General features: G+C 60.0%; 50 protein-coding genes and 4 pseudogenes (1 of these 54 cut by a window edge). 39 read left to right on the forward strand and 15 right to left on the reverse strand.

The window, feature by feature from the left end:
* The 4 genes from I6F12_RS34705 to I6F12_RS34720 all read left to right on the forward strand — a co-directional run.
* Positions 1 to 446, forward strand: the 3' portion of a protein-coding gene (locus tag I6F12_RS34705; RefSeq protein WP_225133136.1) for a toprim domain-containing protein. It extends 616 nt beyond the left edge of the window; the window shows 446 of its 1,062 coding nt (coding positions 617-1,062); its start codon lies off the left edge, out of view; the stop codon is at positions 444 to 446.
* A 330-nt stretch (positions 447 to 776) separates the two neighbouring features.
* Positions 777 to 1,697 (forward strand): DUF2493 domain-containing protein, encoded by a 921-nt coding sequence (locus I6F12_RS34710; protein ID WP_225158335.1) that lies wholly within the window; start codon positions 777 to 779, stop codon positions 1,695 to 1,697.
* A 138-nt stretch (positions 1,698 to 1,835) separates the two neighbouring features.
* Positions 1,836 to 2,285: a hypothetical protein gene (locus I6F12_RS34715; RefSeq protein ID WP_225158336.1), complete on the forward strand. Its 450-nt coding sequence runs from the start codon at positions 1,836 to 1,838 to the stop codon at positions 2,283 to 2,285.
* A 576-nt stretch (positions 2,286 to 2,861) separates the two neighbouring features.
* Positions 2,862 to 3,182 (forward strand): DUF736 domain-containing protein, encoded by a 321-nt coding sequence (locus I6F12_RS34720; RefSeq protein WP_225158366.1) that lies wholly within the window; start codon positions 2,862 to 2,864, stop codon positions 3,180 to 3,182.
* Positions 3,183 to 3,284: 102 nt separating this feature from the next.
* On the opposite strand, the gene I6F12_RS34725 is transcribed toward I6F12_RS34720, so the two are convergent.
* The gene (locus I6F12_RS34725) at positions 3,285 to 3,533 is read right to left on the reverse strand and encodes a helix-turn-helix transcriptional regulator (RefSeq protein ID WP_172789211.1); all 249 of its coding nucleotides are present in this window, start codon (positions 3,531 to 3,533) and stop codon (positions 3,285 to 3,287) included.
* A gap of 146 nt (positions 3,534 to 3,679) precedes the next feature.
* Here I6F12_RS34725 and I6F12_RS34730 point away from each other — a divergent pair, with 146 nt between their 5' ends.
* The 23 genes and pseudogenes from I6F12_RS34730 (at position 3,680) to I6F12_RS34840 (ending at position 24,466) form a co-directional block, all read left to right on the forward strand.
* Positions 3,680 to 3,952: a DUF2285 domain-containing protein gene (locus tag I6F12_RS34730; protein ID WP_225158337.1), complete on the forward strand. Its 273-nt coding sequence runs from the start codon at positions 3,680 to 3,682 to the stop codon at positions 3,950 to 3,952.
* A gap of 165 nt (positions 3,953 to 4,117) precedes the next feature.
* Positions 4,118 to 4,312, forward strand: coding sequence for a DUF6499 domain-containing protein (locus tag I6F12_RS34735; RefSeq protein WP_225158338.1), 195 nt, complete (start codon positions 4,118 to 4,120; stop codon positions 4,310 to 4,312).
* A gap of 136 nt (positions 4,313 to 4,448) precedes the next feature.
* Positions 4,449 to 4,889 carry a DUF2285 domain-containing protein gene (locus tag I6F12_RS34740; RefSeq protein WP_311735360.1) on the forward strand — a complete coding sequence of 147 codons (441 nt, stop codon included), beginning with the start codon at positions 4,449 to 4,451 and terminating at the stop codon, positions 4,887 to 4,889.
* Between the two features lie 133 nt (positions 4,890 to 5,022).
* The gene (locus I6F12_RS34745) at positions 5,023 to 5,304 is read left to right on the forward strand and encodes a helix-turn-helix domain-containing protein (RefSeq protein WP_092295092.1); all 282 of its coding nucleotides are present in this window, start codon (positions 5,023 to 5,025) and stop codon (positions 5,302 to 5,304) included.
* 22 nt (positions 5,305 to 5,326) lie between these two features.
* Positions 5,327 to 6,208 carry a replication initiator protein A gene (locus I6F12_RS34750; RefSeq protein WP_225158339.1) on the forward strand — a complete coding sequence of 294 codons (882 nt, stop codon included), beginning with the start codon at positions 5,327 to 5,329 and terminating at the stop codon, positions 6,206 to 6,208.
* 289 nt (positions 6,209 to 6,497) lie between these two features.
* The gene (locus I6F12_RS34755) at positions 6,498 to 6,962 is read left to right on the forward strand and encodes a DUF2840 domain-containing protein (RefSeq protein ID WP_225158340.1); all 465 of its coding nucleotides are present in this window, start codon (positions 6,498 to 6,500) and stop codon (positions 6,960 to 6,962) included.
* Positions 6,959 to 7,471 (forward strand): S26 family signal peptidase, encoded by a 513-nt coding sequence (locus tag I6F12_RS34760; protein WP_225158341.1) that lies wholly within the window; start codon positions 6,959 to 6,961, stop codon positions 7,469 to 7,471. The genes I6F12_RS34755 and I6F12_RS34760 overlap by 4 nt, the downstream gene beginning before the upstream one ends.
* 154 nt (positions 7,472 to 7,625) lie before the next feature.
* Complete coding sequence (locus I6F12_RS34765; RefSeq protein WP_225158342.1) at positions 7,626 to 8,366, forward strand: lytic transglycosylase domain-containing protein; 741 nt, start codon at positions 7,626 to 7,628, stop codon at positions 8,364 to 8,366.
* Positions 8,367 to 9,032: 666 nt separating this feature from the next.
* Complete coding sequence (locus tag I6F12_RS34770) at positions 9,033 to 10,796, forward strand: DUF3363 domain-containing protein (RefSeq protein ID WP_225158368.1); 1,764 nt, start codon at positions 9,033 to 9,035, stop codon at positions 10,794 to 10,796.
* A 36-nt stretch (positions 10,797 to 10,832) separates the two neighbouring features.
* Complete coding sequence (locus tag I6F12_RS34775) at positions 10,833 to 12,821, forward strand: conjugal transfer protein TraG (protein WP_225158343.1); 1,989 nt, start codon at positions 10,833 to 10,835, stop codon at positions 12,819 to 12,821.
* Between the two features lie 6 nt (positions 12,822 to 12,827).
* Entirely contained in the window at positions 12,828 to 13,253 is a 426-nt protein-coding gene (locus I6F12_RS34780; RefSeq protein ID WP_225158344.1) for a CopG family transcriptional regulator, read from the forward strand.
* Positions 13,254 to 13,382: 129 nt separating this feature from the next.
* A pseudogene (locus tag I6F12_RS34785) lies at positions 13,383 to 14,703 on the forward strand (MFS transporter).
* 225 nt (positions 14,704 to 14,928) lie between these two features.
* Entirely contained in the window at positions 14,929 to 15,843 is a 915-nt protein-coding gene (trbB, locus tag I6F12_RS34790) for a P-type conjugative transfer ATPase TrbB (RefSeq protein WP_225158345.1), read from the forward strand.
* Position 15,844: 1 nt separating this feature from the next.
* Positions 15,845 to 16,168 (forward strand): TrbC/VirB2 family protein, encoded by a 324-nt coding sequence (locus tag I6F12_RS34795; RefSeq protein ID WP_183244462.1) that lies wholly within the window; start codon positions 15,845 to 15,847, stop codon positions 16,166 to 16,168.
* Positions 16,168 to 16,431, forward strand: coding sequence for a VirB3 family type IV secretion system protein (locus I6F12_RS34800; protein WP_225158346.1), 264 nt, complete (start codon positions 16,168 to 16,170; stop codon positions 16,429 to 16,431). The genes I6F12_RS34795 and I6F12_RS34800 overlap by 1 nt, the downstream gene beginning before the upstream one ends.
* A gap of 9 nt (positions 16,432 to 16,440) precedes the next feature.
* Positions 16,441 to 18,882, forward strand: a complete 2,442-nt coding sequence (gene trbE / locus I6F12_RS34805; protein WP_225158347.1) for a conjugal transfer protein TrbE — start codon at positions 16,441 to 16,443, stop codon at positions 18,880 to 18,882.
* Positions 18,879 to 19,610 carry a P-type conjugative transfer protein TrbJ gene (gene trbJ, locus I6F12_RS34810; protein WP_225137036.1) on the forward strand — a complete coding sequence of 244 codons (732 nt, stop codon included), beginning with the start codon at positions 18,879 to 18,881 and terminating at the stop codon, positions 19,608 to 19,610. Before trbE ends, trbJ begins: the two co-directional genes overlap by 4 nt.
* A complete protein-coding gene (gene trbK-alt / locus I6F12_RS34815; RefSeq protein ID WP_225158348.1) occupies positions 19,610 to 19,978 on the forward strand; it encodes a putative entry exclusion protein TrbK-alt in 369 nt (122 codons plus the stop codon). Before trbJ ends, trbK-alt begins: the two co-directional genes overlap by 1 nt.
* Entirely contained in the window at positions 19,975 to 21,201 is a 1,227-nt protein-coding gene (gene trbL, locus I6F12_RS34820; protein WP_225158349.1) for a P-type conjugative transfer protein TrbL, read from the forward strand. Before trbK-alt ends, trbL begins: the two co-directional genes overlap by 4 nt.
* Before the next feature lie 93 nt (positions 21,202 to 21,294).
* Entirely contained in the window at positions 21,295 to 21,978 is a 684-nt protein-coding gene (trbF, locus tag I6F12_RS34825) for a conjugal transfer protein TrbF (protein WP_225158350.1), read from the forward strand.
* Positions 21,975 to 23,009: a P-type conjugative transfer protein TrbG gene (trbG, locus tag I6F12_RS34830; RefSeq protein WP_225158351.1), complete on the forward strand. Its 1,035-nt coding sequence runs from the start codon at positions 21,975 to 21,977 to the stop codon at positions 23,007 to 23,009. Before trbF ends, trbG begins: the two co-directional genes overlap by 4 nt.
* The gene (locus I6F12_RS34835) at positions 23,006 to 24,217 is read left to right on the forward strand and encodes a TrbI/VirB10 family protein (RefSeq protein ID WP_225137029.1); all 1,212 of its coding nucleotides are present in this window, start codon (positions 23,006 to 23,008) and stop codon (positions 24,215 to 24,217) included. Before trbG ends, I6F12_RS34835 begins: the two co-directional genes overlap by 4 nt.
* 3 nt (positions 24,218 to 24,220) lie before the next feature.
* A complete protein-coding gene (locus I6F12_RS34840) occupies positions 24,221 to 24,466 on the forward strand; it encodes a DUF2274 domain-containing protein (RefSeq protein ID WP_225137027.1) in 246 nt (81 codons plus the stop codon).
* On the opposite strand, the gene I6F12_RS34845 is transcribed toward I6F12_RS34840, so the two are convergent.
* The 10 genes from I6F12_RS34845 to I6F12_RS34895 all read right to left on the reverse strand — a co-directional run bounded on the left by I6F12_RS34845 (position 24,433) and on the right by I6F12_RS34895 (position 33,136).
* The gene (locus I6F12_RS34845) at positions 24,433 to 25,392 is read right to left on the reverse strand and encodes a LysR family transcriptional regulator (protein ID WP_225137025.1); all 960 of its coding nucleotides are present in this window, start codon (positions 25,390 to 25,392) and stop codon (positions 24,433 to 24,435) included. The genes I6F12_RS34840 and I6F12_RS34845 overlap by 34 nt on opposite strands.
* Positions 25,393 to 25,477: 85 nt before the next feature.
* Positions 25,478 to 26,110 (reverse strand): acyl-homoserine-lactone synthase, encoded by a 633-nt coding sequence (locus tag I6F12_RS34850; RefSeq protein WP_225137023.1) that lies wholly within the window; start codon positions 26,108 to 26,110, stop codon positions 25,478 to 25,480.
* 83 nt (positions 26,111 to 26,193) lie between these two features.
* On the reverse strand, positions 26,194 to 26,922 hold the full coding sequence (locus I6F12_RS34855; RefSeq protein WP_225137068.1) for a LuxR family transcriptional regulator: 729 nt from the start codon (positions 26,920 to 26,922) through the stop codon (positions 26,194 to 26,196).
* Between the two features lie 498 nt (positions 26,923 to 27,420).
* On the reverse strand, positions 27,421 to 28,659 hold the full coding sequence (kynU, locus tag I6F12_RS34865; protein WP_225158352.1) for a kynureninase: 1,239 nt from the start codon (positions 28,657 to 28,659) through the stop codon (positions 27,421 to 27,423).
* Between the two features lie 9 nt (positions 28,660 to 28,668).
* Entirely contained in the window at positions 28,669 to 29,544 is an 876-nt protein-coding gene (locus I6F12_RS34870) for an alpha/beta hydrolase (protein ID WP_225137019.1), read from the reverse strand.
* A gap of 1 nt (position 29,545) precedes the next feature.
* Positions 29,546 to 30,457 carry an ABC transporter permease gene (locus tag I6F12_RS34875; protein ID WP_225137017.1) on the reverse strand — a complete coding sequence of 304 codons (912 nt, stop codon included), beginning with the start codon at positions 30,455 to 30,457 and terminating at the stop codon, positions 29,546 to 29,548.
* A 10-nt stretch (positions 30,458 to 30,467) separates the two neighbouring features.
* Positions 30,468 to 31,247, reverse strand: a complete 780-nt coding sequence (locus I6F12_RS34880) for an ATP-binding cassette domain-containing protein (protein WP_225137015.1) — start codon at positions 31,245 to 31,247, stop codon at positions 30,468 to 30,470.
* Positions 31,248 to 31,311: 64 nt separating this feature from the next.
* A complete protein-coding gene (locus I6F12_RS34885) occupies positions 31,312 to 32,055 on the reverse strand; it encodes an ABC transporter substrate-binding protein (protein ID WP_225158353.1) in 744 nt (247 codons plus the stop codon).
* Positions 32,033 to 32,296, reverse strand: a complete 264-nt coding sequence (locus I6F12_RS34890; protein ID WP_225158354.1) for a hypothetical protein — start codon at positions 32,294 to 32,296, stop codon at positions 32,033 to 32,035. The genes I6F12_RS34885 and I6F12_RS34890 overlap by 23 nt, the downstream gene beginning before the upstream one ends.
* A 30-nt stretch (positions 32,297 to 32,326) precedes the next feature.
* Positions 32,327 to 33,136, reverse strand: a complete 810-nt coding sequence (locus tag I6F12_RS34895; RefSeq protein WP_225158355.1) for a tryptophan 2,3-dioxygenase family protein — start codon at positions 33,134 to 33,136, stop codon at positions 32,327 to 32,329.
* A 279-nt stretch (positions 33,137 to 33,415) separates the two neighbouring features.
* On the opposite strand from I6F12_RS34895, the pseudogene I6F12_RS37420 reads away from it, so the two are divergent.
* From I6F12_RS37420 to I6F12_RS34925, 7 genes and pseudogenes are all read left to right on the forward strand, one after another.
* Positions 33,416 to 33,526 (forward strand): annotated as a pseudogene (locus I6F12_RS37420) (carbon-nitrogen hydrolase family protein); the annotation flags it as partial.
* A gap of 83 nt (positions 33,527 to 33,609) precedes the next feature.
* Positions 33,610 to 34,479 (forward strand): carbon-nitrogen hydrolase family protein, encoded by an 870-nt coding sequence (locus I6F12_RS34900; protein WP_275970699.1) that lies wholly within the window; start codon positions 33,610 to 33,612, stop codon positions 34,477 to 34,479.
* A complete protein-coding gene (locus tag I6F12_RS34905) occupies positions 34,472 to 35,575 on the forward strand; it encodes a cupin domain-containing protein (RefSeq protein ID WP_225158356.1) in 1,104 nt (367 codons plus the stop codon). Before I6F12_RS34900 ends, I6F12_RS34905 begins: the two co-directional genes overlap by 8 nt.
* Positions 35,576 to 35,599: 24 nt before the next feature.
* Entirely contained in the window at positions 35,600 to 36,511 is a 912-nt protein-coding gene (locus I6F12_RS34910; RefSeq protein ID WP_225137005.1) for a fumarylacetoacetate hydrolase family protein, read from the forward strand.
* A 56-nt stretch (positions 36,512 to 36,567) separates the two neighbouring features.
* Entirely contained in the window at positions 36,568 to 37,347 is a 780-nt protein-coding gene (locus I6F12_RS34915; RefSeq protein ID WP_275970698.1) for an Asp/Glu racemase, read from the forward strand.
* Positions 37,348 to 37,405: 58 nt separating this feature from the next.
* The gene (locus I6F12_RS34920) at positions 37,406 to 38,317 is read left to right on the forward strand and encodes an IclR family transcriptional regulator (RefSeq protein ID WP_225137003.1); all 912 of its coding nucleotides are present in this window, start codon (positions 37,406 to 37,408) and stop codon (positions 38,315 to 38,317) included.
* Between the two features lie 553 nt (positions 38,318 to 38,870).
* Positions 38,871 to 39,284: a hypothetical protein gene (locus tag I6F12_RS34925; protein WP_225158357.1), complete on the forward strand. Its 414-nt coding sequence runs from the start codon at positions 38,871 to 38,873 to the stop codon at positions 39,282 to 39,284.
* A gap of 102 nt (positions 39,285 to 39,386) precedes the next feature.
* Here I6F12_RS34925 and I6F12_RS34930 read toward each other — a convergent pair.
* From I6F12_RS34930 to I6F12_RS34945, 4 genes and pseudogenes are all read right to left on the reverse strand, one after another.
* A pseudogene (locus tag I6F12_RS34930) lies at positions 39,387 to 39,717 on the reverse strand (hypothetical protein); the annotation flags it as partial.
* A 51-nt stretch (positions 39,718 to 39,768) separates the two neighbouring features.
* The gene (locus I6F12_RS34935) at positions 39,769 to 39,987 is read right to left on the reverse strand and encodes a hypothetical protein (protein ID WP_225137000.1); all 219 of its coding nucleotides are present in this window, start codon (positions 39,985 to 39,987) and stop codon (positions 39,769 to 39,771) included.
* A 2,631-nt stretch (positions 39,988 to 42,618) separates the two neighbouring features.
* Positions 42,619 to 42,801, reverse strand: coding sequence for a hypothetical protein (locus I6F12_RS34940; protein ID WP_225158358.1), 183 nt, complete (start codon positions 42,799 to 42,801; stop codon positions 42,619 to 42,621).
* 39 nt (positions 42,802 to 42,840) lie between these two features.
* Positions 42,841 to 43,215 (reverse strand): hypothetical protein, encoded by a 375-nt coding sequence (locus I6F12_RS34945; RefSeq protein WP_225158359.1) that lies wholly within the window; start codon positions 43,213 to 43,215, stop codon positions 42,841 to 42,843.
* Positions 43,216 to 43,682: 467 nt separating this feature from the next.
* Between I6F12_RS34945 and I6F12_RS34950 the strand changes: the two are divergent.
* The 5 genes and pseudogenes from I6F12_RS34950 to I6F12_RS34970 form a co-directional block, all read left to right on the forward strand.
* Positions 43,683 to 43,913: pseudogene (locus tag I6F12_RS34950) on the forward strand (S1/P1 nuclease); the annotation flags it as partial.
* 650 nt (positions 43,914 to 44,563) lie between these two features.
* Positions 44,564 to 46,690, forward strand: a complete 2,127-nt coding sequence (locus tag I6F12_RS34955; protein ID WP_225158361.1) for a type I secretion system permease/ATPase — start codon at positions 44,564 to 44,566, stop codon at positions 46,688 to 46,690.
* A complete protein-coding gene (locus tag I6F12_RS34960; RefSeq protein ID WP_225158362.1) occupies positions 46,677 to 48,116 on the forward strand; it encodes an HlyD family type I secretion periplasmic adaptor subunit in 1,440 nt (479 codons plus the stop codon). Before I6F12_RS34955 ends, I6F12_RS34960 begins: the two co-directional genes overlap by 14 nt.
* 87 nt (positions 48,117 to 48,203) lie before the next feature.
* On the forward strand, positions 48,204 to 48,578 hold the full coding sequence (locus tag I6F12_RS34965) for a hypothetical protein (RefSeq protein ID WP_225158363.1): 375 nt from the start codon (positions 48,204 to 48,206) through the stop codon (positions 48,576 to 48,578).
* Between the two features lie 2 nt (positions 48,579 to 48,580).
* Positions 48,581 to 56,892, forward strand: an 8,312-nt coding sequence (locus I6F12_RS34970) for a calcium-binding protein (protein ID WP_276573408.1), incomplete at its 3' end; no start/stop codon positions are given.

The raw sequence follows: 56,892 nt of genomic DNA on the forward strand, positions 1-56,892 counted from the left end.
GGCTCGGCAAGGCTCCGATCGACACGCCACGACGGGCCATGGGCGACCTGCTCGGCAACGCCGTTCGTTTCGGCGTCGTGGACGACGTGCTCGCCGCAGGTGAGGGGATCGAGACCATGCTTTCATTGCGCTACGTGCTGCCGACTATGCCTATGGCCGCGGCGCTCTCGGCCAATCACCTCTCGGCCATGATGCTGCCGTCTGGCCTGCGGCGGCTCTATATCGCCCGCGACGCCGACGCCGCCGGAGATGCTGTACAGGCCACCCTCACCCGGCGCGCAGAAGATGCCGGCATTGAAGCGATCGCGTTGTCGCCCCGGCTGGGCGATTTCAACGAAGACCTGCACATCTTGGGTCTCGCGGCCCTCCGAGCAGAGTTACGGCTTCAACTCGCACCAGAGGACGTCGTCCGCTTCCTGCATTCGTCGACGGTAGCCGCAAAATAGGCCGGTGCTTCGATCGACGTTGATAGCTCGGTCATAACGAGGCCATTGCCCGGAAGAGGACGCGACCTCGGCCTTCTAGAGGGCGATCGGACGGCAAGCGGACCGGGCCGGCAACGGCTACGCCCGGCTATTTTCCGCCGCGCGCCGTCGATGAGCAGACGCAACAGCCATCAAACCGGCGCGCTTTGCATCGCGAAGCAAAATAGCCGGCCTCCGCCATCCTCCGCTGCCGCTTCGGCCCTTGCGGGTGCTGGCCCGTTCCGCCCGCCGTCTGAGTGATCGCCACGAAGGCCGCGATGGGCGCGGCCGATCCGGCAAAGGGTCCCTCCAATGACCGACCACGACATTGAACCGCCGCACGCCTCTTCTCCAACTGACCACGTCCTCACCGAACTGCAGCTCTTCGGCTACCGTCCCTTCGACGACCAGCCCGACCCACGACCGCTTCCCGAGGGCAAGATGATCGCTGTCGCTGTCGCCGATATGTTCGACGCCCTGGTCGCGACGTTGAGCGACACGCGGCTCGAGCCGGACCTGGGCGATCTGCTCTGGTCGACCGTCAACCTGTTCCATCGTGCGGTCGACCGCATCGAACGCTATCTCGACGACAATGAGCAGGCGCAGCAAAAGAGCCAGCGCGAGCAGAATGGCTCCGAAGTCCGATCGGTCGAACTCGAGCGCCTAACGGCCGAAGGGATCACGCTGATAGAGCGCCGTAACTGCCTGGAGCTCTTCCGCGACCAGGCCATCGGGCGCTTTGAGACTCACACCGGATCATCCTGGCGCCCTCGATCGGGATCGCTGGTGAACCACCGCACGCTGACCGCAGCAATGATCGACTCCCGCGACTTCATCGCAGCCAAGCGTCGCGCTGAAACCGAGGTCTTGTTGCCAGCAGGACCGAAGATCGCACTTACCGGCGGGCTCGACTTCAATGACCACCACCTCATCTGGGACCGCCTCGACAAGGTCTACTCCAAGCATCCCGACATGGTCCTGCTCCATGGCGGCTCGCCCAAAGGTCCGGAGCTTATCGCCTCCAAATGGGCGACCAATCGCAAGGTGCCTCAGATCGCCTTCAAGCCCGACTGGACAAAGCACGCCAAGGCAGCCCCATTCAAGCGCAACGACGCCATGCTCGAACTCCTGCCGATCGGCGTCATGCAATTCCCCGGCACGGGAATCCAGGACAACCTGGCGGACAAAGCGAAGCGCCTCGGCATTCCCGTCTGGAGGTTCGGCGGCGCGTGAGCGCCGTCTCCTCGCTCCAGACCATCAAAGCGGATTGCGTGCGCCGCAACTCCGCCTCGTTTCGACCCTATGTCCAAGTTGCGCCGTGGTGGTGGTGGAAGGCGCGACTGCTAAACCTATGCACATGGAGCCACCACCATGCTTGCCCTTGGGCTTGTTCTCAGCACACTCGGCATCGGCTTGTTCTGCTGGGCGATCTTTGCGCTCGCTGTGTCTGCCTTGCCGTTTTTTGTCGCACTGAGTATCGGGATGACGGCGTTTCAGAATGGCGCCGGCGTGGTCGGTGCGCTGCTCATCGGAACAGCCGGTGGCGCGTTGACGCTTGCCGTCGGTCAGGCCGCCGTCGCCATTACTCGGTCGTTGATCCTGCGCATCGCCATCGCGACCGCATTTGCTGTCCCCGCTGCCGTCGCCGGCTATCATGTGGTGTTCGCCCTGTCACAGATCGGGATGCACTCGCTGGCGTGGCGTGAGGTCTTCGCTTGCCTTGGCGCGGTTTGCATTGGCGTTACGTCATGGACGCGCTTGATTGTTTTGGCGAAGACCGGCCCGTTCGAGCCGGCCGGGGTGGTGGATAACCCGTCCTAACCGGTTCATACGGCCGCATGGCCCGAAGGATGTCCGTTTACCACCTTCGTCGTCGAACAGGTGCGTGTAGGATCGGCGCGTTGAACTGGGGAGATCGAAACTTGAGCGCGGGAGAGGCAGTCCCTCCTCGGGACTCTCGATCAAGCTGCCGGCATTCGGTCTGGCCCACGCAGCCGCGGCAGAGCGATGTTACCTGATCCGTTCTTCGGAGACGATGCCGCCCTTTGCAGGAGATTGTTTCTCTTTCCGCGCTGAATCGTTCCGACCTCTTGTTCATCAAAACCGAGTTAGCCACGCTTCTCCAGAGATTGTGGTTCAGCACGCGACGCACGTGGCCTCATTGATGGCTTGATCTGGCCGAAGACCGGCTTCGCCTCGATCGTCTGAGCCGCAACGCCGTTGGTGCGACTTTCTTCCCCTGGGCTTCGCCCATTCCTCGCGAGGCAAGAAAGTCGCCACAACGGCGTCCTCCGCTGCACTTCGGCCCGAGTGGGTGCGTCGCCGATCGTCCTCGGCCTGCAGATCGCCATCGAGGCCGCGGTGGTCGCGGGCTCGAAACACAACAGGAGAAGTGACATGGCTAGCATCGGTTCTTTCAAGAAGGTTGGCAACGAGTTCCAGGGCGAGATCGTGACCCTGAGCCTGAAGGCCAAGGGCGTCCGTATCGTCGCCGAGACCAACCGATCCAACGACAACGCTCCCAGCCACCGCATTTATGTGGGTCGCGCGGAGATCGGCGCGGCCTGGTCGAAGCGCTCCGAAGAGGGCCGCGACTACCTTTCGCTCAAGCTCGATGACCCCTCGTTCAACGCGCCGATCTACGCGAACCTGTTCGACGACGAAGGCGGTCAAGGCTACACCCTGCTCTGGTCGCGGCCGCGCAAGACCGGCGAGTAAGAGCGTCCCACCAAGCCCCGTCCGGTCCGCCGGGCGGGGCTTCTCATTCTTCCGGGCATTAGTAAGCGATAAGGGCCGTCGGATCGAGCGGCTCGACATCAATTATTCGGCCTGTCCCCGCGTCCTTTTCTTGGCGCTTGCGGACGGGCGAGTGAGCAGGTCGGCTGCCTCGACACCAAGGCTGCGCGCCAGCCGATCGACAACGTCGATACCTGCCGCGTAAACGCTTCGCTCGAGTGCGCTGATGTAAGTGCGGTCGATTTCAGCACGATGAGCCAATTCCTCCTGTGACAAGCCACGGGCCTGCCGAAGCTTCCGCAAATTAATTGCAAGTATCTCGCGTATATCCATACGCGAGAGGGCATGTCCTTGAAGAGTATATCACCACGGAGTATTCTCGACAAAACGCGATCCGGACGGCTCCCGCGACAATTTTGGCGCTTCTGCTCCTTCCTGACCGCGTGTTAGAAATTGTCTAAACTAAGGCGTGGAGTCTTATGAGGAAGCCGCCGCTCGACCCAGACGTCGCCGACGCTGCGCCTGCAGATCAAATTCTCACTGTCTACGATGAGCAGCATGTCGTGACCTACATGCGCCTTCTGCAGGCCGAAAGCCAAGGGGCTGACTGGATGGAAGTCGCTCGAGTGGTGCTGCATATCGATCCGGTGCGGGAGCCGGACCGTGCGCGGAGCGTATATCAGAGTCATCTCGCGCGCGCCAAATGGGTGACCGAGCGGGGACGCCTCTTGCGCGGCACCGGCTCAAAATAGAAGAAAACCGCCGGCCGGCGACTTGCAGGCAGAACTATTTTCTTTTGCTAACCGGTGGTCATTTCGGTGCACCACGTGGTGCCAAACTAGGGGCTTCCTACAACCGCCTCGTTCATACCTATTGCGCCGCAATCCTTGTTAGCTGCGTGCAATGGGGCGGAAGCAATGCCTGAATTCGACTGGCGGTCGCCGGAATCCTACAAGAGCCTACAAGACGCCGAAATCACCGACATCGCCTGGGAATGTCTCCGTCGTAACGCGGACTATCGGCGCGACTTTGAGGCGATGATCGCCAGCAGTCCCGATGGCGAAGTAACACCAGAATTCAGGAGGAGGTGGGGCCTCTGCTTTCGCCCATGACCCGCAGAGGTCCTTCGACGAACAGACGATCTTTTGGGCGCCGGAGGTTCTAGCGGCGGTCGTTCCGGTCAAGGTTGCCGGGGCTGCCGATAGCAGTTCAGCGTCTCAACCGCTGCTTGACCTTGCAGCTGGCCAGGTGCGCCGCGCCGCCGACGGCTGGCACGCCGTGCTGCGCATCGGTGCAGTGGATCACCGTGTCTGGTCCAAAGAGCCGCCAGTGCTCGGCGCGTCATATGCGGCTGAGCTGCCATTTGACGGCGATTTCGACGCGCGTGCTTATGCAGCCCGCAGGCTGTGGCGCGCGATGAATGGACGCGCGCCAGGTCCTGCCTTTCATCAACTGTCGAAACAGCGGCGTGACCGCTTGAGGGTTGCGATCCGTGCGCTCGACGCGCACGGCGCGGGCGCAAGCTATCGCGTCATCGCCGAAGTACTGTTCGGCAAAAAGCGCATCCCCGATCGCGCCTGGAAGACGCATGATCTGCGCAATCGAACGATCCGCTTGGTGCAAGGCGGCCTCACGTTGATGCGCGGTGGTTACCGCAAACTTCTGCGGCCCGGGCGCAAGGACGAGTAGTGCCGCTCCGGAGGGGTGCCGAAAATCGCCTCCTGAAACTTCGGCATCCCCCTCCGAGATCTTGCTCCTCCATGATGACCGCACACGCGCCGGCCTAGCCGAGCGTAGTGCGCTGTCCTCCTGGAGTTCTCAAATGCCCGATCCGATGGCCGGTCTTCCCCCGCGATTCCTGCGCACACCTGAGGCCGCGCGTTACCTTGGCCTCTCCGGCCGCACGCTGGAGAAGCACCGCACGTACGGCACAGGACCAACATATCGGAAGATTGGCGGACGTGTCGTCTACGCCGTCGATGACCTGAAGGCGTGGGCCGACCGCGGGGCCAAGACGTCGACATCCGACCCCGGGAAGGGGACTGTGCTGCCCGCCAAGAAGCATCCGGTCCTGCGTCCCTACGCAGGTCAGGAACGTCGCTGATGTCAGCGTGAGAGCTGTGACTATGCGGCGCAAACACCATTCCGAGCGCGACCAGCTTGAGCTCTTTCGGGCGCTGCCCGGCGATCTCGCGCCGCGCGATGCGCAGGATCTGATGGCCTATCCGTTCTTCTCGCTTGCAAAAACAAAGCGAACTGTGCCGATCGATTTCAGCGCAGGTGCGATCGCAATTCGCGTTGAAGCTGTGCCGGAACACGGCATGGCGACCATTTGGGATGCAGACGTTCTGATCTGGGCGGCGTCCCAGATCGTCGAAGCCCGTGATGCCGGCTTGAAGACGTCGCGCCTGATGGCTGCAACGCCTTACGAGATTCTGACGTTCGTCGGCCGCGGCACCAGCGCACGCGACTATGACCGGCTGAAGGCGGGCCTCGACAGACTTCAGTCAACGACGGTGCTGACGTCGATCCGTCAACCGGCAGAACGGCGACGGCATCGCTTCTCCTGGATCAACGAGTGGAAGGAGACGGCGGATGCGAATGGCCGCCCCTATGGGCTCGAGTTGATCCTGCCGGATTGGTTCTACGCTGGCGTCATCGATGACGCGCTCGTGCTGACGATTGACCGCGCTTATTTTGACCTGACGGGCGGGCTCGAGCGCTGGCTTTATCGCCTGGTACGCAAGCACGGTGGACGCCAGGACGGCGGCTGGAGCTTTGATCTTGTGCATCTCCATGCCAAGTCCGGCATCCTCTCGCCGCTCAAGCACTTTGCTTACGACGTTCGTCAGATCGTCCAGCGCCAGACATTGCCTGGCTATCAGCTCGTGCTGACACGGGATCCTGATGGCACCGAGCGGCTGAACTTCACGCCATCGCCTGTTCATCCCTTAACGGCACGCCTGCGCCGGCGCGGTCTCATTCCAAAATCGGAGGACAACCTGTGAATCAGCTCGTGCTATCGAGGACCGCAACCCTCGTGCTATCGGGGACCCGATCCTCGTGCTATCGGGGACCGGAATCGAGCTTAAGAGCTTGTTTCCCCGCGCATTCCAGCTGCTCTAACTTTACTAACCAGAAATCCTTCGGATTTCTTCTAACGGACCAAGCCGCAAAGCGAATGGAAGGTGGCCGGCAAAGCCCGCCCGTCCGTCCTGCTGGCCTTCACAAGCCGTACACGCCCTTCCCCTCCGCCAAAGCGGACGGCTCCCAGTTCGAGCGCATGGGAGCCACGGTATGAGCGATCTTACCGAAGTGGAAGTTCTGTGGCTGGAGAGGCGCATCGAAAACCGCATTCGGTTCGGTCGCATGGTCAAGGAACGGAAGCTTGATCGCCATCGGCGCGTCCTGTCATTTGCGCCCGGCAGCATCTTTGCCTTCGTCCGTTGGACCTCCAACGACTTTGGGACAATCATTTCGCGGATCGACATCTTGCGCGCAGTCGCTCCGGGACAGCGCTGCTCGACCGTGCCTTATGTGACACCCGGCGGTGAGATTTTGCTGCGTCTGTCCGGCTGGCCGAAGGTCGAGCGGGTATTACAAATGACCGATGCCGTTGAGGCGCTCGGCATCGATCCAGCTGATGTCGCGCCTGATCATTGGCATCATGTTCATAACCGCCTGTCCGTCAACGAAAACCCGCGTCCCTACACGAAAGCGCGCCACCAAGCCTGGCTCCATCGTCAAAGGGTGATGCGATGACGGGCCGCATGAAGACGCTGACCGCGGCGATTGGGGTTGCTACTGCGCTCGTCGCGACGATCGTGCTGGAGCCGCTTCCGCTTTACATCTGGAACGCATCCGCGAGCGTGCCGATCGGTCTCTACCGCCTCCGATCGGCGGACCAATTCCAAGTCACTGATTTGGTCGCCGTGCAGCCGCCGGAGCCGCTCGCGACCTTCCTCGACCTTAACGGCTATTTGCCCATTGGCATCCCCATGCTGAAGCGCGTACTCGCTCTTCCGGGGCAGCGTGTTTGCAGAACCGGCCTCACGATTTCAGTCGACGATGTCGCGGTGGGTGAGGCGAAGGATCGCGACGGACGCGGCCGGCCGCTGCCGAAGTGGCAGGGCTGCCGCGTCGTCGGCGATGGCGAACTGTTTCTGATGAACTGGCAGTCGGACGACTCTCTTGATGGCCGATATTTTGGATTCTTGCCTGCGTCGGCGGTGATCGGCCGTGCGCTGCCCGTGTGGACGTGGGAGGAGTGATCGTGCGTGTTCCACGTTCTTACCCCGCCATTCCTCTGTTCGATCGATCCGGGACCATTCCTCCGTCCTGACCAACCGTTGCAGGGCCGACGCGCGCCGCGGCGGTCCAGGGCGGCCGCATGGCCGGTGCGAAGCGGCTTTATGCTGGACGGGGGTGAGCGCGACGGCATGCCTGGCTCGGCCGGGCGTGCGTGTTTGGGCCGTCGCGTCGCTGCTGCTTGTTTTCGCTGCGTCGGACAGTGCTGCTCTTGCCCGGAGTAGATTGCCGTTAGCTCAAGCGGTTGCTCAGGAAAGCCGCCCGTTTGCAGCTTTCGTCGACGAAGCCTCGCAGCGTTTTGCAATTCCGGTGAACTGGATCGGTTCGGTCATTAACGTCGAAAGTGCTGGAGACCTGCACGCCAAGTCGCCCAGAGGAGCAATGGGCCTGATGCAGATCATGCCGGCGACTTGGGCGGAGCTTCGCGAGCGCTACAATCTCGGGAACGACCCCTACGACCCGCACGACAACATTCTGGCCGGCACGGCTTACTTGCGCGAACTGCTCGATCGGTATGGCTCGCCTGGCGTGTTTGCCTCGTACAACGCGGGACCATCTCGCTATGAAGAGCATCTCGCAGGCGGCTCTCTGCCAGACGAGACGCGAGCATACGTCGCAAAGCTTGCAGATCTGCTGACCATTGAACTGCCGCCGAGGTGGGCGTCCAGCGGTCAGTCATCAGCAGTTGGGACGCTATTCGTCACGCGATCCGTTCTCATGAAAACGCACGATCGGTTGCCGGCGCTCATGCCGTTGAGCGGCGCCACGACCGCAATCTCAGTGCACGAAGTGTCGCGCATGGTTCCTCAGTCTATTGGCGTATTCGTGTCTCGATCGGATTCGGGAGCATCGCAATGACCAAGTGTGCGGGTTCGCAAGCTGACGGCGTATGGGCGATGCCTTCGGCCCGCGCTCTACTCGTCGCTTCGCTCCTCACCGAGCCACCCTTCGGGTGTCTCGGCCCTTCGGGTAACGATCGCTATCGCAAGCGCGCGGAAGGAGTGGGGGCTTCGCGAGTTGGCTGCGAAGTCGCGGCGGCTCTTTCGGCGACCGGGAGACCACGACGGCAGGACGGGCACACGGTTCTCTCGGCCAATTGGCGTGTTCGTGCCTCGATCGATTCGGGAGCATCGCAATGACCAAGTGTGCGGGTTCGCAAGCTGACGGCGTATGGGCGATGCCTTCGGCCCGCGCTCTACTCGTCGCTTCGCTCCTCACCGAGCCACCCTTCGGGTGTCTCGGCCCTTCGGGTAACGATCGCTATCGCAAGCGCTCGGAAGCAGTGGGGGCTTCGCGAGCCGGCTGCCAAGTCGCAGCGGCTCTTTCGGGATCCGGCGACCGGGAGACCACGACGGCAGGACGGCGAGATAAAAGGGGCTCGCCGGTCGAACCGCAAGCCATTGACGTGGCTTGGGTTCCGGCGTGCCGGTCGGTCGGGGCGCGTGCCGCGCTTTGCATTACTACGAATGCAATCAAGGGCCTTTTCGGCACCGTGCGCACTTTTTATCGCTCGGAGGCCCAGCCGTGAGCGAGGGCGACAGCGATCTGCGTATTCGGCCCGGGCGCATCCGCAGTACCCGTGCGCCGAAACGAAAGAGCTTCATCAACCAGGTGCTGCGGGCGGCGAAGAAGGCCGGGCACACCTCGGGTCAGACGGCGGCTGGCAGACGTTCGGCGGCCTACGGGCGCTCGACGTTTGGCCGCGGGCGTCTCGCCTTTAGCCGTGCCCGATTGTTCAGCCCGACGCGTCGCGTCGTGGTGAAGGCCCGCGTGGTTCGTCACAAGGGGCGGGCCTTCCGTTCAGCGCCACTGACCGCCCACCTCTCGTATTTGAAGCGCGACGGCGTGACCCGGAGCGGCAAGCGGGCCGAGATGTTCGATGCCGGCGGCGACCGTGCCGACAGCGCGGCCTTCGCGGACCTGTGCAAGGACGACCGGCATCACTTCAGGTTCATCGTCTCGCCAGAGGATGCGGGCGACATGACCGACCTCAAGGCCTTCACCCGCGATCTCGCCAGGCAAATGGAAATCGACCTTGGTACGCGGCTCGATTGGGTAGCTGTCGATCATTGGAATACCGACAATCCTCACGTCCATCTTCTCGTTCGGGGAGCAGATGAGGAAGGGTCGGATCTCGTGATCTCCCGCGACTACATCAGCCGGGGCCTCCGCTCTCGCGCCGAGGAACTGGTCGCCATCGAACTGGGTCCAAAGCCGGAGCACGAGATCCGCAATTCGCTGGAGAGGGAAGTTACGGCGGAACGATGGACGCGGCTCGACCGGGAGATCCGGCTGGCGGCAGATGAGACTGGCTCGATCGATCTTCGCCCGGAGAATCCCGGCAAGTCCGACCCCGAGATCCGGCGCCTGATGGTCGGTCGCCTTCAACACTTGGAGAAGATGGGCCTTGCCGCACCCGCCGCGTCAGGGGAATGGATGGTCGGGCTCGAGGCGGAGCGTAGCTTGCGCGACCTCGGCATGCGCAGCGACATCATCAAGACCATGCACCGCGCCTTTACCGAGCGCGGAGAAGCGCGCGGCGTTGCCGACTTCGTCATCGAGGGCGGCCAGCCGACATCCCAGCTTGTCGGACGACTGGTCGACCGCGGATTGCATGACGAACTGACTGGCGAGGCCTACGCTCTGATCGACGGAACAGACGGACGGGCGCACCATGTGCGCTTTCGAGGGCTCGAGGCTTTCGAACATGCACCGCCGATCGGCGGCATCGTCGAGGTCCGACGCTTGGGTCAAGCCGGCGATCCGCGACCGGCCCTGGTGCTGGCGACCCGTTCCGATCTCGATCTCGGTGGGCAGGTCACCGCGAAGGGTGCTACCTGGCTCGATCATCGGCTGGTCGAACGCGACCCCATGCCGCTGGCCATGAGTGGATTCGGCCGCGAGACCCGCGACGCCATGGAGGCCCGTACCGAGCACCTGATCCGGGAGGGCCTGGCCCGGCGGCAGGGCCAACGCATCATCCTGCAGCGCGATCTCCTGGACACGCTACGTCGACACGAACTGGACGAGGTGGCCGCAAAGGTCTCGGCCGGCACCGGCCTGCCTCGCGTGAATGCCGCCTCCGGGGAGCACGTGGCGGGCACGTATCGCCAGCGGCTGACGCTCACCTCGGGACGCTTCGCCATGATCGATAATGGGCTCGGCTTCCAGCTCGTGCCCTGGTCGCGCGAGCTCGAAAAGAAACTCGGCCAGCAAGTCACCGGCGTGGTGAAGGACGGCGGTGGCATCGAATGGGGTTTTGGTCGGAAGCGCGACCTCGGTCTCTAGCAATCTCAACAATTCAGTTGCGGAAGGAGGTTCGGGATGTCCGGAACCAAGATCCTCTGGGGACAGGTGATCGTCGTCGGCCTGATCGTTCTGTTCGCTATCTGGGGGGCAACCGAGTGGACGGCTTGGCGGCTTGCCTACCAGCCCGAGCTTGGGCGGCCCTGGTTCGAACTGTTGGGCTTCAAGATCTATTATCCGCCGGTCTTCTTCTGGTGGTGGTTCGTCTACGATGCCTATGCGCCGAACGTCTTTGTCGAGGGCGCCTTCATCGCGGCGTCAGGGACCGTCGTTTCGATCGCGGTAGCGATCGGCATGTCGGTGTGGCGCGCGCGTGAAGCCAAGAATGTCGAGACCTATGGTTCAGCACGTTGGGCTGGTGCGGAAGAGGTCCGAGGCGCCGGACTTCTTGGTCCGGATGGCGTGGTGCTGGGCAAGCTCGATCGTGACTACCTTCGCCATGACGGGCCGGAGCACGTATTATGTTTTGCACCAACCCGATCCGGTAAAGGCGTCGGTCTCGTCGTTCCCTCGTTACTGGCCTGGCCGGGCTCGGCCATCGTGCACGACATCAAGGGTGAGAACTGGCAGCTGACCGCGGGCTTTCGCTCGCGGCATGGCCGCGTCCTGTTGTTCGATCCGACCAACCCGAAATCCTCAGCTTACAATCCGCTGCTCGAGGTCCGGCGCGGGGAGTGGGAGGTTCGCGATGTCCAGAACGTCGCCGACGTCCTGGTCGACCCCGAAGGTTCTCTCGATAAACGGAACCATTGGGAGAAGACCAGTCATTCGCTCCTGGTCGGCGCCATCCTCCATGTCCTCTATGCCGAGACAGACAAGACCTTGGCCGGCGTCGCAGCGTTCCTGTCCGATCCGAAGCGGCCCATCGAGGCGACGCTAAAGGCAATGATGACCACTGCGCACCTTGGCGAGCAGGGTGCCCATCCCGTGGTCGCCTCGACCGCGCGCGAACTCCTCAACAAATCCGAGAATGAACGCTCCGGCGTCCTTTCTACTGCAATGTCGTTCCTGGGACTGTACCGCGACCCCGTCGTGGCCCAGGTGACCCGCTGCTGTGACTGGCGGATAGCCGATCTGATCGCAGACAGCCACCCTACGACGCTTTATCTCGTGGTGCCGCCCTCCGATATCTCACGGACCAAGCCGCTGATCCGGCTTGTGCTGAATCAGATCGGCCGGCGCTTGACCGAGGATCTGCACGCCAGTGACCGCCGGCATCGAGTCCTGATGATGCTTGACGAGTTCCCGGCGCTGGGGCGGCTTGATTTCTTCGAGTCCGCGCTCGCCTTCATGGCCGGCTACGGCATCAAGAGCTTCTTGATCGCGCAGTCGCTCAATCAGATCGAAAAGGCCTACGGGCCTAACAACGCGATCCTCGATAACTGCCATGTCCGAGTCAGCTTCGCGACAAATGACGAGCGGACCGCCAAGCGGGTGTCCGACGCGTTGGGCACGGCGACCGAGATGCGCGCGATGAAGAACTATGCCGGTCATAGATTGAACCCGTGGCTGGGGCACCTGATGGTCTCCCGCCAGGAGACGGCAAGGCCGCTCTTGACCCCGGGCGAGGTCATGCAGCTTCCGCCGATGGACGAGATCGTCATGGTGGCAGGGACGGCGCCGATCCGGGCGAAGAAGGTCCGCTACTACGAGGATAGGCGATTCACTGAGCGGGTTGTGCCGCCGCCCGATCCAGCGACGGCCGGCCGATCATCGCGAACGGACGGATGGTCAGCGCTCGGACCGTTGAAGCCCACGCGAGGTCCAACTGACAAGGCCGCCGAGGCCGAGGAAGACACGGCAAACAGCGGCCTCCGTCGTGAGCCCGAACTTCCCGACCACGTCGCGATCGCCAAGGAAACGACAGAACCAACGCCGGCAGAGGAATTTGCGGCCGTTCTTGACGACGACGAGGACACGGTCCGCCAGTCCCGGCTCATACGCCAGCAGATGCGCGGTGTTGCCCGTCAAGTCGCCATGGATCCGAATGACGGTATGGAGCTCTGAGGCACTATGCGCGACCGGATGAACGTCTATTTTCCGCCGGAGTTGCTGAAGCAGATCTCGGAACTCGCCGATCGCAAGAAGCTTTCCCGCTCTGCGATCGTGGAAGCGGCTGTCGCCTCCTTTCTTTCACCCGACGGAGCGGACAGGCGGGAGGCAGCGTTCACCCGGCGCCTCGATCGGCTGTCGCGTCAGATGCAGAGGTTGGAGCGCGACATAGGTTTGACGGCGGAAAGCTTGGCGCTCTTCATACGGTTCTGGCTGACGATCACGCCGCCACTGCCCAATGACGCGCAGGCGGCCGCGCAAGCAAAAGGCCGGGAACGGTTTGAAGGATTTGTCGAGGCACTCGGCCGCCGCCTGCAAAAGGGGCAAAGCTTTCTCCGCGAGATTCCGGAAGATATCGGCCATCAGGAACCGGTCGACGAATCCTGACCGAGCGTCCATGCGTTATCGCGCCTGACCTTCTTTTTCTACGCTAGCCCACGCCCGCAACAATTTAGCCGAACTGGCAAAAGTTGGACGCGCTATCGGCTCGAAAGAGCTGACAGCGAGAGGACCAGCATGCAAATCTCAAAAGGATGGCGTGGAATTGCGCGCGTTGTCCTGCCTTTTGCTGCCGGATACTACCTCTCGTACCTGTTTCGAACGCTTTGATCGCCGGTCATCTCAGCTCGGCTACCGGGCTTGGGACTGCAGACATCGGATTGCTTACGTCGGTCTACTTCCTGGTTTTCTCTGCGGCTCAGATCCCCATTGGAGTACTGCTGGACCGCTTTGGCCCGCGGCGCGTCCAAAGTGTTTTGCTCTTGCTCGCAGCGGTGGGCGCTGGGCTGTTCGCGGTTTCGACCAGCTTCCTGTCACTTTTGATCGCCCGTGCAATGATCGGGCTCGGCGTGGCCGCGGCACTGACGGCAGGACTGAAGTCGATCATCCTTTGGTTCCCGAGGGAACGAGTTGCCCTGCTGAACGGCTACATGATCATGCTGGGGTCGCTAGGAGCGGTGACCGCTACGGCTCCTGTCGAACACCTGCTCGCGTGGATGGGTTGGCGGCAGCTCTTTGAGATCCTGGCAGCCGCTACGGGCGTGACGGCCATTCTCATCTATGTCGTGGTGCCTGAACGACCCATTGTCCCATCAACCGCGCACGCCACCCTTGGCTCCGTTTTCGGCGATCGGCGCTTTTGGCGAATCGCACCGTTGTCGGCGACTTGCATTGGATCAGCCTGGTCTCTGCAGGGTTTGTGGGCATCACCATGGCTGACAGACGTCGAGGGGCTTGATCGTGCAAGTCTCATCAGACAGCTTCTTACGATGTCGATCGTCTTGAGCTGCGGTGCCTGGTTGTTCGGACGATGGTCCATTACCTCAAACGGAGGGGAATCGGGGCGGAAACGATATTAGTGATGGTAGCAGTTCTGTTTGTCGCAGCTGAGTTAGCCTTGATCTTGCGAGCACCTCTGCCGTCCATTGTGCCCTGGTCCGTTGTCGCCATCGTCGGAACGGCAACTGTGGCCAGCTTCGCGGTGATGGCGGATTACTTTCCGCCTGAGCTAGCTGGTCGCGCCAATGGCGCCCTAAACGTCCTGCACTTCGGTTGCGCATTTTTGGCTCAATTCGGGACTGGCCTGATCCTGGAGCAATGATCTGCGAATGGTGGCCATAGGCCCGTCCAAGCCTATCAAGTCGCGTTCGGCCTCGGCGTAGCACTGCAGATCGCGGCGCTGGTCTGGTTTGTGCTGCCTTCGCGCCGATCCTTCTCCTCATGGATGAGTTCAATCCTCTTCTCCAAGCCGGCTGATGTTGCCTATGCTGTCGAGTCAGTCGGGTTGTATGAGGATTCGGTCATACTCGTGTCCGCGGATTACGATGCGGAGTGGTGAGCGGTAGCTCGCCGAGTACGATCTATTGAGTAGGCCTCAAACATCAGTTCTCACTATTCCTTTTTCTACGCCAGCCTACGACCGCCCAAAGCGGTTATTGCGCCAAATCCATCCGTGCCTTTTCTAATCCCCCATCTGAGGACGCTCGTTGGACGTCCTCAGTCGGTGGGAGCGAACGTGGCAATCCATTCCAGTCAATCGGAAGCGAATTCGCGCGGTGCACGAATGTTGCGCAGCGCACTTGGTTCTGCGATTACCGGTTACCTCGAAGACGAAGCGATCATTGAGGTGATGCTCAACCCGGATGGACGGCTGTGGATCGACCGGTTGTCGAGTGGACTGATCGACACAGGCGAAGCCCTCTCCGCAGCCGATGGCGAGCGCATTGTTCGCTTGGTCGCGCATCACGTGGGCGCGGAGGTGCATGCCGGTGCGCCACGGGTCTCGGCCGAACTGCCCGGGACCGGTGAGCGCTTCGAAGGACTCTTGCCCCCGGTCGTTGCAGCACCGGCCTTTGCCATCCGCAAGCCCGCCGTCGCCGTGTTTACGCTCGACGACTACGTCGCCAGGCGCATCATGACCTCGGAGCAGGCCAAAACCCTGCAGGACGCGGTCGCCGCACGGAAGAACATCCTTGTCGCTGGCGGGACATCGACGGGCAAGACCACGTTGACGAATGCGCTTCTGGCCGAGGTGGCGAAGACCTCCGATCGCGTCGTGCTGATCGAGGACACCCGCGAGTTGCAGTGCAAAGCGCCCAATCTCGTGGCGTTAAGGACCAAGGACGGCGTAGCGACGCTGTCGGACCTCGTCCGCTCCTCATTGCGACTACGGCCCGACCGCATTCCGGTTGGCGAAGTCCGCGGCGCAGAAGCGCTCGATTTGCTCAAGGCTTGGGGTACAGGCCATCCCGGCGGCATCGGCACCATCCATGCAGGCTCCGCGCTCGGTGCGCTGCGCCGGCTCGAGCAGCTCATCCAGGAAGCCGTCATCACGGTTCCGCGCGCCCTGATCGCCGAGACCATCAACCTCGTCGCAGTCCTTGCGGGGCGCGGCGCTGACCGTCGCCTCGCTGAACTCGCCCTGGTCACCGGGCTGGGTGCCGCCGGCGACTACAACCTCTCATCAGCAGGAGACTGACATGCGTCAGCAATTTCGCTTTCTTCGAGGTACATCGTTGGCCGCCTACGGCACCATGTTTTTGGCAGTTCAACCCGCATGGGCGGCTGGTTCGAACATGCCGTGGGAGCAGCCGCTCAATCAGATCTTGCAGTCAGTTGAAGGTCCGGTCGCCAAGATCATCGCCGTTATCATCATCGTTGTGACTGGGCTCACGCTCGCGTTCGGCGACTCGTCAGGTGGTTTCCGCAGGCTGATCCAGATCGTGTTCGGTCTGTCGATCGCGTTTGCCGCCTCGAGCTTCTTCCTGTCGTTTTTCTCCTTCGGCGGCGGCGTGGTGATCTGATGGAGGAACCTGTCGCAGGCTTTGTTGTGCCTGTTCATCGCGCACTCACCGAGCCCATCCTGATGGGCGGGGCGCCGCGATCGGTCGCGATCGTCAACGGCACGCTTGCGGCAGCCTTGGGTCTGGGGCTGCGGCTCTGGATCGCGGGTCTGGTCCTCTGGTTCATCGGCCACATGGCCGCCGTCTGGGCCGCCAAGCGCGACCCCGCTTTTGTCGATGTGGTGCGCCGACATCTGCGCATCCCCGGTCATCTCAACACCTGAGCCTCGGTCATGATGAATCTCGCCGAATATCGCCATTCCAGCACGCGCCTTGCCGACTTCCTGCCCTGGGCAGCACTCGTCGACGAGGGAATCATCCTGAACAAGGACGGCTCGTTCCAGCGGACGGCAAAGTTCCGGGGGCCTGACCTCGACAGCGCGGTACCGGCTGAACTTGTCGGCGTCGCCGGTCGCTTGAATAATGCCTTGCGCCGTCTGGGATCTGGTTGGGCCGTATTTGTTGAGGCGCAACGTCATTTTGCTGGGTCCTATCCTCCGAGTACATTTCCGGATGTCGCGTCTGCGCTGGTCGATGCCGAGCGCAGAGCTCAGTTCGAGGAGGCGGCCGCTCATTACGAGTCCAGCTACTTCCTAACCTTCCTCTTTCTGCCTCCGGAGGAGGGAGCGGCTAAGGCGGAGCGATTGCTCTATGAAGGTCGCGACCGCACCGTTGGAGCAGATGCCCGGGAGGTGCTGCGCGGGTTTGTCGACCAAACCAACCGCGTGCTCGGCCTCCTCGAAGGGTTCATGCCGGAATGCGCCTGGCTCGATGATCAAGATACGCTGACTTATCTGCATTCAACGATCTCGACCAAGCGTCATCGGGTTCGAGTGCCCGAGATTCCCATGTACATCGATGCGCTGTTGGCCGACCAGCCGCTGACCGGCGGGCTAGAGCCGATGTTGGGCTCAGCTAATCTTCGGGTCCTGACGATAGTTGGCTTTCCGGGCGCCACGACCCCGGGGATTCTGGATGACCTGAACCGCCTGGCGTTCTCGTATCGCTGGTCGACCCGGGCGATCATGCTCGACAAGACTGATGCAACCAAACTTATCACCAAGATCCGACGTCAGTGGTTTGCCAAGCGGAAGTCCATCGGCGCCATCCTCAAGGAGGTCATGACCAACGAGGCGTCGACGCTGCTCGATACCGACGCCCACAACAAGGCGCTTGATGCCGACGCGGCGTTGCAGGAACTGGGGTCCGATCAGATCGGACAAGCCTTTGTCACGGCGACAGTTACCGTCTGGGATCGCGATCCCAATGCCGCCGATGAAAAGCTCCGCCTGGTCGAGAAGGTCATTCAGGGCCGCGATTTCACGTGCATGATCGAGACGGTGAATGCCGTCGAAGCCTGGCTCGGCAGCCTGCCCGGGCATGTCTATGCCAACGTGCGGCAGCCGCCTGTTTCGACCCTGAACCTCGCTCATATGATTCCGATGTCGGCCGTGTGGGCGGGAGAAGCGAGGGATCTGCACTTAAAGGGGCCGCCGCTTCTGTTCGGCAAGACCGAGGGATCAACGCCGTTCCGGTTTTCGCTCCACGTCGGTGATGTCGGCCATACCCTCGTGGTGGGACCGACGGGTGCTGGCAAGTCAGTCCTGCTTGCGCTGATGGCATTACAGTTCAGGCGTTACCCGGACTCCCAGGTATTTGCGTTCGATTTTGGCGGTTCAATCCGGGCGGCCACGCTCGCCATGGGCGGCGACTGGCATGATCTCGGCGGCGCACTGTCCGACGAGAGCGAAAACCCCATCGCCCTTCAGCCGTTGGCTTGGATCGACGATTCCGTTGAGCGAGGCTGGGCGACGGAATGGATCGGCGCGATTCTCGCACGGGAAAAGATCGAGATCACTCCAGAAGTCAAGGATCACCTGTGGTCGGCGCTGACGTCACTCGCCTCGGCGCCGAGGGAGGAGCGCACCCTGACGGGCCTTTCAGTCCTGCTCCAATTAAAATCTCTGAAACGCGCCTTGCAACCCTACTGCCTGGGCGGACCCTCAGGCCGGTTACTTGATGCCGAAATCGAGCGCCTCGGCGAGGCGTCGGTCCAGGCATTTGAGACCGAGGGCTTGATCGGAACGAGTGCTGCGCCGGCGGTGCTGGCGTATCTCTTCCATCGCATTGGTGATCGTCTCGATGGCCGGCCTACACTACTTATTGTCGATGAAGGCTGGCTTGCCCTCGATGACGATGATTTTGCGGGGCAACTCCGGGAATGGCTTAAGACGCTTCGCAAGAAGAATGCGTCCGTTATCTTCGCGACCCAATCGCTTTCGGATATCGATGGCTCTGCCATAGCGCCGGCGATCATCGAAAGCTGCCCAACTCGTCTGTTACTGCCAAACGAACGGGCGATCGAACCGCAGATCACCGCCATCTACCGCCGCTTCGGACTCAACGATCGCCAAATCGAACTTCTGAGCCGGGCAACGCCGAAGCGCGACTACTACTGCCAGTCGAGCCGGGGCAACCGCATGTTCGAACTTGGGCTTGGTGAAGTCGCGCTCGCCTTTACGGCAGCTTCTTCCAAGACAGATCAGGCTGCCATAGCGCAACTCCTCGCCGAACATGGCCCTGACGGCTTTGTCCCGGCTTGGCTCCAACACCGTGGCGTCGCCTGGGCTCTCGACCTGATACCCAATCTCGTCAATCTGGAGAAATCGCTATGAGGCGTCCTGGCCTATTGGCGGCTGCTGCTGCCGTCGCGCTGATGCTCGATGCCACGGTGCCGGCGCGAGCCCAATGGATCGTCTTCGATCCCAACAACTACGTCCAGAACGTCCTGACCGCCGCACGAGAGCTCCAGCAGATCACCAATCAGATCACCTCGTTGCAGAACGAGGCGCAGATGCTGATCAATCAGGCCAAGAACCTGGCCAGCCTGCCGTATTCGTCGCTGCAGCAACTGCAATCCTCGATCCAGCGGACTCAGCAATTGCTGGCCCAGGCGCAGCGCATTGCCTATGACGTCCAGCAGATCGATCATGCCTTCTCGACGAGCTACGCGCCAGCCGCCAGCAGCCAGTCGGATCAGTTGCTGATCTCCAATGCTCAATCGCGCTGGCAGAATTCCTATGCCGCAACGCAGGACGCGCTTCGCGTCCAGGCCGGCATCGTTGGCAACCTTGACACCAACCGCATCCAGATGTCCGCGCTCGTAACATCAAGTCAGGGCGCCAGCGGTGCCCTGCAAGCAATGCAGGCCGGCAATCAGATTCTCGCGCTGAACGCGCAGCAGCTCGCCGACCTCATTGCTGTCGTGACGGCACAGGGCAGGGCCCGGAATCTCGAAGCCGCGCAGCGCGCCGCGGCCCAAGATCAGGGACGCGAACAGCTCCGGCGGTTTCTCACGCCAGGACAGGGCTATCAATCATCCAACGTGCAGATGTTCCACTGATGACCGACATACCGGCATTCAAGGCGTTGTCGCTGCTTACGACAATTGGCGTGTTGGTCGTCACTGCCTGCACGATTCAGCTTCGCGGCGGAGACGGTCCGCCGCAGCCGAAAGCCAAGCAGACGACAGACGCAACCAGCTCAGACCTCACGCGCTGCCGCAGCGTCACTGCGGAGCAAGCAGAGAGTTATCAGCGTTGCAAGCAAGTTTGGGCCGAAAACCGCCGTCGCTTCTTTGGCAAGAAAGACGGTGCCGCAATTCCAGGCCGCGACGATTCCGCTGCCGGCGTGGTGCTCGGTCCAAAAGATCAAAGCCGGATCCCGCAGGGATATCCGAACCTGGCGACCCCTGAGGCGAGCAAGCCATGACTGGCACGGGGATCATTGACCAGTTCCTTGAAACGTTCACGCGTTATATCGACAACGGATTCGGATTGCTGGGGAGCGAGGTCGGATATCTCGCAACAACCCTTGCTGCGATCGACATAACGCTCGCAGCGTTGTTCTGGAGTTGGGGAACGGACGAGGACATCATCGCGCGCCTCGTCAAGAAAACGCTCTTCGTAGGCGTCTTTGCCTACCTGATCGGCAACTGGAACAACCTGGCGCGCATCGTCTTCGAGAGCTTCGCCGGTCTTGGACTGAAGGCATCGGGCGCAAGCTTGTCTGCAGCGGATTTCCTGCGGCCGGGAAAGATCGCACAAGTCGGACTTGATGCCGGCCGACCGCTCCTCGATTCGATCTCAAACCTGATGGGGTACATCAGCTTTTTTGAGAATTTCGTTCAGATCGTTGTCCTCCTGTTCGCGTGGGCCGTGGTGCTGCTCGCCTTCTTCATTCTGGCGATCCAGCTCTTTGTCACCCTGATCGAGTTCAAGCTCACGACGCTGGCCGGCTTCGTTCTCATTCCTTTTGGCTTGTTTGGCAAGACCGCCTTCGCAGCCGAGCGCGTTCTGGGCAACGTCATATCTTCTGGCATCAAGATCCTGGTCCTGGCCGTCATCGTCGGCATCGGCTCAACCCTGTTCTCGCAATTCACAGCTGGTTTCGGTGGTGCACAACCGACCATCGAAGACGCGATGACCTTGGTGCTCGCGGCGCTTTCCTTGCTGGGCCTCGGTATCCTCAGTCCGGGTATCGCAAACGGCCTGGTGTCGGGCGGACCCCAACTCGGCGCGGGAGCCGCGATTGGAACAGGCCTTGCTGCCGGCGGCATCGTTGCGGCCGGCGCAGGTGTCGCCGCCGGTGGCGCTGGTCTCGCTGGCGGCGCGGTTGCAGGCGCCGCGCGCGGTGGCGGAGCTGTCATAAGCGGAGCATCAGCCGCCTACCGAAGCGGCGGCCTTGCTGGCGTCGCGGAGGCTGGCGCCTCGGCTGCGATGAGTCCTTTGCGTCGAGCAGCGGCTGCCTTCCGGCACGGTCAAGCGGGCGAGCAGGCCACAAGCACCTCGGCCGAAGGTCAGCCTGATTGGGCTCGCCGCATGAAGCGTGCTCAGACCATTCGGCATGGTGCCTCGGCTGCTGGCCACGCCGTCCGCTCGGGCGATCATGGTGGCGGCGGCTCCTCCGTTGATTTGTCCGAAGGAGAACGCTGAGACGCATCACTGCACTCCGCCGCACAGCAGGGCCTCAAATCTTTCTGTCGCACGACTTGAAACCGATCACTCGATAATCAGGGGCAACCATCGATGTTCAAACGATCATCAATCCACTACGGGCGCATGCCCGAGCCGATTACGCCTTATCAAAAGGCCGCGCAGGTTTGGGACGAACGCATTGGGTCAGCGCGCGTGCAAGCCAAGAACTGGCGCCTGATGGCGTTCGGCTGCTTGATGCTATCGGCTGGTCTCGCAAGTAGCCTTGTCTGGCAATCGAGCCAGGGCTCGATCACGCCGTGGGTGGTCGAAGTTGATCATCTCGGCCAGGCCCAAAGGGTTGCGCCGGCCAACATCGACTATCAGCCCACTGATGCGCAGATCGCCTACCATCTGGCGCGCTTTATCGAGGATGTCAGGGGCCTGCCGGCCGACGGCATCGTTCTGCGCCAAGACTGGCTCCGCGCCTATGATTTTACGACCGATCGCGGCGCCGCTGCGCTCAACGACTACGCGCGCAACAATGACCCCTTTGCCAAGCTGGGCAAGGTGCAAATCTCAGTGGACGTCTCGAGCGTCATTCGGGCGTCGTCGGAAAGCTTTCGGGTCGCGTGGACCGAGCGCACCTACGACAACGGGTCGCTGAGTTCGACCGAACGCTGGACGGCAATTCTCACGATCGTAATCGAGACGCCGCGCTATGCCGAACGCCTGCGCAAGAATCCGCTTGGCGTCTACGTCCGCGCCATCAACTGGTCAAAGGAGTTGAGTCAGTGACCAAGACGCCGTTTGACGATCATTCAAGACGTTTTCTCCAGCAAAGCAGGATCGATGCGGTTTGGCCCGAGTTCGTGAGCTCGAAGCGTGCATTTCTGTCAGCTCTTTTGCTTTGTTCGTCTGCGCTCGGTGGGTGCGCGACCTACATTCCACCGGAGATCAGCTATGACGCTGAAGTTCCTCCGGTACCAGCGACGCTAGTGGCTCCCGACGACAGATCGCGACCGCTTCACGTTCCACCCCTCTGGAAGCCGGCGCTCGGGGGCAAGTCGGCAGGGAAGGAAGACGCTGAACCCGTGAGCCGGGTTGAGACCGCAAACAGCGCAGCCCGGGTCGAACCGCGCAAGCGGGGGTATTTCAACGCGGCGCAAATCTACGCCTACAGTCCCGGGGCGCTCTATCAAATTTACGCCGCACCGGGGCAGATCACGGATATCGCGCTCGAGGAGGGAGAACAGTTGACGGGATCAGGGCCGATCGCGGCCGGAGATACCGTACGCTGGGTCGTGGGCGATACCGAGAGCGGGAGCGGCGACGCACGGCGCGTCCATATCCTGGTCAAGCCGACCCGAGCTTCGATCGAGACCAACCTCGTCGTCAATACCGATCGGCGGACGTACCTGATCGAACTACGCTCCCGCGATCGGCCATACATGCCGTCTGTTGCCTGGTACTATCCGGAAACCGTACGCGAACGATTGCGTTCGGTCGCTCTGAAGCCCGTTCTTCCGGAACCGGCGCAGCGCATTTCACGCTATGCCGTCGAAGGGGACAGTCCTCCCTGGCGGCCGCTCGCCGCATATGACGATGGCCGCAAGGTCTACGTCGAGTTCCCGCAAGGCATCGCGCAGGGCGAGATGCCTCCCCTCTTCGTCATCGGTCCAGACGGCAAGACCGAACTCGTCAACTATCGCGCCTACGGCAACGTGTTGATCGTCGATCGGCTGTTTGCGGCCGCCGAACTGCGGCTTGGCGGTGAACACCAGCAGAAGGTTAGGATTGTCAGGACTGACGGGAGGCCGTCGTCATGAATACCCGGAATGAAGCCGATCACCAGCAAGCTGCTCCGCCGGCTACACCGGAGGAACAGTCCAGGAGCTTCCGCTTGAGAGCAGAGCATCCGCGCGTGACGCGGCTGTCGCGGAAGGTCTTGGCCGGGGGGAGCGCGGTTGCCCTGCTTGTCATCGGCGGAGCGGTCCTGTGGTCGCTACAGAGCACTCGCTCCCGTAATCAAGCGGCCGATGAGCTTTACAGCACTGACCACCATAATATTGCCGACGGCATTACGACGCTGCCAAAGGACTATGCTGGCGTTCCGCGCCAGCCAATCCCGCAGCTTGGTCCGCCACTCCCCGGGGACCTCGGTCGACCGATACTTGCCGCTCAAGGCCAGTCGCCGATGATCGGTACTGATCCGGACCAGCAGCGGCGGGATCAAGAGACCGAAGCAGCTCGCATCAGTCACCTGTTCGCTTCGACCAATGGTCGAGAAGTGCGTCCGTCCGCTGCTGCGGCTCCTGGAAGCGAGCGCGTGACGTCGCCGAACGCGTCGAGCACGGGCGATGACGGATTTGTGCAGAACGGTCAAGACCGGAAGCTTGCCTTCGTGAACGCATCCGTGGACCGTCGCACGGTCAGCCCTGACCGCATCACGAGGCCGGCTTCACCATATATCGTGCAGGCCGGGACGGTCATTCCGGGAGCCCTGATCACCGGGATACGATCGGACCTGCCGGGCCAGATCACGGCGCAGGTAACCGAGAATGTCTTTGACACTCCGACCGGCCGCTTTCTGCTTGTGCCCCAAGGAGCGCGCCTCATCGGGGTCTATGATAGCCAGGTCACTTTCGGCCAGCCGCGCGTTCTGCTGGTCTGGACCCGGCTGATAATGCCGAATGGACGTTCAATCGTTCTCGAGCGGCAGCCAGGCGCAGACACTGCGGGATATGCAGGCCTCGAAGACCAAGTAGACAACCATTGGGGCGAACTCTTCAAAGCCGCGGCCCTATCGACGTTTCTAGCGGTCGGGACCGAACTGGGGGCTGGCTCGGATACGAACAGCAACGACAGCTCCATAATCCAAGCATTGCGGCACGGCGCCTCGGGCTCACTGAACCAGAGCGGGCAGCAGGTAGTTCGGCGCGGCCTCAACATTCAGCCCACACTGACCGTGCGACCGGGTTTCCCAGTTCGCGTTGTCGTCAATCGTGACCTCATACTTGCACCTTACGGAGGATAGGGGATGCCCAAGCTCAGAATAGGAGCGCTGCCCGATGACAAGCCGGTCAAGGTCGCCACTGAACTTCCAGCGTCAGTGCATCAAGATCTCGTCGCCTATGCAGAGGCCTTGACACGCGAAAGTGGGCAGCGCATCGAGCCCGCAAAACTGATCGCGCCCATGCTGGCGCGCTTTATGGCCACGGACCGCGGATTTGCAAAAGCGAGACGAGCCGGTCACACCCCGAGAGCCGGCGGAGGCGAGGGATAGCGTTCTGCTAACAGATTGAGGAAACGCTTCAGAGCCGGATTCTCATTGTCGTCGCGCCAATGCGCATAGAAGTCCAGCCGGCTTGGTCCCGTTCCGTCCTGCAATTCTCGGTACACAAGGCCGGCGAAGCTTGCACCAATATCCGATTCCATAGCCAGACTGAGTCCTATGCCCAAACTCGTCAGACTCTTGATGATGCCACGGCTTACGTCATGACGTTCTACCTTCGGCCGATCGTTGGGTAACACGAGCTTCGAAATCAAGAGATCCTCGAGCTCTCTTCCTGGATCATATTCACTTAGCAGGATCTTTTCGTTACGCAAATCGGTCCAATAGATGATCTCGCGTGCTGCCAGGCAGTGATCCTGCGGCAACGAGATGAGGATGCGTTCACTCCAGAGCAATAGAGACCTTGTATCCTTTGAAGGTAGACGTCCGGGGCCAACGACAACGTCGATGGTTCCATTACGGAGGGCATTCATCAGACGGAAGCGGGAGCGTTCCGACGTCGCCAGTTCGAGCTCTGGGACCAGCTTCTTGAACTCACCTATCGTCGCTCGCAAATTGCCCGCGGACATAGACGTGAAGAAACCGACGACAAGGTGCCCAGTATCGCCGCGACCACCGGACTTTCCGATGTCAACGAGCATGTCCACCTGCTCCAGGATTAGCCGTGCAACGCGCAAGACTGCGCGGCCGGTCAACGTAGGCTTGATTCCTCCGCTTGAGCGCTCAAACAGTGAAGTTCCCACGAGGTGCTCAAGCTGACCGACAGCACGGCTGAACGCGTTATGCTTGATTGAAAGCGCTTCTGCCGCTCGGCGAAAGCTTCCGTAGTCACAAGCGGCAACCGCGAGCCGAAGCTGTTGCAGATCAATAGCTCTCGCTGAGTTTCGCTGATTATTCCTGATCTCAGTTTCGGTCATGTTCATGGTTCAGTAGCAGACGGCAAGATACGGCGACCCCGCTCAAGGCGGGGACGTGCATATCGCTCGTTTGGCATGACCGCTTCTAGGCGGCTGCGAAGATTACCGGTGTCCAGAGGACCGGTGTCGAAAGACCGCCGGCCTTTCTTAGGCTGGCCAGAATATCGCGCGAAATCGCGAGGTAACCGGCCACGGCAAGGGTGTTGCCGATCGTCGAAGGATTGCCGATGCGTCGCAGAGGCCAGCCGGCTCGTCGAAGGATTCTCTCCATTCGGATATCCGTGACGGTAACGATGTCGGTGAGTTGTCGTGAGAGCCCGAACTCGACCATTCCCGCAAACAGCTCGTAAGCGGCACGAGTGATCGCGTGATCTCCTTTCGGGGCATCCGCAGCAACATCGATTGCGAATCGACTACTTTCCCAAACGAGAGGGGTCGAGGGCGCGGGGTTGCCTTCGATAAGTGCGCGAAAAGTATCGCGAAGCATGGTCGGGCCAAGCGTTGGAAGCAGACGAACGGAACCTTGCACTTGGCCGTTTTCACCTACCTGAACTAGGTAGTGGGGATGCAGCGCATCGAAATCGTCGGTTTCCATTTCGCCACTGGTCTGAACTTCCCATGCCATGCGCAGCTTGAAAACACGATGCCGCAACCGATGCATCTCAACGAGAGTGTCGGAAAACTCTCCATAAGAAGATGGTGTGATCAGCTGAATCATAATCCCTCCAAAGGTGTTCATCACCTCTTTGAAGCGAGATTATTGACGCGAATCATTACCTGTAGTTGTAGGGGAGGCATGCCCTATTTCTGCTTGCTTTTATTTGCAGCGGCCAGGCGCGTCACCGCTTGGGCGATCGTTCGAACACCCAGCTTTTCCTTCGCGTTTTCTAGGTAGTATGCCGCTGTGTTGCGCGAGATGCCGAGGATGCATCCGATCTCCCAAGCGCTTTTCCCTTGTGAAGCCCATTCCAAGCATTCGAATTCCCGAGGAGACAAGCGTATGCCCTTTATAGCACGTTCGTTCGCGAGCTTGCGGCGAACGTGGGCATGGAAATGCATCGCCATAAGCTGAAGAACCCGCGCATGCGAATCAATGCACCTTTCGAATTGCGGCCGTTTCGCGTCGACGGCAAAGGTCAGTGCAGCGATTGGACCGTGCCCATCGTGAATTGGGACGGTAAATCCAAACCGGATTCCGAATTGCGCAGCCTCATCGAAGAGTTGCTGCTGCGCCATCGAAGTCAATCTCGATCGGAAATCACCTCCCCAGCGGAAGGGTTCGGGGGTCTGAAGCGCCTCTCTGATGACAGGATCGATCATTTGATAACTGTTACGCAGATAACGCGCCGTCCACCGCGACGGATACGTGGAAATTAGGCGAGGCTCGTCGTTTTCTGAACGCTGCAAGGCGAGGTAAGCAAAGCAGGACAGATCCAGAGCGGTCGCTGTGTCCGCCATCGCATTGGAAAAGTCCTGAAGATCTTCTGCGGTGGACAGAAGATCGATAAAATTCTGAAAGACGCGATGCATTGCACGACCTGCGCATGTCCCTGAGCTTAAGGAGGCTTTCTCGACCTCTTGACCAATGGCGACTTGTACCGGCCGCGTCTCAAAGAAGGGGCGTGGGCAAGTCGCGCGCCAATTAGACTGCCTGGTTTCCTGGAGGAATCGCTCGCCTCGCGGGCGTTGGCCAAAAAGTTGCGCGCCAACGCGATGCTCAAGGCTCCGCACACCCCTGCTCACGCTCGATTGCTGCAGGTTCAGCGCATCGGCCGCGCGGCGGAAACTGCCGTGCTCTGTCGAGGCCAAGGCACACCTGATCAACCGAAAATCAAGAATACCGTCAGGCTCCAGAGACTAGTCTCCTCTTCGGGAAAACTTTGGGTTTGCACTCCCTCCTGGACCTAACTTCTCCTTCAGCAGGAGAGATGAGGTTGATGTTAGCCGCAGCGAGGATGGCAAACTTTAGGGCGGCTAGCCCATCTCCGGCCTTCCGCGCCGACAGTTGGACGCACGGAAACAACAAGTTCAAGTCACAGCGGCACTGACCTTGAATGTGTCGACATCCCATAGTTTGTTGGTCAGGATTGTCCTCAGCCTCGCCACGGCCGCAGCGACATCGGAATATCGCAGGTAAAGCGGTGCGAACCCAAACCTCATAGTGTCGGGAGCGCGGAAGTCCCCGAGGACGCCATTCGCCGCCAGCGCCCGCATCACTGGATAGCCATAGCTCAGACGGAACGAGACATGGCTGCCTCGTGCGCTTGCGTCGCGCGGCGACTGCAACTCCAGCCCAAACTGGATGCACTCCTGTTCTACGAGTTTAATGAACAACTCGGTCATGCGCCTTGACTTCTCGAAGACGTGGTCGAGATCCACTTCGGTCCACAACTTCAAGGCTTCATCCAGGGCAGAAAGGCTCAGCACGTGCGGCGTACCGCAAACGAAGCGTTTGATCGCTGCGCCTGCTTCGTATTCCGGGATGAAGTCGAAGGGGCGACTGTGGCCCATCCAGCCCGTGAGGGGTTGTGATACCGAACTCACCAGTGACGGTGCGACCCAAACGAAGGCTGGCGCACCCGGACCCCCGTTGAGGTACTTGTACGTGCAGCCAACCGCAAAATCGGCTCCCGACTTTGCCAGTTCCACCTTAACTGCGCCGGTCGAGTGCGAAAGATCCCAAACGACCAGCGCACCGCGCGCGTGGGCTTCGCGGGTCACCCCCGCCATGTCCTGTATTTTGGATGTCCGGTAATGAACGTGACTGAGCAACACCACTGCGACATCGTCCGCAAGGTGGTCCGCGATCCGGTCTGTCGACGGGAAAAATCGAATCTCGACGTCCCTACACAACTCAGCCAAGCCTTCGACAATATAGTTGTCGGTCGGAAAGTTGTCGTGCTCTGCCAGAATCACCCGCCGGCTAGGGCGTAGTCGTAACGCGGCGGCCAAGCATTTGAACAGATTCACGGAGGTGCTGTCGCCGACAGCTATTTCCCCGTTACCGACACCCACCAGCGAGGCAATGCGATCGCCCACGTTTACCGGCATCCTGATCCAACCTGCTTTGTCCCAACTGCTGATCAGACCCTCGCCCCACTCCCTACCCACGGTCAGGGAAGTGCGTTCCGCGACAGCCCTCTGCAACGGGCCGAGCGAGTTGCCATCGAGGTAAATCATGCCTTCGGGGATTTGAAAAAACTCGCGATAGCGAGCCAGTGGGTCGGCTGCATCGAGTGCGTATGCCATTGCGACAAGATCGGTCATGTCTTTTTCTCAGGCAGCGGTGTCGACCACGCCCGCGACGGCGCGGAAGGCCTGGCTGGTTGGGTCGGTGAGATCTAGAAGAATGCTGAAGTGGTCGGCCCCGGCGATTGTGCTGTAGCTCAACGAGCCACATGCGTTGCCCCAGTTCTGAACAAGCAAACGCGACTGACGAATGAATTCCGGACTTTCCAAAGCGCCGACTAACACGCGACCTACGGTGCCGGGAATGGGGGCGCGGAGTGCCGGCGAGAGCAAACGGGCCTCGTCATCCCCAATGTTGATCGCGTCGTTCACATAGGACTGACGGATAGGGTGAAGGTCAAAGACGCCGCTGATTGCGACAATTCCGGCCAGCTTTTGCTCCTCCTCGCCCGCTAGGGCTAAGCATGCCGCCAGATGACCGCCGGCCGAATGGCCGGAGACCACGATCCTTGCCGGGTCGCCTCCGAAGTCGGCTGCACGAGCCCTCACATAGCCGGCGGCCTCCCGGATCTCTGCTACGATCTCACTAAGCGAGACCGTCGGAGCGAGCGAATAGCCTGCCGCGATGTAGATCCAACCCGCCTTAACAAACGCCGGCCCAAGGAAATGGAAATCGTCCTTGCTGCCCTCTTGCCAGAATCCGCCATGAATAAAGACATGGACCGGACGAAGCTGCGCCCCCTTCCTGTCGCCATTGGTGAAAACGTCGAGACGCTGTCGGGTCTTTTTGCCGTAGGGCAGGTTCAGGAATGCAGCCGACCCCGACTGTTGACGAGCTTTCTCGGACAGCGCTTGCCATTGTCCAAAAATAGCTGGCACATGCAATGAGGAGCGGCTGGGCGAAAGCTGCAGATCCAACTCGGCTTTCTCGGCTGGAGGGGCGGCCAAATCGAGCGTCTGCATGTCAGGCTCTCACCTTTTCCCGCATTGCTGGTGCGGTTCCGCGCTTTCGCAAAATAGGTAGCGCCAGCGCGACCAGGACCAGCAGACCGGTAGCGAAGCGGAGGTCCGAGGGCGGGAGCCCAATCGCCAGACAGACCGACACCATCTGCGGATAGAGGATTGATCCGACGACCGGGGCGGCCAGTTGATTTATGACGCGACGTCGCCCTAGCAAGCTTTCGCCAATGATGAGAGAGGCGAGGCCGTTGACGAGAACGCCAATACCCATGCCGACGTCGACGAAGCCCTGCGACTGCACGAGGAGCGATCCACCAAAAGCAGAGCAGGCACCCGCTGTCGCGACGCCGGCAACGGTTATCGAACCAACGCTGACACCATAAGCTTCAGCCATCTCCGGGTTCGAGCCGGCGGCGCGGACACCCACGCCACGCTCCGTCAGCAATAGGTAGAGGAGTAGGAAGAAGACCGTCGCGACGAGAAGACTCAGCACAACGATCTTTCCCGCAAGGGAGCCCGGACCGAAGTATGCAATGCTGTTAAACAAGGTCGGGTATTTGAACAACGCGACGTTCGGTCGACCGAGGATATGGAGATTGAGCGAGTAGAGCATGGTCATCACCAGAATGCCTGCCAGCAGCGAATTGATGCGAAAGCGCAGGTGAATGATTGCGGTGCTAGCGCCGGCAAGCGCCCCGCCCACAGCCGCCACTGCCATGCCCACCATGGGGGACAGCCCGCTTGCTAGGAATGCTGCGCAGATGCTGCCGCCAAGAGGAAACGCACCCTCCGCTGTCATGTCCGGAAAGTTGAGGATACGAAAAGGCAGCATGATCCCTAAGGCCACAAACGCATAGATGAGACTTTGCGCCAGAGTGATCGGAATGAGGTCGTAAAAGCTCCAGAACGCCGTCATGATGGTGCCCTCAACTTGCCAGCAGTATCTTGTCGTCTTTGGTGTGGAAGCGATCGATAAGATCAGAGACAGTGTGCTGTCTCTTTGCTTCGCCCGAAGTCGAGTAAATGATCTGGCCCGCTTCCATCATCACCAGCCTGTTGCCGCAGCGGATCGCCATATCCATGTCATGAGTCACCATCAGCGCTGTCAGCTTGTTGCGTTCGACGGCGTCCAAGGTGATGTCGAGAACGAGTTGCGCCGTTCTCGGATCGAGCGCAGCGGTGTGCTCATCGAGGAGCAGAATCCTGGGCCGCGCCATGACGGCCATGAGCAACGACAGTGATTGTCTTTGTCCGCCTGAAAGCAGTGATACCTTCGCGTCGAGCCGGTCCTCGAGCCCGAGCCGGAGCGTCCTTAGCCTTTCTCGATAGGCGTCACGTCTGGTTGGGCTCAGTCCGAGTGTGAACCGCGCGGGTCGAGGGCGCAGTTCAGCCATGAGCATGTTTTCTGCGATTGTCATCTCCGGCGCCGTACCCAGCATGGGATCCTGGAAGACACGGGCGACCCAGCGCGAGCGCCGATGCACTGGCATCGCGGTGACGTCGCGGTCATCTATCCGGATCGATCCCTTGTCGGGAATGATCTTGCCTGCAACACCGTTCAACAGTGTGCTCTTTCCAGCGCCGTTGCTGCCGATGACGCAGCAGAAATCGCCCTCGTTGAGCGTAAGATCTACGCCCTTAAGCGCATGCTTTTCGTCAAGCGTCCCAGCAAAGAACCTCTTGTCGATGCCTCTGATGGCTAGCATTTCTTCCTCCCTTACTCTGACCACGCACCGAGGCAGCCCTAACCGGTCACCCGGCGCGGATGATTCAGTCGACCATGCAGTTGCAGGATGAGAGGGAGGCTGGGAGCTTGAGGCCGAACTTCTCCATCTGCCTGGCACTGATCACCGGCTTGTGGTCCTTCGGGGCCGGTTTGGCGACCGGGATGTTTTCCGGTTTCTCGCCCTTGAGAATACGTGCAGCCAAATCCGCAGCGAGCCGTCCGACGCTGGCGTAATCGACCGCAAACGAAGCCAGGAAACTATCTGTGCGCACGTTTGCGTCATTTGCCGAGATGACCGGAATTGCAACGGACTGCGCTGCAGCCGCCACGGCGGGCTCTGATGATTGCAGCAGATTGGACGTCATGACGTACAGAACATCAGCGCGACCCTTGAACGCGGAGATTCGCACCGGAATGTCGTTGACCGTTTCGACGCCGATCTCGACCACCTTAAAGCCATATCTGGGCGCCAGATCCTTAATGATCCGTAGCACCGCGACGTCGTTATCTTCACCCGGGTTGTAGGGGACGCCCAGCCACTTGGCGTCCGGCAGCAGTTCGTGAGTGAAATTGAGCACGGCGTCGATGTCTTGCAGGTCCGAGGCGCCGGTCATGTTCTTGTCGCCTCCTTGCCAGCTTTGAACAAGGCTTGCCTGAACCGGATCGCTCACTGCGGCAAACACGCCAACCGCATCGGTGTTCTGCAAGATCGCTTTGGCCCCTTGGCTGACCGGAGTAGTGATAGTCAGGATCAAATTCGGTTTCTCAGAAAGCAGCCGGCCGATCATCTGTGGAACAAGGGAAGGGTCGAAGCACCTGCTTCAAATTGTAGGAGACGTTTTTCCCCTCCTGGTGCCCTAGCTTGCTCAACTCTTCTTTGAACGACTCGGTGATGAGATCGAGCTGCGGATGGCGCCCGAATTGCGCTATCCCGATTTTTGCGACTTCGTCCGCATGCGCGACGTCGCCAAACATGGCTGTCAGCGAAATCGCGATCGTGCCCCAGAGGCTGGTTCTTCTCCAATTCATTGGCTCAGTTCCTCATAGATCGTCCGATCATCAGCGCCCGGACGGTGCGCTCGTTAATCGGCCGCCTGCAGTGCCGCCCACTTCCCCGCCGGCGCTCAGCGTCAACTCGTGTCGAAGCTCCCAAAGCTCGGGGAAAAACAGAAAGTTGGCGGTCGAAGCGAGATAGTCCTGACCGATAGTTCCGCCGGTTCCTTTGGTGCGCATTCCTATCTGGCGCCGCACCATCAGAATGTGGCTATGTCGCCAGGACAGGAAGCGGCGATCAAACTCAAATGCGTTTTCGGCCAATGTGAAAAGTTCGAAGAGCTTCCATCTATCGCGGTAGATCTCGACGAGTGAGTGGTCCGAGTTTCCGACGGCGGCAAAGAACGCCTTGCGCAAAGTTATCGGGTAGCCCTCGGCGAGACCGGGCCAAGCTTTGGCCACGCGCTGGCGGTAAGCCTCTCCTGCTGTCTCACAGAGTCCACACATGACCTCCAGTTCGCGAAACTGCCGGGACTGCATCCCCGAGGCACCGGTGAGATAGCTCCGAAACTCTAGGAAGTCCGCCGCGGACATAGTTTCGAGAACGGTCCAATGCCCTTCCGCCAGCCTCATGATTTCGGCGGCCCGCTTCAGGAGCCAGTTCGCCCTTGTCAATTCGCCCGCAGACAAGTGCTCGATAATCCGCTTCATGTCGAAGATCAGGTGCTTGAACCAGATCTCCAGCGCATGATGCGTGGTGATGAAAATGTGCTCCTCGGGATGTGGCGTGATCTGCCGCATCACTGAAAGCAACTGCTCGAGTTGCAGGTGATTCACGTAACTGAACTGCTGATCTGTGAGCTTGGCGTCCGACATGCTCTACCGTCTCCTCCGACGCCTCACCGGCGTTTAATAATGATGTGCTAATTCAGCATTATTGTATATAAGCCGTCCCTGTCAATCCGCCAAAACGGCGCCTGCGCCAATCTTTCCCGCTGGCGCACCATCCACTTCAGGAGGGAACCGTGCAACTTGCATGGCCGCTGCGCGAACTCTCTCGCGCTGCCGCGTTAGACGCGAGCGGTCTGAGAACTTGACTCCAATTCATTATCGTTGTTTATTTACAGTAATATTGTACAAAGTGTAGGCTCACAAATGCTCCCTGTATTTCGCGCCGCCGCCATCCAGGCCTCACCGGAGTTCCTGGACAGCGCAAAGACGATATTGAAAGCGGTGGACCTGATCGGGGAGGCGGCGCGGCACGGCGCTTCGCTAGTCGCCTTTCCGGAGGTGTTCGTTCCTGGGTATCCTTATTGGAGTTGGATCACTGACCCAGTAACGGGAAGCGCATGGTTCGAGCGGCTTTCGCGAGCCTCCATATTAATCGACCGTCCGGAGGTGGCGACGTTGTCGCGGCCGCACGCGAGCACGGTGTTCATGTCGTTATCGGCGTCAACGAACGTAGCCCGATCAGTTGGGGCGCCATGTACAACACCTTGCTATTCATCGGCCCTGACGGAAGGCTGCTGGGCCGGCACAGGAAGCTCGTTCCGACCTGGGCGGAGAAGCTGACCTGGACCAACGGCGATGGTTCTTCGCTCTTGGTTCATCAAACCGCGATCGGTCCGCTCGCCGGGCTGGCCTGCGGCGAGAACACCAATACGCTTGCGCGCTATGCTCTGCTTGCTCAGGGCGAGTTGGTCCACGTCGCAAGCTACATTGCACTGCCTGTTGCACCGCCTGACTACGACATGGCCGATGCGATCCGGCTACGGGCTGCGGCTCATTCCTTTGAAGGAAAGCTGTTCACTGTCGTGGCCTGCTCGACCATCTCCGAAGAGATCATCGCTGCGATGGAAACGATCGTTCCGGATGCTCGGGCGCGACTGAAACGCAAGTCGAGCGCATTCTCCGGGATTATAGGGCCGGATGGACGTGTCGCGGGCACACCGCTGATCGACGACGAAGGCATTGTTTATGCCGACATCGATCTCAGCCGCTGCATTCAGCCAAAGCAGATGCACGACATCGTCGGCCATTATCAGCGCTTCGACATCTTCAATCTGCGGGTGAATGCCGCGCCGCAGGAGCCAGTGTCGATTCGCAACGATCCCGCCTCGATTACCTCTGGTGGCCGAGACAGTCCCGGCCACGACCCCGCTGGGGAGGAAGCCGGTCACTTTGCAGAGACCATGAAGAGGAGATTGTCAAATGCGTGAAGATGTTGCGGGTCGCTCTCACGTCGGGGACACTCAGGAACTGCTTTCCTACTACAGGGAACTCGAGGATCTGGACGCCGGAGCACTCTGGACAGTGGCGAACAAAATTGAGCCCTGGTTTCCGAAGTCGACGTCGGTGCCGGTCCTTTGGCCCTACCGTCGCCTGCGCGAACATGTCCTTCGCTCGGTGGCGTTGGTAACGCCAGAGAAGGCCGGCCGACGGGTGATCTACCTGTCCAATCCCAACCGTCGCGACGTTTCGGCAGCCGTGGGCTGGCTCTATACCGGCCTTCAGGTGATGAACCCGGGCGAGGCGGCTTCGGCCCATGCCCATTCGGCTTCCGCTCTACGCTTCATCATGGAAGGGTCTGGCGCTTATACGATCGTCGACGGCCACAAGATGACGCTGCGCCGCAACGATTTCGTCCTCACGCCGAATGGCGCCTGGCACGAGCATGGCGTGTCGGCCGACGGCAGCCCCTGCATCTGGCAGGATGGGCTGGACATTCCGTTGATGAACGCGCTCGAGGCGAACTTCTTCACCGTCCATCCAGACCTGAGGCAGAAGGTCACCTATGAGATCGACGACTCGACCCACACCTACGGCGCTCCTGGCGTACTACCTGCTACAGGCACCTGGTCGAAACCCTACTCGCCGCTCTTCAAGTATGAATGGGAGCCGACCTACGAGGCGCTGACCAAGTACGCCATGGCAACCGACGCTTCGCCCTATGACGGCGTCCTGATGAAATACGTCAATCCAGTCACGGGCGGTCCCGTGATGCAGACGATCGGGGCCAGCATGCAATTGCTGCGGCCGGGAGAGAGGACAAAGGCGCACCGCCACACTGGAAGTTTTATCTATCAGTGCGCCAAAGGCAGTGGCTACTCCATCGTCGATGGAAAGCGCTTCGATTGGCAGGAGCGCGACATCTTTTGCGTCCCATCATGGGCAATCCACGAGCATGCCAATGCGTCGGACAAGGAGGATGCCTGCCTGTTCTCGTTCAACGACCTGCCGGTCATGCATTCGCTCGGCCTCTATCGCGAGGAGGCCTATGGCGAGAACGAGGGCTATCAGCCGCTCGCCGCTTAAGCCACGAAACATCGGAGAAGAAACATGCGGTTGATTACATTCCGTGCCAACCCTGCCGATAAGTCAAAACTAGGCGTCGTGATCGGGGGAACCGTCCTCGATGTCGGGGGGCTGGGTGCTGCGTCCGGCATTCCCCTGGCGGATGACATGCTTGCCTTCATCGATCAGGGTCCTGCCGCACTGGGAGCGCTTCGCAAAATCGTTGACGATACGGAGCGGGCCTTGCCGGTCGGCGCTGCGCTACCAATCGAGAATGTCAGGGTACTCGCTCCGATCCTGCGCCCACGCAAGAACATCTTTGGCATCGGGCTCAACTATATCGAGCATGTCGCAGAATCGAGCCGCACCTTGAACACGTCGAAGGAGTTACCGAAACAGCCAGTGATCTTCTCCAAGCCGCCCACTACAGTAATCGGACCCGGCGATGCCGTGCATCACGACGCCAAGATTACCAAACAACTCGACTGGGAGGTGGAATTGGCCGTGATCATCGGGCGGACCGCTCGCCGGGTCCGAGCCGAAGATGCGCTCAGCTATGTCTTTGGCTACAGCGTACTTATTGATATCAGCGCGCGCGACAACCGCCGCGCTGGCCAGTGGATCTACTCGAAGGGCCAGGACACCTTTGCGCCCTTCGGTCCAGCGATCGTCACCACAGATGACATCCCCGATCCACATGTTCTGGACCTCTCGCTATCCGTCAATGGCGTCGAGAAGCAGAACTCAAATACGCGGCACATGCTATTCAACGTCAACGCGCTGATCTCCGATATCAGCCAGGGCATCACGCTCGAGCCGGGCGATATCATCGCGACTGGCACGCCGGACGGCGTCGGCGCTGGGCGCGACCCGCAGGAATGGCTGCGGCCGGGTGACGTCATCGAGGCCGAGGTGGGAGGCATCGGCAGGTTGCGCAACCCTGTCGTCGCCATCTGACGTCCAGACAGACAGTCTTCACCTGAGATTTTGCACGTGACCCGGGACAGGACACCATGACTGCAGACAAAGTAATACGCATCGGCCAGATCGTGCCCAGTTCCAATGTGACCATGGAGCGCGAGATTCCGGCGATGCTGCGCGCGAGAGAGAGTGTTCTTCCCGAACGCTTCTCTTTCCACTCCGCGCGCATGCGAATGAAGAGCGTCACAAAGGACCAACTGGCGGCGATGGACCGCGATTCCGACCGCTGCGCCTCCGAATTATCGGATGCGCGAGTCGATGTTCTCGGCTACGCCTGCCTGGTCGCGATCATGGCGATGGGCAAGGGCTACCATCGCATCTCGCAGGAACGACTGCACGGCCGCACCGTGGAAAATGGCGCCCCTGCGCCCGTTGTTACCTCCGCCGGCGCGCTTGTCGACAGCCTGAAGCTCATGGGTGCAAAGCGTATCGCCATCGTCGCTCCGTATTTGAAGCCGTTGACCAAGCTGGTCGTCGATTACATCGAGAGCGAAAACATCTCCGTCAACGATTTCATCGCCCTCGAGATAGAAGACAATCTGGCAGTCGGTGCACGAGACCCGCTGGCCCTCGTCGACATCTACAAAAAGCTCGATATGAAGGGCATCGACACCCTCGTCCTCTCAGCATGCGTCCAAATGCCATCGCTAGCTGCGGTGCCCGACGTCGAGGCCGAATGTGGTGTACCCGTCGTCACTGCCGCTATCGCCACAACGCACCAGATGCTGACGGCGTTAGGCCTCGAAGCGACACTCCCCAACGCGGGCCACCTGCTTTCCGGAGCCTTTGCCCAGACAGCTCCCATCAACTGAATTGCGATCGCGGGACTTAGAGGACTCCGTTGCCCGTTTGCCCCCCGGATTGTAAGACATGGACCACTCCAAGGAGAACCCCACCGACATGGTGGCGGTTCGCGCAACGGCCCCGGGAACGGCTCAAGTGGATAAAGACGGATCTAAAAAGAGTGCTCGGAAAGGCATTCAGTCCATCGAAATTGGATTTCGGGTAATCGACTTCCTGGTTACCGCCGGGCGGCCGCTGCCCCTAAAGGAAATTGCAGGGGGCACGGGCCTATCCGCGAGCAATCTGCATTTCTATCTCGTCAGCCTGCTCGGCATCGGAGTGGTTCATCAGGATGCCAGCACCGGGCATTATGGCCTTGGTCCATATACGCTGAAACTTGGAATTGCCGGCCTTGAGCAGTTCGACATCTTCACAGCCTCCCGCGATCGGCTCGTCGAACTGGCAAACGACATCGGGCATAGCGTTTTTCTCGGCGTTTGGGGCAATCACGGCCCGACGATTGTCTTTCGGGCCGATGGTATCCACAGTCGCTCCGTTTTCGAACTCCGCGTGGGCAGTGTACTCCCGATCCTGAGATCTGCCTTGGGACGGCTGTTTTTGGCGTACCTTCCCGAGGGCATGACGTCCGCCCATGTTGATGCGGAACTGGTAGACCTATCTCAGCGCCCTTTGCGGACCGAGTTGGCCGACATCCCGCGCAGTTGGAAGGAGGTACGCGAACTCGTCGCGACGATCAGGGAAAAGGGAATTAGTCGCAACCGATCCAACCTGCTATCTGACTACACTGCGATCTCGGCTCCCATCTTTGACCATACCGGCACAATCATTGCAGGTATCACGGTGATGGGCCTGCGAGGTGTCCTGGATGACGATTTGGCAGGACCAAACGCTATGGCGATTCAGTCTCTGGCCCGCGATATCTCCAGCGATGCCGGCCAAAGAACCACAAGTTATATCCCGTATATTTCAAAAACTTAGCTAGAGGGCGGGGCGCAGCCCTCCACGACGCTATTATTTTGAGCCGAATTCCGGCGGCCTTTTCGGCTAAGACTTTCTCCAAGGCGGTTCTCAGAAGTCTAGCCGCAAGACGAAGAGGTCGATCTAGCCGATGGGCCAGATAGACTCAACTAGGTGTGTCGCCCTCTGTGCAGGCTTCAACACCAAGCTCAATCTACCATTAGTCAACTCTTGCTGCACAATCCAGTACGGAAGTCGCCTCCTCTCTTGCTTGCGTCACACCGGCATACGTCGATGATAGTCGATGCGGAGCGCTGGGGTGCTGTTAAATCCACCTCTGGATCGGGCGGCGATGGTGAGAGCGTCTTCCACAGCGGTGGTGATCACGCGGGCGATGGCAGCTCCGGTGGCGATCACTGAGCGTGCCGAGCACAAGCCTGCTTTGGGCCAGAAGCGGGCTCGTTCGTCGTTCAATACGAGGCATTCCGCTAACAATCATTTAGCAGTTTTAAGATGACCTAGGCTTCGAGGTGCAACTACCAATTGGTGGCCCGTGGCATCACTGGACAAGTTATTGGACGATTTCCCCTATGCCGGGGTTATCGCAGGCCTCGGAGCCCTTGGCTTCTTCCTAGGGAATCTCGTTCTCAATTTTGGCCTTTGGCAGCTGGTCGTCGCCCCAATCATTGGTGGGGGATTGGGTTGGCTCTGCGGTGCTTGGGTTCTCAAGGAGAGGCGCCTCGCGGGATTGTATGTATTTCCCGCACTGATGTTGCTCGATTGCTGCTGCTTCATAAACGACTCTTTCGCTTACTTCGCAAGCAAGAGCCGCCTCGGTCTTGCCCTGGGGTTTTCAGAGGTGCGGTTCTCCTATAATCAAGACAATTCCGATATCCCCATTCCGCTGAGGACGAAGGTTCTGCATATATACCGAGCGAGCATTCTGTTTATTTTGCTCCTCTTCGCCCTCGTACTAGTAACTCGTTAGGCCGGTCGGCGATGCCGCGTTGCGTTTAGCTGGAATGAAGATGTCCTTGCACAATTCTCCCTTCTGACGGACGACGACCGGGTCGGCGCCACCGGATCGGCCCGGGAAGCTATTGGCGACGCTCAAAGCGTGTTCCTCGTCAGTCTCAAGAGCTATTTTTTGAGCTAGCATGACATCGCCCTGGACCAAACCACCCACCGGGACGAAGCACCACCCCGTGCCAAGCCGCCCGTATTCATCAATTTTGTTGACGTTGCCGGACCTTCCCCGGCGTATGCGGTACCGCTTTCCGCTATCGCACCCCACGACATCGAAGTACCCCTTCCTTTCGAAGTCGACTCTTTGCTGTGGCGAAAGAACGCAGCAGTCGCAGCCCCCGAGCCTGGACCGTTTTCTCCTCCTTTGCTGCTCGATAAAGCCTACCAACGGCCAGGCTCCGGCCCGTCCACCGGCCGATGCGACCGAACCTTCTCGTCACTGCTGCTCACCCCACAAGCCGCGGGAAGAACAATGTCTCTTCGGCGGTCGGATCGAACGCCGTGATCCTGGTTGCCTCACCAGGCCCCGTCCGCACTGCAGCGGTATATCCCTTGCTGGTAAATTGCAGAAAAAGCTTCTCCGCCTCTACCAGTGCTTCTGCATTGGAGTTGTCGAAAAAGTGCCGGCTCTCGCCGCTGTGATCCATCGCGATTTGCACTGCCATGGCTGAGACTCCCGATTGCACTCTCATGCAATGTGGAACATGCACTTCCCCGTTCCTAATCGTTCGAAACGTCGGCGAGACAGTCTGGGTAAGTGGAGTGGATGGAGACGCCAGCAAACTATGAACTGCATCGATTCACCTTTGTTGTGGCCGGAACCTGAGATACCGGGAAAACTTGGCAGACCGGGCTGGCACCATATTGCACCTACCTCTTTCACCCGGCCTTTTGACACGGCGCAGGCCGCAGCGATTCAGCTCGCTGCGGCCTTTCCGTCGAATTGCCAGCGCGGTCCGCCGGCTACGGCGACCTACGTCCGAGCCTCGTCCCAAATGACGCGAGTAGCCCGGTCCGCGAGCGTCACACTGCTGTCCGCATAAAGTGGCGCGTCGAGCGACCTTAGCCCATACTTGCCCATGCTGTGCGGCCGAGCTTCCTTGTAGTGCGCGCTGATGAACTCGCGAACCTTGGCCAGCGACCTGATCGCGCTGAAGCGAGTCCTCCACGATTGCTAGGAAGATCATCTGAATTACGTCGTCCCTGACGTCGTGGAGGGAGGTAACGTGGGACCAGGTTGGCGATCTGATTGAACTCAATCCTCTCCGGAGTGAGCACAATCTCTCGCGGTGGGGTTGGTTGGACGCCAAAGGCCGAATTGGACGCCATCGCGGACGATATCCGGGAAGAGGGGTCTGGTACGCCGTGGTTGAGATTTTGGGATGGGATGCGGTCCAACGAACCGGTGAAGCGATTGCAAGCTTCAGCGAGCGCTGCGAGTCAAAAACGAAGGTCGGAAGAGGCAGCTCGGCGGCTTCTGACGGAGAACGCGAAGTACTTTACCGCGGAAACGTCTGTTGAAACTGAGGTGCTTTGCGAACTGGAGTGGGATGAAGAAGCGGGAGCCAAGCTTCTCTGAGGCCGGAACGCGGGGTGAACAGAATCCCCGGTCATTCCCCGCTTGTTGCTGCTTAGTTCTGCTCTTTCGTGCCTGCACCTGCCGAACAGGCCTGAGCACGAATCTAAAAAAGTACCGGATTTTCAGTGATTCTGATGGTGGGCGCACAAGGGATCGAACCTTGGACCTCTCCCGTGTGAAGGGAGCCCTCCTCGGACGCGCAGCATTAGGACCGCCGGGCTCAGATCAAGGCTCGCATCAGGTAAGCTGACCACCGATTGACCACCGAAACCTCTTGAACGGACGGCGATCAAGGTGGTCAATCGCGAGCAAACTTCATTGTTTTCATTGATCTTTTCGTTTGTTACTTACGTTCGGGACGCAGGGGCCGCAGGTTCAAGGAAGCGCTGGCTCGCAATTTACAACTCTGCTGTAACCCACCATCGATCTATATAGCTGCGCTATGGCCGTCTTTTACATCTAAGTACCTGTGGTTGTTTAGAAGACATCAGACTCTTAATCAGCGGGTCCCAGGTTCGAGCCCTGGTGCGCCCACCAAATCTTCTTTTCAATCAACGTTTTAGAACTAATCGGATCCGATGTTCCCCGGTCATCTCTGCTTGGGTCACGTCGGGGTCACGCAGAGCACGAAACTGACCCGCTTCTTCGTCAGCCATCGCAAGCGAACTAATCGAATCCTTGAGAAGCGAGTCCTTATAAGGGCCTGCCGGAGATCAGGATGGATTGGAATTGATCGGGAGTCGCGCTTCTTGGCGATCTCGTGAACTTCTAGCGTGCCGCCGACCCAGCTGCTCAGGTCCAGCTACATAGCTCATGTTACCTTTGCGCTGGCAGTGCGAAGACCAGCGTTGGCGAAAATTCGCCGCAGACTGCAATCCCCGGTAGTATAGCACAGCACAAGTGGGGGCTTGTTATGAAGGAAGGCGATAAGTTCGGAATTTGGATAAGGCGCGGTGCGGCTGCTGCCTTCTGTCAAAAGCTCCCATCAGGTCGCGGAAACCCTCGCCCTTTCGGAGGTGCCTGTTCGATGCAGGTCTTCGCCCGAGCGACAATTTCCTTTGGTGATAGCTCCTTGAGAATTCGATCACGTTCATTCCCAAAAATGAGAGCAAGCTCCATGAGACGTTCACGTTCACCTTCGGGCTGACGTGTATCTAATCTTCTGAAAGTCGCGGATGCGTTTTGATGGTTGATCTCAGCGTCGTTCGCTTTCGCTCGGAGCGCAGCATCGGTCGGGACTTGGCCCGTTTCCATAAGTTTGTCCGCGACAAAGATGGTCGTCGCGCAGGTGAGATGGACGTCCTCCCGGGGAGAACAAGCCGCTACCGACAAGCTCGTAGCAGCGAAAAGAGCCAAAACGAGGGTTTTGTGGCGAGGGATCACACTTAATCTCGGTTCTGACCGGGTGGACCAAAAATGCCGACAACGCCACTCCACTTGTGGGTTGCACAGCAGCACTCCGTCAACCCTGAACACTATAGATGCTCAATTTTCTATGAACACAGGCGGTCTGCTACGGTCAAAGGCTGCCCTGTTGGCTGGCAATAAAACTTAATCGGGTCAGCTGTTGGAAGCGGCCCCCTTTGTCGCTTCGGGTTCAAGTCCGCCGCGGGCCAATTGCGGAGGTCGAAGTCTGGCGTCGGACATGCTGGGAAAGCGAGCCTTCCACTATCGTCTTGAGCCTCTGGAGCGCAATGGTCCGTCTGCTGTGAGGTCGTTAGATCAGGTGGAAGGTGATCACAAGTAGGAAAAAGACGACCAGCCCGATGGCGACCATCCTGAAGATGTAAGCGGCATCAACATCGCGCCCAAGCCATTCGAAGTCTGGCCCCCATAGTACGGTTGCGACGAACCCCAGAACGAGCGTCGTGATCAGCAGGACCGCGTACATGGTGTCCATTGATTTGTGCCTCTACTTCGCCAACAGCAGGCCCAAGTTTCAAGCCGCGCGCTGACGCACGTTTGCGTGCTGACCTTGCTTTGAGCCGTATAGCCAAAGGCCGTAGCCGACCGCAAAATGAAAGAGCGTGAATAGAAGTAGTGCTTCCAATACGTGGCCGTCTAGCGGGTATTGCTCAACAAGGCTCCATCCAACGATCATAAAGAAGCACTTCGCGAACAAAACGCAGGCGACTGCCTGCCAGAACTTGCGAGGAAGAAATGCCAGTTCGAACGACATCAGCACGAGACCGATAGCCGAAACCACCTCTATCGCAAAGTTAATGATCTGGCCCGGGTCATATGATCCTAAATCGCGAATGCTAAAACTCGCGAGCAAAACATTGACGAGCGCAAAAAGCTTCCAGACGCCCATGTTAACCTCTCATCGCTAGCGCAACTCTAGATAGAGAGCATTGAGTGAAATTCTCGCTTACAAGCCTGACTTATCTAGGGTTACGGGAATAGCTCAAAACTTTGGAAACAAGCATTGCGAAACCGGCCATTCGACCGAGGACAATAAGTCCTGTTGTATGACGCTGAAATTACGGCTGAGCTGTGCGTCGTGACAAAAACCTGGAATTTTTCTGACTTCGAGTTTCGTAACGAGCGGACGTTGGCGATACGGCTCCAGTCCTCGCTGAATTGCGTCAACAAGCGCAATTGGAAACTGGGCCTGGTTCTCCTCCGGGATCGCCAGTGCTGATAAGCGACGTGTTCCAGCTCCCAACTGCTCAGAGGAAGTTCAACTTTCACCTCGCCTCGCGTTCAATCAATACTGACGCTACAAGGACGTGAACTACTCGCCGAAGGCAGCACGCCGCTCCCGCCACCCGACCCTGTGGAGTGACCGAGCTCAAGCTCATGATCGCGGGTCTGCCGCCTTCGTCCGGCGCTGCTGACGACCTACGTTCCTACGATCTCGTCTGGATGCTGCATCTGGTGGGCGACACACACCAGCCGCTGCATGACCTCGGCCGCTATACCCGGCAGATTTCAAACGGAGACGCTGGCGGCAATACCGAGCAGGTGATACCGGCAAACGGCGACGTCCTGGCGCTGCACGCACACTGAGACAGCCTTTTCGGCGGACGTTTCGCCGTATGGCGCAGTTTACGATGCTGAAGAGAGAGATGGCCTTGCGCAGACTAACGTCAACGAGACCCTGGCGAAGGTCTCCGAATCAAAAGCATGGATCGACGAGAGTGCTGAACTTGCCAAACAGTACGCTTGTGCCAGCTCCATAAGTCCCGGACCCAATCCGGTGCTGCTCACGCGTGATTACGAACGCCGGCAACATCGCGCGAGCCCAGGCGTCGCTCGGTGCGGCGAGGATGCCGCGTCTTCTCAACGATGCCCTGAGGTAGGGTATCGTCTGGCCCGCCGCGCGACAAGCCGTCGCGATACCGATTCGACCCAGTGGCGGCTTAGGACGACCTGCGTCTCAAATTCCGTTTGGTTGATGCATGCGATAAGCTCCAAACAATAGCGTCGATGAACAAGTGCCCGCCGTCAATCGGGAGCGCCGCCAAGAACACGGTACTCTATCGGTTCCTTGTGCCGTTATTAGGAGTGGCCAAAGCTTGAGAGCCGGTGCTTACACGTGCCGTCCGGTAACAACTTTGTTTGGCTTTCCACACAACCAAAGCGAGATTTCATTTTGCGTCCCTGAAACAAACGTGCAATACAGAGGATGACGACCGGAAGTAGTGGTAGGGGCGACTTTGGAAGCCGTACGTCAGGATACGGGGCTGCAGTGCCTTGCGCTGCTGTTGCGATTTCATCAGATCGCTGTTGATCCCGCACAGATTGCACATCAGTTCACCGGCTCAGCGATCGGCGTCCAGGAAATGCTTCGCTGCGCCAAGCAGCTCAAGTTAAAGGCGCGGGCGGTTCGCGAAAGTTGGTCTGGCCTTGGCAAGCTTTCATTGCCCGCTATTGTCGAGCGACATGATGGGTCATTTGCAATTCTGGGCAAGGCCGGCACCGAAGACGTGCTCATTCACGACCCCGCGGTCAACCGTCCGCAGGTCGTCAAGCGCGCTGAGTTCGAGCAGGGGTGGACCGGACGCATCGTGCTGATGACGCGGCGCGCGACGCTATCGGATCTGGCGCGCAAGTTCGACATCACCTGGTTTCTCCAGGCCATGCACAAATACCGCCGATTGCTCGGCGAGGTGCTTGTCGCGTCATTCTTCCTGCAATTGTTTGCATTGGTTACGCCGCTGTTCTTCCAGGTCGTGACCGACAAGGTGCTGGCGCATCGCGGCTACACCACGCTCGACGTGCTGGTGTTCGGCCTCGTCGTCGTGTCGATATTCGAGACCGTTCTCGGTGCGCTCCGGACTTATGTCTTCTCCCACACCACAAACCGAATCGACGTCGAGCTTGGCGCGCGCCTGTTCCGGCACCTGATCGCGCTGCCGATCGCCTATTTCGAAGCGCGGCGGACGGGAGATTCGGTGGCGCGGGTGCGCGAGCTTGAGAATATCCGAAATTTCCTCACCAGTTCGGCCCTGACGCTGGTGATCGACTTCGGCTTCACGTTCGTCTTCCTCGCGGTGATGTTCTACTACTCGCCGTTCCTGAGCTGGATCGTGGTGGGCTCGTTCCCGTTCTACGTCGCGATCTCCGCCGGTGTCACCCCGATCTTCCGCGAGCGGTTGGACAAGAAGTTCGACCGCGGCGCGGAGAATCAGGCCTTCCTGGTCGAGAGCGTCGGCGCGATCCAGACCCTGAAAGCGATGGCGATCGAGCCGCAGATGCAGCGGCGCTGGGAGGAGCAGCTCGCGGGTTATGTCAGTGCCAGCTTCGACGTGCTCTCGCTCAGCAATTGGGCGAGCCAGTCGGTGCAGTTCGTCAGTAAGCTCGTCACGGCGCTGACGCTTTATTTCGGGGCGCACCTCGTCATCGCGGGCAGCCTCTCGGTCGGCGAGCTCATTGCCTTCAACATGCTGGCAGGCCGGGTGGCGCAGCCGGTGCTGCGGCTGGCCCAGCTTTGGCAGGATTTCCACCAGGTGCGGGTCTCGATTGCCCGGCTCGGCGACATCCTGAACACCGCGCCCGAGCCGATGTTCGACCCTTCGCGCGCGACGCTGCCGCCGATCAAGGGCGAAGTGACCTTCGACCACGTCAACTTCCGCTACCGGCCGGACATGTCGCTGGCGCTTCAGGACGTCTCGCTGAAAGTGCTCCCGGGACAGGTGATCGGCATCGTCGGCCCTTCCGGCTCTGGCAAGTCGACGCTGACAAAACTTATCCAGCGCCTCTACGTGCCGGAGGCCGGCCGCATCCTGATCGACGGAATCGACCTAACGGTCGCTGACGTCGCCTGGCTACGGCGCCAGATCGGCACGGTGTTGCAGGAGAACGTGCTGTTCAACCGCACCATCCGCGAGAACATCGCGCTCGCCGATCCCGGCATGGCGATGGAACGAGTGATCGCCGCCGCGGAACTCGCCGGTGCGCACGAGTTCATCCTGGCCTTGCCGGACGGCTACAACACCGTGGTCGGCGAACGCGGAGCAAGCCTGTCGGGCGGCCAGCGCCAGCGCATTGCGATCGCGCGGGCGCTGGTGACCAATCCCCGCGTCTTGATCTTCGACGAGGCCACCAGCGCGCTCGACTACGAAAGCGAGAACATCATCCAGCGCAATATGCGCAAGATCTGTGCCGGGCGAACCGTCTTCATCATCGCGCACCGACTTTCGGCGGTGCGTCACGCCGATCGCATCATCACCATCGAGGCCGGCCATCTGGTCGAGGACGGCAGCCACGACGAATTGATCAAGAAGGCCGGACGCTACGCCATGCTGCATCAGATCCAGGCCGGGCTCCATGTCGTCGGCTGATGTGATCGAGCGCAAGAGCCGCGCGTTCTGGCGCCGCCAGCGCGACGCACGCGAGTTCCTGCCCGCGGCCTTGGAGATCCTGGAGACGCCGGCCTCCCCGGTCGGGCGGACGGTCGGCCTCACTATCATCGTGTTCTTCGCGCTCGCGATCGGCTGGGCGACCTTCGGCCATGTCGACATCATCGCCACCGCGACCGGCAAGGTGGTACCGACCGGCCGCACCAAGACGATCCAGCCGCTGGAGACCGGCATCGTTGCCGCGATCCACGTCCACGACGGCGACCGGGTTACCGCCGGCCAGGTGCTGGTCGAGCTCGACCGCACCGTGACGCAGGCCGAGCGCAAGCGGGTGGGGCAGGATCTGATCGCGACCCTGCTCGACGTTGCGCGCCTGTCGGCGCTACGCCGCAGCTTTGCCGACCTCGCTGCGCCCGAGGATATCGAGGAGCCGGTTGGCGCGTCCGAAGTGGAGATAGCGCGGGCGCGCTCCGCCATGCTGGCGCAGGCCGCCGAGCAGCAGGCCAAGCTTGCCTCCGTCGTGCAGCAGATCGACCAGAAGCGGGCCGAGGCGCAGTCGGTGACGGCGGCGATCGCCAAGATTGACGCAACGCTGCCGCTGCTGGAGGAGACGCTCACCATCCGCAAGAAAGCGATGGAGATCCAGTACGGCAACCGCATTGCCTGGATCGACGCCCAGACGCGCCTGATCGACCAGCAGAACGAGCGCATCGTGCAGGAGCGCAAGCTGGTCGAGATCGAGGCCGCGCGCCGCGCGCTGGAGCAGCAGCTGGCCCAGACCAGATCCGGCTTCGAGCGCCAGGTCTTGAGCGACCTCTCCGAAGCTCAGAAGAAGGCCGACGATTTACACCAGGATGCAATCAAGACGCAGCGGAAGACCGACGAGCAACTGTTGCGGGCGCCGATCGAAGGCACGGTGCAGCAGCTCGCGATCCACACCGTCGGCGGCGTCGTCTCGCCCGCGCAGCAGCTGATGATGATCGTGCCGCGCGGCTCCAGCATCGAGATCGAGGCGATGATCTCCAACCGCGACATCGGCTTCGTCGAGCACGGCCAGAACGCCGAGATCAAGATCGATACGTTCAATTTCACGCGCTACGGCCTGCTACACGGCAAGGTCATCAGCGTGTCGCGGGACGCGATCATCAAGGACAAGCCGCCAGGCGGGCCGGGCGCGACGAAGCAGGGCGGCGCACTTGCTGAATCGAGCGAACCGGCTGGACAAGAGCTGCTCTACGCCGCGCGCGTGTCGCTCGATGGCACGAAAATGCAAGTGGAGGACAAGGTAGTGAACCTTGCGCCAGGAATGGCGGTGACGGTGGAGATCAAGACGGGGCAGCGGCGGATCATCGAGTATGTGATGTCGCCGTTGTTGCGGTATCGGCAGGAGAGTTTGAGGGAGAGGTAGTGATGCGTGCCGTCAGTATTGATCGCCAAGAGTCGCAACTGCAGGAGATTTCCGTCGTATGGGCGAACCCGAGGAGCGGACTAGGATATGCATGAGTTTGGATTGAGGCGGAACGTTCGGAGCAGCGGCCGCTTCGGCGAAGAGGCGCCAGATAAGATCAAGCGGCTAATCAGCGCCGTCGCTACTGCGGCGCTGATCGCAGCCTCGTTCTTCGTTTATAAAGCTTTCTATCCCTGGACAAATCGAGACCCGCTTCTTGAGAAGCGCGCGTCCTTTGCAGAGCGGGTACAAAGGCATGCATCTAACGAAGAATTGCCACAGGTGTATCCGTCTCTCGACACCGGGGTAGTTGTGATCGCTTTTGGCAATGAGGTCTACCGAGGAAGCCGTTTCGTTCGCTCCTCGATTCGTTTGCCGAACAATAGGACCGATCTGGTCAAGCATCTAATGCTGGGAGTGTAGTGATGTCCGTTACCGATGATCTCACTAAGCTTGCCAAGAAATTGACGAAAATTGCCAAAGAACAGGGCATAGAAGCCGCCTCTGAGCAGGCGGAACAAGTTGCCAAAGAATCCGGCTACAATCTCTCGAAGGCCGATATCAGCAAGGCGCTAACTGTCGCCGACAAGGCCATCGATTTTGGACAAAAAGTCCGAGATTTGAACAGTGATCGCAACCCGGATGGCTCCGTCAAGTTGTCGCGTCTCTCAAGTGCCGAAACTAGCGGACAGGGTCTGATAACGTCAATTTGGGGGAAAGGAGCGTCTGGAATCAGTTCAGGTCCTCTTTGGTTTATCAGGTGGCAATACGAGAAATTCTTTCCGAACTTCGACGAGCGATTCAATGACTTTATGAAAAAGCTTAGGAACTTCGTTTTTCCACCCGAGTCCCCCAGTTCTATTAGTGCTGCCCGTCGCGATCCTATCATCCTCGATCTAGGCGGTGATGGCATCCAATTGACGTCGTTGACCGACTCCAACGTCAATTTTGATTACGCCGGTGACGGGTTTGCGGAGCGGACGGGGTGGGTGTCACCGAACGACGGCATTCTGGCAATGGATTTGAACGGTAACGGCAAGATTGACAACGGGCTTGAACTGTTCGGCTCGCCTACACAGGATGGTTTTGCGATCCTAGAGAAGTTGGACACCAATGGCGATGGCGTCATTGACGCGCTCGACGCCGATTTCGGCAAGCTGCTGATTTGGCGCGATCTCAATCAGAACGGAGTGTCGGATGCAGGCGAGCTGCAATCCCTGGCGCAGGCTGGCATCTCGTCGATCTCACTCCAAACACAGAAGCTTGACGGGACCAACGCCGGCAACGGTCTTGGCTACGGGGCGACCTTCACGCGAACGGATGCCACGATAGGAACGGCGCAGACGATTTACTTCAATACCGATCTCCAGGACTCCGTCGACACCAGTAATATTGCGCCGTCCAAAGCCGCGTTGGAGCTCCCGCAGTTGCCGGGCTCGGGATTGATCGCCAGCATCGCCTACAAAGCGACGAACGATCCTGCTTTCCTCGCCGACTGGGCCGCGCTGACGGACGCCGCACCCGGCTTGGCACTTGCGGACTTAAAGAGCCAATTTGAGCAGATGCTGCTGCGTTGGGCTGATGTTGATGGCGTCGACCCCACCAGCCGCGGGCCCACCATCGACGCAAGGCACCTGGCGTTCCTGGAAAAATTTTACGGCACTGCATTTGTGAACAACTGGGGCGACCATGACAACGGTATACCCAATCCCCATCAGGGCCAGACTCTCGAGCGGGGATTCGACGGAATCGTCTCGTCGTATCTGACCCTCTTCCTGGCCCAAAGCGGCGGCTCGTCGCTCCTTCGTGGCACGAGCGACGAAGTTGCGATGCTCGACAACCCCTATTTCTGGTTCAGTCAGCTCGATTTTGGCGATTACGCGGCGGGCGATTCCAACGCGCCGGCAACGCCGGCAAATGTGGGCTCGGTGGTGTCGCTGTTGCTTGCCATGGCGCCAGAGGACCTGGGCGGACAGACGAGCTATTTGCTCAAGGGGCTTGGCGGATTGTCCAGCGCGGTCGGCTCCTTCTTCGCGGGCGATCAGGCCGCTTATGCAGCGACGCTGGCGCCGCTGATCCAGGACGAAATTGAGGACGACACGAACCGCGCCATCGCGATGGGAATCGTCAATGGCGTCGCACTGTTCGGCACGACCGGCGCTGAAGGCATCAACGGCACCTCCACGCAGGACGTCTTCGTCGGGGGGGGCGGCGGTGATCTGCTCAGCGGCGGCGACGGCAGCGATATCTACATCTACAACAAGCAGGACGGCGATCTCTGGATCAGGGACGACGGCGCTGCGACCGACACCGATCGCCTCGTCCTCACCGACCTGAACTCAACCGACCTCACCTTCGACCGCATCGGTGACGATCTTCTCCTGCGCGTCACGGCAACGGGCAAGACGGTCGTAATCGATAGCTTCTTCGCCAGTCAGGGCATCGACGTCCTGCGCTTCGCCGACGGCACCGAGTGGAACCGTTCGCAAATAGCAAGCGTCAGCGTGTTTCGCGGCGATGGGCACAACAATGCGATCGCGGACTCGGGCTCGCACGATGTCATCCGCGGCGGCAAGGGCGACGACTATATCGCGATCAGCGGTGGAAGTGACACGATCCTCTATAGCAAAGGGGACGGATACGATGTCGTTCACGACACGATCGGCCAGATCAGCGAGCGCGATACGTTTGTGCTGACGGATCTCAACGCCAACGACATCCAACTCTCGCGGGTCGGCAGTCACCTGCTGCTAACGGTCAAGTCGACCGGCGAATATGTCGACTTCGACAATTTCTTCCCAAACAACAGCGGCGACCGCCAGACCAAGAACATCGATATCATTAAGTTTGCGGATGGCACGAGCTGGGACCGTACCCAGATTATGCAGCAGGCCTGGTACCGCGGCACCGATAGGCTGGACAGCATTGTCACCAATTCCGAGCTCAACGACACGATCTACGGCGGCAAGGGCGACGACTTTCTTCAGGGCTGGACCGGCAGCGATACCTACGTCTGGAAGAAGGGCGACGGCAATGACGAGATCTCCGACTTCTCCTCGAAAATTGGCAACCCCAGCAATACGGACATCGATACCCTCTGGCTTCAGGACGTCTCAGCGGGAGAGGTGAGCTACTCCTACCAGGGCGGCACGCTCCTCATCACGATCAACACGACCGGCGAGATCATCAGGGTCAACGACTTCTTCTCGGGCGTCACAAGCCTGCTCGACGGTAATGCCGGCAACTGGGTCGGTATCGACCGGATCAAGTTCCAGGATGGCTCGGTGATCGACCGGGCGCAGATCACCTACAATGCCGGCCGCGACTATCTCGGCTGGGACCCCGTGGTCGTCACCATGGTGGAGCAAGGGCTGATCGTCTGGCAGACGTACTGGGATGAGTTCGGTCATGAAGGAAACATTGTGGCCGGCGCGTCTCCCGGCATCCACGATATCTGGAACGCCTCGAGCTATGGCGGATTGGGTGGAACGCTGGGGACCCCATTGGCGCTGCAGCCTAATCCGTTCCACGGTGGCGGCAATAACAAACTCAATGGTAGCGACAACATCGACATCATGGCGGGCGGTCTCGGTGCCGACGTCTTTAACGGCCTTGCCGGCAATGACGTCCTCTATGGAGATGAAGTTGGATCGGATTCGGTCGGCGACAACGACGTGATCCTTGGGGGAGGTGGCAATGACATTCTCTACGGTGGCGGTGGTTCGGACTATCTCGATGGCTGGATCGGTAGCGATTTCATCTCGGGCGGCGACGGGAAGGATTACATCCTGGCGAACGACGGGGATGACATCGTCATCGGCGGCAAGGGTGACGATCTCATCTACAACAACAACGGCGCCGGCAGCGGGAACGATACCTACCTTTATGCGAAGGGAGACGGCAACGATCTCATCGTCGAGGGGAACTCGGCGGACACGGACGTTCTGATCCTGACGGATCTCACCTCGAGCGAGGTTGAGCTTTCGCAGCAGGCCGATGATCTGCTCATCAGAATCAAGGCGACCAACGAAGTCATCACCGTCACGGGGCATTTCACCAACCGTACCGGAGACAACAACGCAGCCGGTGTGGGCCTCGAATACATCCGGTTCGCTGACATGCAGTGGGACCGAGCGCAGATCCATCAGAATGCCTGGATCCGCGGCACAGACGGACGCGACATCTTGAACGGCCGCGGGACCCTCTCGGATCTTCAACTCGGCGCAACCTTTGATGCGGGCAAAGGCAACGACGTCATCTATTCCGGGCGCAGCAGCGACACGTTCGTCTACGCGAGCGGCGATGGCAACGACATCATCTACGAGACGGACTGGCATGCCGCCGGATCGAACGTTAACGACACGCTGAAGTTCACCGATCTCAATGAGGCGAACGTCGAGCTGACGCGCTCGGGCGAAGATCTGTTGATCAAGGTGCTGACGACGGGAGAGGTCATCACCATCACTTCCCAGTTTAACAGCAACGAGACTGACACAGGCGCCGGCATTGAGCGTATCCAGTTCGCTAACGGCCAGCAGTGGAACAGGTTTCAAATCCAGCAGAACGCCTGGTTCCGCGGCACGGACGGGCGTGATCTCATCGATGCCCGCATCAGCCGCATGGACGATACCATCGAAGCCGGCAAGGGTGACGACATCATCTACACGGGCCTGCAGGGCGCAAGTGGCAACGACACCTTCATCTACTCGAAGGGGGACGGCAACGACACCATCTACGAGAACACCTGGCGCTCGTTCACCTCGACCGAGACGGACGTCCTTGTTCTGAAGGACATCCTGAGTTCTGAGGTGAGCCTGACCCGCTCCGGCGGGGATCTCCTGGTTCACATCCTGTCGACCAACGAGACAATCACGATCGTTGGCCAGTTTGGCGATTCCACTGACACTCCGGATTCTGGCATCGAGTACATCCGTTTCGCCAACGGCGACCAGTGGGGCCGCTCGACGATCTACGGCATCGCGACCAGCAATTCGCCGTTCCTCGTAGGCACGAACGGCAACAACGTCCTGATCGGCTCAAGCGCCAACCAGAATCTCTATGGCGAGGCCGGCGACGACCGGATCGACGGGCAGGGTGGCAATGATCTTCTCTATGGCGGGCTCGGCAACGATACCCTTGTGCTGAGCGTCAGCGCCCCCGGTAATGTCGCGACGGTCAACGGCGGCGTTGGGACCGATACGCTGGACCTCAGCGGCTTTGGGTCTGCGGTGTGGATTGATCTCGTCACCAACGGTGCTGAGGTGCGCACGACCGACCAGAGCAACCTCGCCAGCGGGACCTGGCGTGACATGGCCCAGGTTGAGCAGATCGAAAATATCACGGGCACGGCATTCTCCGATCAGATCGCTGGCGATGCCGGCAACAATGTCATTGTTGGTGGTGAAGGCAACGACGTGATCGACGCGCGCTCCGGCGACGACGTCGTCTTCGGCGGCATTGGCGATGACGCGCTGACTGGCGGCATGGGCAAGGACAAGCTCGATGGCGGCACCGGTGCCGACATCCTGAATGGTGGGCTCGACAGCGATATTCTGATTGGCGGAGCCGGCTACGATGTGCTGACTGGCGGCGCGGGTGGAGACATATTTGTCGTCGGCGTCGGCGATGGATCGGACACGGTCACGGACTTCACCGCAGGAAGCGGAGCGGACCACGACATGGTGCGGTTCGACCGCACTATGTTTGCCGATTTCACCTCGGTGATTGCAGCGGCGTCGCAGGTGGGCAGCGATGTCGTCATCTCCCTCGGGAACGGCGACAGCCTGACCCTGCAGAACGTCGATCTAGCCGCGCTGACCGCGGACAATTTCGAGTTCCGGCGGCTCGGCAACGAGGCTCCCACCGGGATCACGGTCACCGGCGGCTCGGTGCAGGAGAACGCCGCAGGGGGAACGATCGTGGCGACGCTGGCGGCAGTGGATGCCGGTGACGCCGGCGCGCACAGCTTCAGCATCGTGGGCGCGGACGATCTGTTCGAGATCGTCGGAAACCAGATCCGTGTCAAGAACGGCGCCGTCCTCGATTTCGAGACGCAGTCGCAGCACACGTTGATCGTCAAGGCCGCGGATGATGACGGCATGTTCGTCACGTCGACCATTGTGATCGGCATCACCGACGAGGTCGAGACGGTTGCGGGAACGTCGGGTAACGACATTCTTGCCGGCGGTGCGGGCTCCGATATCCTGATCGGCGGCACCGGTAATGATCGTCTCAATGGTGGCAGCGGTTCGGACGAATACCGTTATAATCCCGGCGATGGCAGCGATCGCATCGTCGACAATGGCGGCAGCGCCGATACTGATCGCCTCGTGCTCGGGAGCGGAATCGATCCTGCCACCATCACGGTAGGCCGGTCGTCGCTCGATAATTCCGATGTGGTGCTCCGCCTTTCGAGTGGAGAGACCATTGTTCTCCAGGACCAGTTGTCGGCGGTGCCGGGATTGGGCATTGATCAGCTTACGTTCGCCGACGGAACAGTCTGGAGCCGCTCGGATTTGTTGGACCGTCTTGACACGAACCTGTTCCTTGGAAGCACCGGGACCGAGACTCTCATTGGCACTGGCGCTGCTGACATCTTCGTGGTCGGCAATGCTAATGAAACGCTGTCAGGCTACGGCGGCAGCGATACATATCGAGTTGGAGCGACCGGTGGTAACGTGGTTATCACAGATGGGCCAGACGACGGCACCGATCGCATCGAATTGGTTGGACTTAGTAACGGGGATGTCCAGTTGTCCCCTGATGGCGCCGACCTAATTATCAAGGTACTCGCGACGGGGCGGATCATTCGGGTAACTGGACAGTTCAGCCAGACCTCCGCAGGCGTTGAAGAGGTGGCGTTCTCAAATGGAGAGATCTGGAATAGAACACAGATTGCCGGCAATGCAGTAGTCAGAGGAACCGCGGCTAACGATACGATGGTTGGAACGAACGGTGACGACGTTTTTCAACCCGGCCTAGGAAACGATGTTGTTCAGGGCGGCGCGGGCAGCGATATCATTATCTATGCTCGGGGAGATGGGAGCGACACCATCGAAGATAGCGTGAACTCAGCCAGTCAAATCGACGTGCTGCGCTTCATTGATCTCAACGTCGCGGATCTATCGTTTGCACTTCAAGGAAATGACCTCATCATTAAAGTATTGGGGTCATCAGCTATCATAACCGTAAAGCAACAGTTTGTATCCACCACGGACTTCAGGGGTATCGAACAAATCCAGTTCGCCGACGGAACCGTTTGGGGCAGGGAAGCGATCAAGGATTCGATATGGATACGCGGCACAGATGGAAATGATACGCTGGCCGGAACGTCTGGCATCGACTACTTGGCTGGGCTAGGCGGTGATGACACGCTTAGTGGCTTGGGTGGCACCGACACGCTGACCGGGGGTCAGGGCAACGACAGCCTGGACGGCGGCGGCAACGCCGATACCTACATCTACAACGCCGGCGATGGCAACGACACGATCACGGATGCAGGCTCCTATGACAGCACAGTGGACAAGCTGGTGCTGGGAACGGGCCTCACGCCGGCGACCACTTTGATCAGCCGTAATGGCAACGACATCACACTGACCTTCAGCAGTGGCGGTTCGATCAAGCTGGTGGGCGAGGACGCCGGGAATGCGACGGGGCTGGAGCAGATCGTGTTCGGCGACGGCACGACCTGGAGCCGTCAGGACCTGGAGAGCGCCTATATCGCTCAGCAGGTAGCGGCAAGTGCGACGACAATCACCGGGTTCAACTTGAACAATGACCTACTTGTCGGCACGAGTGGCGCGGACACTCTGTCCGGCCTGAACGGCACCGACACGCTGACCGGGGGTCAGGGCAACGACAGCCTGGACGGCGGCGGCAACGCCGATACCTACGTCTACAACGCCGGCGATGGCAACGACACGATCACGGATGCAGGCTCCTATGACAGCACAGTGGATAAGCTGCTGCTGGGAGCGGGCCTCACGCCGGCGACCACTTTGATCAGCCGTAATGGCAACGACATCACACTGACCTTCAGCAGTGGCGGTTCGATCAAGCTGGTGGGCGAGGACGCCGGCAACGCGACCGGACTGGAGCAGATTGTGTTCGGTGACGGCACGACCTGGAGTCGTCAGGACCTGGAGAGCGCCTATATCGCACAGCAGGTAGCGGCAGGTGCGACGACAATCACCGGGTTCAACTTGAACAATGACCTACTTGTCGGCACGAGTGGCGCGGACACTCTGTCCGGCCTGAACGGCACCGACACGCTGACCGGGGGTCAGGGCAACGACAGCCTGGACGGCGGCGGCAGCGCCGACACCTACATCTACAACGCCGGCGATGGCAACGACACGATCACGGATGCAGGCTCCTATGACAGCACAGTGGACAAGCTGGTGCTGGGAACGGGCCTCACGCCGGCGACCACTTTGATCAGCCGTAATGGCAACGACATCACACTGACCTTCAGCAGTGGCGGTTCGATCAAGCTGGTGGGCGAGGACGCCGGGAATGCGACGGGGCTGGAGCAGATCGTGTTCGGCGACGGCACGACCTGGAGTCGTCAGGACCTGGAGAGCGCCTATATCGCACAACAGGTAGCGGCAAGTGCGACGACAATCACCGGGTTCAACTTGAACAATGACCTACTTGTCGGCACGAGTGGCGCGGACACTCTGTCCGGCCTGAACGGCACCGACACGCTGACCGGGGGTCAGGGCAACGACAGCCTGGA

Source organism: Bradyrhizobium sp. IC4059 (assembly GCF_020193615.1).
Classification (GTDB): domain Bacteria; phylum Pseudomonadota; class Alphaproteobacteria; order Rhizobiales; family Xanthobacteraceae; genus Bradyrhizobium; species Bradyrhizobium yuanmingense.

What these genes read in the sequence shown, in the direction of transcription:
- I6F12_RS34710 (WP_225158335.1), top strand. Translation starts at nt 777, where the DNA reads ATGACCGACCACGACATTGAACCGCCGCACGCCTCTTCTCCAACTGAC.
- I6F12_RS34715 (WP_225158336.1), top strand. Translation starts at nt 1,836, where the DNA reads ATGCTTGCCCTTGGGCTTGTTCTCAGCACACTCGGCATCGGCTTGTTC.
- I6F12_RS34720 (WP_225158366.1), top strand. Translation starts at nt 2,862, where the DNA reads ATGGCTAGCATCGGTTCTTTCAAGAAGGTTGGCAACGAGTTCCAGGGC.
- I6F12_RS34725 (WP_172789211.1), bottom strand. Translation starts at nt 3,533, where the DNA reads ATGGATATACGCGAGATACTTGCAATTAATTTGCGGAAGCTTCGGCAG.
- I6F12_RS34730 (WP_225158337.1), top strand. Translation starts at nt 3,680, where the DNA reads ATGAGGAAGCCGCCGCTCGACCCAGACGTCGCCGACGCTGCGCCTGCA.
- I6F12_RS34735 (WP_225158338.1), top strand. Translation starts at nt 4,118, where the DNA reads ATGCCTGAATTCGACTGGCGGTCGCCGGAATCCTACAAGAGCCTACAA.
- I6F12_RS34745 (WP_092295092.1), top strand. Translation starts at nt 5,023, where the DNA reads ATGCCCGATCCGATGGCCGGTCTTCCCCCGCGATTCCTGCGCACACCT.
- I6F12_RS34750 (WP_225158339.1), top strand. Translation starts at nt 5,327, where the DNA reads ATGCGGCGCAAACACCATTCCGAGCGCGACCAGCTTGAGCTCTTTCGG.
- I6F12_RS34755 (WP_225158340.1), top strand. Translation starts at nt 6,498, where the DNA reads ATGAGCGATCTTACCGAAGTGGAAGTTCTGTGGCTGGAGAGGCGCATC.
- I6F12_RS34760 (WP_225158341.1), top strand. Translation starts at nt 6,959, where the DNA reads ATGACGGGCCGCATGAAGACGCTGACCGCGGCGATTGGGGTTGCTACT.
- I6F12_RS34775 (WP_225158343.1), top strand. Translation starts at nt 10,833, where the DNA reads ATGTCCGGAACCAAGATCCTCTGGGGACAGGTGATCGTCGTCGGCCTG.
- I6F12_RS34780 (WP_225158344.1), top strand. Translation starts at nt 12,828, where the DNA reads ATGCGCGACCGGATGAACGTCTATTTTCCGCCGGAGTTGCTGAAGCAG.
- trbB (WP_225158345.1), top strand. Translation starts at nt 14,929, where the DNA reads ATGTTGCGCAGCGCACTTGGTTCTGCGATTACCGGTTACCTCGAAGAC.
- I6F12_RS34795 (WP_183244462.1), top strand. Translation starts at nt 15,845, where the DNA reads ATGCGTCAGCAATTTCGCTTTCTTCGAGGTACATCGTTGGCCGCCTAC.
- I6F12_RS34800 (WP_225158346.1), top strand. Translation starts at nt 16,168, where the DNA reads ATGGAGGAACCTGTCGCAGGCTTTGTTGTGCCTGTTCATCGCGCACTC.
- trbE (WP_225158347.1), top strand. Translation starts at nt 16,441, where the DNA reads ATGATGAATCTCGCCGAATATCGCCATTCCAGCACGCGCCTTGCCGAC.
- trbJ (WP_225137036.1), top strand. Translation starts at nt 18,879, where the DNA reads ATGAGGCGTCCTGGCCTATTGGCGGCTGCTGCTGCCGTCGCGCTGATG.
- trbK-alt (WP_225158348.1), top strand. Translation starts at nt 19,610, where the DNA reads ATGACCGACATACCGGCATTCAAGGCGTTGTCGCTGCTTACGACAATT.
- trbL (WP_225158349.1), top strand. Translation starts at nt 19,975, where the DNA reads ATGACTGGCACGGGGATCATTGACCAGTTCCTTGAAACGTTCACGCGT.
- trbF (WP_225158350.1), top strand. Translation starts at nt 21,295, where the DNA reads ATGTTCAAACGATCATCAATCCACTACGGGCGCATGCCCGAGCCGATT.
- I6F12_RS34835 (WP_225137029.1), top strand. Translation starts at nt 23,006, where the DNA reads ATGAATACCCGGAATGAAGCCGATCACCAGCAAGCTGCTCCGCCGGCT.
- I6F12_RS34840 (WP_225137027.1), top strand. Translation starts at nt 24,221, where the DNA reads ATGCCCAAGCTCAGAATAGGAGCGCTGCCCGATGACAAGCCGGTCAAG.
- I6F12_RS34845 (WP_225137025.1), bottom strand. Translation starts at nt 25,392, where the DNA reads ATGACCGAAACTGAGATCAGGAATAATCAGCGAAACTCAGCGAGAGCT.
- I6F12_RS34850 (WP_225137023.1), bottom strand. Translation starts at nt 26,110, where the DNA reads ATGATTCAGCTGATCACACCATCTTCTTATGGAGAGTTTTCCGACACT.
- I6F12_RS34855 (WP_225137068.1), bottom strand. Translation starts at nt 26,922, where the DNA reads ATGCATCGCGTCTTTCAGAATTTTATCGATCTTCTGTCCACCGCAGAA.
- kynU (WP_225158352.1), bottom strand. Translation starts at nt 28,659, where the DNA reads ATGACCGATCTTGTCGCAATGGCATACGCACTCGATGCAGCCGACCCA.
- I6F12_RS34870 (WP_225137019.1), bottom strand. Translation starts at nt 29,544, where the DNA reads ATGCAGACGCTCGATTTGGCCGCCCCTCCAGCCGAGAAAGCCGAGTTG.
- I6F12_RS34875 (WP_225137017.1), bottom strand. Translation starts at nt 30,457, where the DNA reads ATGACGGCGTTCTGGAGCTTTTACGACCTCATTCCGATCACTCTGGCG.
- I6F12_RS34880 (WP_225137015.1), bottom strand. Translation starts at nt 31,247, where the DNA reads ATGCTAGCCATCAGAGGCATCGACAAGAGGTTCTTTGCTGGGACGCTT.
- I6F12_RS34885 (WP_225158353.1), bottom strand. Translation starts at nt 32,055, where the DNA reads ATGATCGGCCGGCTGCTTTCTGAGAAACCGAATTTGATCCTGACTATC.
- I6F12_RS34890 (WP_225158354.1), bottom strand. Translation starts at nt 32,296, where the DNA reads ATGAATTGGAGAAGAACCAGCCTCTGGGGCACGATCGCGATTTCGCTG.
- I6F12_RS34895 (WP_225158355.1), bottom strand. Translation starts at nt 33,136, where the DNA reads ATGTCGGACGCCAAGCTCACAGATCAGCAGTTCAGTTACGTGAATCAC.
- I6F12_RS34900 (WP_275970699.1), top strand. Translation starts at nt 33,610, where the DNA reads ATGGTTCGAGCGGCTTTCGCGAGCCTCCATATTAATCGACCGTCCGGA.
- I6F12_RS34905 (WP_225158356.1), top strand. Translation starts at nt 34,472, where the DNA reads ATGCGTGAAGATGTTGCGGGTCGCTCTCACGTCGGGGACACTCAGGAA.
- I6F12_RS34910 (WP_225137005.1), top strand. Translation starts at nt 35,600, where the DNA reads ATGCGGTTGATTACATTCCGTGCCAACCCTGCCGATAAGTCAAAACTA.
- I6F12_RS34915 (WP_275970698.1), top strand. Translation starts at nt 36,568, where the DNA reads ATGACTGCAGACAAAGTAATACGCATCGGCCAGATCGTGCCCAGTTCC.
- I6F12_RS34920 (WP_225137003.1), top strand. Translation starts at nt 37,406, where the DNA reads ATGGACCACTCCAAGGAGAACCCCACCGACATGGTGGCGGTTCGCGCA.
- I6F12_RS34935 (WP_225137000.1), bottom strand. Translation starts at nt 39,987, where the DNA reads ATGGCAGTGCAAATCGCGATGGATCACAGCGGCGAGAGCCGGCACTTT.
- I6F12_RS34940 (WP_225158358.1), bottom strand. Translation starts at nt 42,801, where the DNA reads ATGGACACCATGTACGCGGTCCTGCTGATCACGACGCTCGTTCTGGGG.
- I6F12_RS34945 (WP_225158359.1), bottom strand. Translation starts at nt 43,215, where the DNA reads ATGGGCGTCTGGAAGCTTTTTGCGCTCGTCAATGTTTTGCTCGCGAGT.
- I6F12_RS34960 (WP_225158362.1), top strand. Translation starts at nt 46,677, where the DNA reads ATGTCGTCGGCTGATGTGATCGAGCGCAAGAGCCGCGCGTTCTGGCGC.
- I6F12_RS34965 (WP_225158363.1), top strand. Translation starts at nt 48,204, where the DNA reads ATGCATGAGTTTGGATTGAGGCGGAACGTTCGGAGCAGCGGCCGCTTC.